Raw genomic sequence first — 57,265 nt, 5'->3', positions numbered from 1 at the left:
GCGGGACTGGTCTATACCGAGATGACCTGTGTCAGCCCCAAGGGCCGCATCACGCCGGGCTGTCCCGGTCTCTATGCGCCCGAGCATGAGGCCGCTTGGAAACGGCTGACAGATTTCGTGCATGGCGAGACGAGCGCGAAAATCTGCTGCCAGATCGGCCATTCCGGGCGCAAGGGCTCGACCCAACTGGGCTGGGAGACGATGGACGCGCCGCTGAAAGCCGAGAACTGGGACCTGATCTCTGCCTCGCCCATCCCGTGGTCCGCCAACAATGCCACCCCACGCGAGATGACGCGGGCGGATATGGACGCGGTGCGCGATCAGTTCGTCGCGGCCGCGCAAATGGCCGAGCGGGCGGGTTTCGACATGATCGAGCTGCACGCCGCGCATGGCTATCTGATCTCCTCCTTCATCTCGCCGATGTCGAACAATCGCAGCGACGAATATGGCGGCTCGCTGGAAAACCGCATGCGCTATCCGCTGGAAGTGTTCACCGCGATGAGGGCCGCTTGGGCCGAAGAGCGCCCCCTTTCGGTGCGCATCTCGGCCAATGACTGGGTGGAAGAGGCCGGTGTCACGCCAGAGGAGGCGGTCAAGATCGCGGCCATGTTCCACGCGGCGGGCGCCGATATCATCGACGTCTCGGCGGGCCAGACCTCGATCGAGGCCAAGCCGGTCTATGGCCGCATGTTCCAGACCCCGTTCTCGGATCGCATCCGCAACGAGACCGGTATCGCCACCATGGCGGTGGGCAATATCTATGAGGCCGACCATGCCAACTCGATCCTGATGGCGGGCCGGGCCGACCTGATCTGCGTGGGCCGCCCGCATCTGGCCGACCCCTATTGGACCCTGCACGAGGCCGCCCGCATCGGCGACCGCCACGCCGACTGGCCGCTGCCTTATCTGGCGGGCCGCGATCAGGCCTGGCGCCTGGCCGACCGTGACGCCGAGACGGAGATCCGCGCATGATGCTGGAGGGCGCCCATGCTGTGGTGACAGGCGGCGGCACCGGAACCGGCGCCGCGATTGCCGAGGCGCTGGCCCATGCCGGCGCCAAGGTCACCGTGCTGGGCCGCCGCGAGGCACCGCTGCGCGAGGTCGCCAAACAGCACAAGTTCATCGGATGGGTCACCTGCGACGTGACCGATCCGCAGGCGGTTCGCACCGCCTTTCGGCAGGCACGCGAGCTGAACGGGCCGGTGGGCGTGGTGGTCGCCAACGCGGGCGCCGCCGACAGCACACCGTTCCGGAAAATGTCCGCCGAGGGGTTCCAGCAGATGCTGGATGTGAACCTCAAGGGCGTGTTCAACAGCTTTCAGGCGGGGCTTGCGGATATGGAAACCGCGGGCGCGGGTCGGCTGATCGCCATCGCCTCGACCGCCGGGCTCAAGGGGTATCCCTATGTGGCGGGCTATTGCGCCGCCAAACACGGGGTCGTGGGACTGATCCGGGCGCTGGCGGTGGAACTGGGCCGCACGGGCGTGACCGCAAACGCCATCTGCCCCGGCTTCATCGAAACCCCGATGCTGGACCGCTCGATCGCCAATATCGTGGACAAGACCGGCCTGAGCGCGGAAGCTGCGGCAAAGTCGCTGCGCAAGGGCAATCCGCAGGACCGGTTCATTCAAGTGGACGAGGTGGCGGGCGCGGTCCTCTGGCTGTGTTCCCAGGCCGCCCGATCGGTGAACGGCCATGCCCTTGCCCTGTCGGGAGGAGAGATATGAGCGCACCCAACCCCCGCCCCGATGCCGGGCCGGACAGCAAGGCGCGGCTGCGCCTCTGGCTGAAATTGCTCAAAACCACGCGCGCGGTGGAATCGGGGCTGCGCGAGAACCTGCGCACCGAGTTCGCCTCGACCCTGCCGCGCTTTGACGTGATGAGCGCGCTGGCCCGCAACGCAGGCGGGCTGAAGATGAGCGAGCTGTCGGGCCTCCTGAAGGTGTCGAACGGCAATGTCACCGGCATCATCGAACGGCTGGTCGAGGACGGCCATGTGCTGCGCGAACCGGTGCCGGGCGACCGCCGCGCCAACCGGGTTCGTCTGACCCGCAAGGGCGAAGAGGAATTCGCTCGCCAGGCCGCACGCCACGAAACTTGGGTCGACGGCCTGCTGGGGTCGCTCGACGCCGACGAGGCGCGTGCGATCACCGCCACGCTGGACCGCATTCTGACAGAGGGAAAATCATGAGCGCCGCCGACACCACCCATTTCCTGTGTACCATCGAGGACGGCATCGCGCGCATCGCGCTGGACCGGCCCGAGCGCAAGAACCCGCTGACCTTCGACAGCTATGCCGAGCTGCGCGACTGGTTCCGCGACCTGCATTACAATGACGACATCAAGGCGGTGGTCTTTGCCTCGAACGGCGGCAATTTCAGCTCGGGCGGCGATGTGCATGACATCATCGGGCCGCTCACCCGGATGAACATGAAAGAGCTGCTGCAATTCACCCGCATGACCGGCGATCTGGTCAAGGCGATGATCAATTGCGGCAAGCCGGTGATCGCCGCCATCGACGGCATCTGCGTGGGCGCGGGCGCGATCATTGCTATGGCCTCTGACCTGCGCATCGCCACGCCCGAGGCCAAGGTGGCCTTTCTCTTTACCCGCGTAGGACTGGCCGGCTGCGACATGGGCGCCTGCGCCATCCTGCCCCGCATCATCGGTCAGGGCCGCGCGGCGGAACTGCTCTATACCGGCCGCGCGATGAATGCTGACGAGGGCGCCGCCTGGGGCTTTCACAACCGGCTGGTGGCGGCGGACGCACTGGAGGACGAGGCCCGCAAACTGGCCTCGCAAATCGCGGCTGGCCCGAATTTCGGCCATATGATCACCAAGACCATGCTGGCGCAGGAATGGTCGATGTCGATCGAACAGGCGATCGAGGCCGAGGCGCAGGCACAGGCGATCTGCATGCAGACCGGCGATTTCGAACGCGCCTACCGCGCCTTTGTGGCCAAGGAAAAACCCGTCTTTTTGGGCGATTGAGGCCAGCGCAATTGAGTATTTGGGGCGGAATGAAGCCCCTTGGAGGAAAGAGATGGCAGACCGCAGCTTCCTGACCTGGCCGTTTTTCGACGAGACCCATCGCGCCCGCGCCGAGGCGATGGAGGGCTGGTGCGCGCGCCTGCATGTGGATCACGGCGACATTGACGCGGCCTGCCGCAAGCTGGTGGCGGATCTGGGCGCGGGCGGCTGGTTGCAGGCCACTGCGGCGGTCGAGGGCGAGAGGCTGGATGTGCGGACCCTCTGCCTCAGCCGTGAGATCCTCGCCCGCCATGACGGGCTGGCCGATTTCGCCTTTGCCATGCAGGGACTGGGCACCGGGGCGATCTCGCTGTTTGGCACCCCCGAACAGCAGGCCGAATGGCTACCGCTCACCCGCAGCGGTCAGGCGATCGCGGCCTTTGCGCTGACCGAACCGCAATCGGGCTCGGACGTGGCCAATTCGACCATGACCGCCACCGCCGATGGTGACGATTACGTGCTGAACGGCGAAAAGACCTGGATCTCGAACGGCGGCATTGCCGATGTCTACACGCTCATTGCCCGCACGGGCGAGGCGCCCGGCGCGCGCGGGCTCAGCGCCTTTGTCCTGCCAGCGGGTCTGCCGGGGTTCGAGGTGGTCGAACGGCTCGAAGTGATGGCGCCGCACCCGCTGGCGCGGCTGCGCTTTACAGATGTACGGGTGCCGAAATCGGCGCTCTTGGGCGCGCCCGGAGAAGGGTTCAAGGTGGCGATGGCGGTGCTGGACGTATTCCGCTCGACCGTGGCGGCGGCGGCGCTTGGATTTGCCCGCCGTGCGCTGGACGAGTCGCTGGCGCGCGTCACCACACGACAGGTGCAGGGCGCGCCGCTGTTCGATCTGCAAATGGTGCAGGGCCATATCGCCGATATGGCCCTGGATGTGGATGCCAGCGCGCTGCTCACCTATCGCGCCGCCTGGGCCAAGGATATGGGCGCCCCGCGCGTCAGCCGCGAGGCGGCGATGGCCAAGCTCTATTCCACAGACCACGCCCAACAGGTGATCGACAAGGCGGTGCAACTGTTCGGCGGCGACGGGGTGCGGCGCGGCGAAAAGGTCGAGGAACTGTATCGCGATATCCGCGCCCTGCGCATCTACGAGGGCGCCAGCGACGTGCAGCGGGTGGTGATCGCCAGACAGGTGCTGGCGCAGGGATAAGACCGAAACGTCAATGGGAGGAGAGACCATGACCAAGGATCTGGAAAAGGGCATTACCGAAAACGGCACCGGCTATGACGGTGTGGTCTGGAACATTCTGGGCCAGACCTATTACCCCAAGGCGGTTTGCGAGACGACCTTTGCCTTTGAGACGAACTCGGAACCGGGCCAGTTCGTGCCCGTGCATGTCCACCCCACCCAGGATGAATTCATCCTGGTGCAGGAGGGCGAGCTGGACCTGAAGCTGGACGGGGTCTGGTCCAAGGCACGCGCCGGCGATCTGGTACGCATGCCCAAGGGCATCCCGCATGGATATTTCAACAAATCCGACAAACCGGCCCGCGCGCTGTTCTGGGTCTCGCCCGCGCGCAAGCTGAAAGAGCTGTTCGAGGCGCTGGACAATCTGGAGGATGTCGAACGGGTGGTCGAACTCTCGGCCCAGCACGAGGTCGATTTCCTGCCGCCCGAGGCGAATGACTGAACCATGCTGGGACCAAGCGCACATATCGACACCTTCACCCGGGACAACCTGCCGCCGACGGATCAATGGCCCGATTTCCTGCTTGACGGGTTCGACTATCCCGAGCACCTGAATGTCGGGGTCGAGCTGACCGATGCCATGGTCGACAAGGGCTTTGGCGACCATACCGCGCTGATCGGCAACGGCCGGCGGCGCACCTACAAGGAACTCAGCGACTGGACCAACCGGCTGGCCCATGTGCTGGTCGAGGATCTGGGCGTGAAGCCGGGCAACCGGGTGCTGATCCGCTCGGCCAACAACCCGGCCATGGTGGCCTGCTGGCTGGCCGCGACCAAGGCGGGCGCGGTGGTGGTCAACACCATGCCGATGCTGCGCGCGGGCGAGCTGGCCAAGATCATCGACAAGGCCGAGATCACCCATGCGCTGTGTGACACACGGCTGATGGAGGAGCTGGTCAGCTGCGCCAAGACCTCGAAACACCTGCGCACGGTGGTGGGCTTTGATGGCACCTCGAACCACGATGCCGAGCTGGACCGGCTGGCGCTGCAAAAACCGGTGCGGTTTCAGGCGGTCGAAACCGGGCGGGACGATGTGGCGCTGTTGGGGTTCACTTCGGGCACCACGGGCGACCCCAAGGCGACGATGCATTTCCATCGCGACCTGCTGATCATCGCCGATGGTTATGCGCGCGAGGTGCTGGGGGTGGTGCCCGAGGATGTGTTCATCGGCTCGCCGCCGCTGGCCTTTACATTTGGCCTGGGCGGCCTGGCGGTGTTTCCGCTGCGCTTTGGCGCCGCCGCGACCCTGCTGGAACAGGCAAGCCCGCCCAACATGGTCGAGATCATCCAGCAATACCGCGCCACCGTCTGTTTCACCGCGCCGACCGCCTATCGCTTCATGCTCAAGGCGATGGAGGAAGGCGCAGACCTCAGCTCGCTTCGGGCGGCGGTTTCGGCGGGCGAGACCCTGCCCGCACCGGTCTATGACGAATGGATCGCCAAGACCGGCAAGCCGATGCTCGACGGGATCGGCGCCACCGAAATGCTGCATATCTTCATCTCGAACCGGTTCGACGACCACCGCCCCGCCTGCACCGGCAAGCCGGTGACGGGGTATCAGGTGCGTATTCTCGACGAGAATGGCAACGAAGCGCCGCGCGGCGAGGTCGGACGGCTGGCGGTGCGCGGCCCGACCGGCTGCCGCTATTTGGCCGATGACCGGCAGTCGGGATATGTGCAGAACGGCTGGAACGTGACCGGCGACAGTTTCGTGATGGACGATGATGGCTATCTACATTTCGCTGCTCGCAGCGACGACATGATCGTCAGCTCGGGTTACAACATCGCCGGACCCGAGGTCGAGGCGGCGCTGCTGTCGCATCCGGCAGTGGCCGAATGCGGCGTCATCGGCGCCCCGGACGAGGCGCGCGGCCATATCGTCGAGGCCCATGTGGTGCTGACGCCGGGGCATACCGGCGACGCGCTGATGGTCAAGACCTTGCAGGATCACGTCAAGGCGACCATCGCCCCCTACAAATACCCGCGCAGCGTCCGCTTCATCGAGGCGCTGCCCAAGACTCAGACCGGCAAGATCCAGCGCTTCCGCTTGCGCACGGACATTCAGTAAACGGAGGCCAGACATGACCCACAAGACCATCCAGCCCGAGGGCTGGGCACCCGCCAAGGGATATGCCAACGGAATGCTGACCCGCGACGGGCATCTCTATGTCGGCGGACAGATCGGCTGGAACGCGCAGCAGCAGTTCGAAAGCCACGATTTCATCGGCCAGATGGAGCAGGCGCTGCGCAATATCCTGGATGTGGTCGAGGCCGCCGGCGGTCGGGCCGAACACATCACCCGGCTGACCTGGTACGTGATCGACAAGAAGGAATACATGGCCCGCCAATCCGAGATCGGCGCCAGCTATCGCAAGGTGATGGGCCGCCATTTCCCGGCCATGGCCATGGTGGTGGTATCCGGCCTGGTCGAAGATGACGCGCTGGTCGAGATCGAGGCCACCGCCGTCATCGACTGATCCGGCACATGAAAACGGGGCGCGCCCGACGGCACGCCCCGCTCTCCCGGTGCAGGTGGCGGGATCAGATACCGCCGGGCTGCTGCGGGCGCTTGAACGCGTTCAGCACGGTCAGCAGGCTGGTCAGGTTGTCGGCGACGCCGGTCTGACCGATCTTCTCGCTGGCCCCTGCCGTCGCGGTGGTGTCCAGCGAATAGATCTGCATCACGCCCTGGTTCGAGGCGGCCTGGCTCAGCGCGTTCTGCTGCTGCGCGGCGGCCACCGCGTTTTCGAACAGGATGCCGGTCGAATGGGCCATGGTCTGATAGACCGTGCCCATCGCCATCGCGGGCGCTTCGCCCACGACCTTGACGTTGGACTGGGTCACCGCGTCGGTGATCTGGTCATTTACTGCTGTCGGCCAAGTCATGATCTGTCTCCTTGTTTGGCACTGGGTTTATCGAAGTGGGGTTCGCCGGATCAGCCGCCGAACGAGTTGAGGACCGCCAGCAGGCTGGACATCTGGTCCGGCGTGCCCACCTGTCCGATCTTTTCGCTGGCCCCCGCCGCGGCGGTGGTGTCCAGCGAGTAGATCTGCATGACGCCCTGGTTGGCGGCGGCCTGGCTCAGCGCGCTTTGCTGCTGGGCGGCGGCAACCGAGTTCTGCAGCAGGATGCCGGTCGAATGGGCCATCGACTGATAGACCGAGCCCATCGCCATCGCGGGCGCCTGAGCGACCACCTGGACGTTGGACTGGGTCACCGCGTCCGTGATCTGAGAGTTTACTGCGGTGTTGTAAGGCATTCGGAGTGCTCCTTTGCGGTTGGGGTCTTACCGATATTGACGCGGTGAAATCCGTTTCGTGAAAACAGGTTAGCTCTTTTTCTGTGCGGCGGGGCGCGCAGGGCGCAGGGCGGTCTCGGCACGCAGGTCGCGGGCCAGCTGCTGACGGATCTCGGCCGAAAGCTGGTTGCACAGCTCGACCACCTGAGCGCTCTGAGCCTCGATCCGGGCGCCGGTGCGGGCGTCGAACTCGACCATGCGCAGTTCGACCTGACGCACCACCTCGGTCTCGATCAGATTGGCCAGATGCTCTGCCAGCTGGGCGAATTGTGCCTCCATCGCCGGGTCGATCCGGGCCTCGCCCACGACCCCCGATTTCAACACCTGTTCCAGTACCCGCTGTTCGGTGCGCGTCACCCGCTCGTGCAGCGAGGGCGGTGGCGCCTGGCCCGGGGCCTGTGGCGGCGCTGGCGCGCCGCGCACCGAGCGGAACGCATCGGCAATGGCGCCTTCGGCGGCCTGACGGCCCTGGGCGATCACCGACGAGGCGGCAGCCAGCCCGCGGTCGATCTGACCTGCGGCAGCGGGGTTATGGGCGGTTTCGGACTTGAGCCAGTTCACCAGACCGATCACCTCGTCCTCGTGCAGCTCGCGCCCGACCCAGTTGCGACCCACCGCCAGCAGGCGGGGCAACTCTTCGGCAAATCCACTCATTTGCGGCCACCCTTGCGGACGGTGGTCGATTTGACCTCGCGGGTTTCGACATCCATCTCGACCCGTTCCTCGCCGCTCACCTCGTCGCACTCGACAACATAGTCCCAGCCGTCCAGCTCGACCGCCGCCTGGGCGGCTGCGGCCAGCCGGTCGCGCGCCGCCGCCAGATCGGCGGCCAGGCTGCTATAGGGCGGCAGACCGCGGTCGCGGCTCGACATCACGCTTGCGCTCCATTGCGACAGCACCTGAACCAGCAATTCATCGGTCCGGCTGCGCAGAAATTCGATTTCCTCATACATGGCTCTCTCCAGCGGCTCAGGGTGTGTTACTAGGAAGACGCGCGGCGCGGCGGTTCGTGACGCAGGCACCGCGCATCCGTCAGTTCAGATTGCCGACCTGCGCCGGCTCGACCTGGCCATACTCGGCCTGCCCGACAAAGGGGGCCACGATCTGGCGATACTGGCCCGCGTTCTGCAACTGGTTGCGCGGCAGCGCCATGCCTTGCTCGACGCAGGCCACCACTTCGGGGCCGAATTGCGGGTTCACGATCGCGGGGTTGAAATCGGGGCCGAACCATTGGTCGAACACGGCGCTCGACAGCTTCTCCAGCGTGATCGCGGGGCCCGGATTGGCGGTGTTGAGCGCGCCGACGATCCAGTTGTAGAAATTGCTGCCGAACACAAAGGCGTTGTTCGTCATTCCCTGCGCGGTCACCGGCAGGATCAGCGCCACCTCATGGGCGGCGGTGGCGCGGTTGGGCATCTGAAAGATGTCCTGTACCACGATCAGCATCTGCGTGGCATTGTCCGGAACCTGGCCGGCGCCACCCAGGGCGGTGTACCGCGCCTGGCGCCATTCATTGTAGACGTTGTTGATATCGCCCAACCCGGTATTGGTCAGAAAGGGCGAATAGATCTGCGTGATCGCCGAGTTGTCGACGCCCAGATCGCGCGGCATCAGGTTGATCGCCATCATGCATTCGGGCAGCGAATGGTGCATCTGCACCACCATCCCGGCAAAGCTGGTAAAGGCGAGCCCGTTGTTGACCATCGCAGCCAGCTGTTGCTTGATCTGGTCAAGCGTGCCGATCGCGGCGACATTCACAGTGGACAGCATCGCCAGCACCCCCAGCCCGTCGGTGGTGGTGCCCGAGATATCTCCGGTCTCGTAATATCCCAGCAGCCGGTCGATATTGCCCAGCACATCCTCGGGCGGGAGATACCATTGGGTGCCGCCGACGCCTGGCATCTGGTCAAGGATATCGCGCCGTTTCACCCGCACCCGGTTGGTGGTCTTGTTAAAGGCCTGCGCGTTCTGCAACTGGTGCAACAGCTGCGCGATCGGGGCCAGGCCGGGGGCGGTGTTCGGATGGCGCGGCGCGGCCGAGATCATGTCGGCGCAGGCGCGACACACATCGCCGATGGCCAGCGGATTGGTCAGAGTATTGTTGTAGCGCACATGCAGCGTCGCCAGCAGCCGGATGTTCAGTTCGAATTCGCCATGCCCATCCGGGTTATAGCCCGACCAGATCGAGTCATCGCCCACCGTGAGCGGCGCGTCGATATTCAGCTGGTCGACCGTGCTGCGGGCCTGATCGCACAGGGTCTGCAAGGTGGCGGCCACCGCATCCATCGGGCCGCCATTGCCAAAGGCGCGCAGCAGGATCTTCATCAGATAGGTGGCGTCGGTCTCGCGGATCAGCCCCTTTGCGCCTTCGACGGCATCGCCGGTCAGCCAGCGGGCATTCTGCGGTTGGGGGACAAGTGGCATGGGTCAACCTCGCTCTGACATGCGGTTCATTTGCGGGCCTGCGCCTGGCGGGCCTGGACGCTTTCGTTGATTTTCGAGATGCCGAAACTGGCCGAGGCGGCCTCCATCGCGCCACCCGCGGCGGCCACGGCCATGGCACCGGCCAGCAGCAGTTCGGTTTCGGCGATGATCAGACCGTCCTCGGCGGCGGTGGCGATCTCGCCGGCCACCAGATCCTCGGACATCTTCTTGAGCATCACCGACTGGCTGGCCATCACCAGCTTGGTCACGCTGTCGAAATACTGCGCCGCCGATTGCGCGGCGAGCCCCGCCGCCTGCCCGATCATCTGGTCGGGCGGGGTCACGATCATCGTGGGGGCGTAATCCTTGATCTCCTGGTTCTGGAATTCCACCGATTGCACCACCGCCGGATCCAGCGCCGAAGTATCGACCGGGCCCTTGGGCACCGGCCCGATAGGCGGCCCACCAGCCTCGCCCCCTGCCGGAGCGGTGGGCGGCGCGCCAAAGGCCAGCTCGCGATAGGCCTGACGCGTCGATGGCGGCAGTGCCACTTCGCTCATGGCCCGAGTCTGGGTCTGTGTCTGAGCCTGTGGCGCGGTTCCACCGGGCTTGTGATCAAAGGCCGCCGCCTCGGCCGCGTTGACCAGGGTCTCTCCCTTGGTGATCTCATCCTCGACCGAGGCGATCTTGGCCTCGGCCTTGGTGGTGGCCGTTTCGATGGCGCCCTCGGCCTTGCCCTCGACACTGGCGAGGATCTCGTGACCAACCTCGGAAATCGCCTCTTCCAGCTGCGCGGCCGGGTCCACGGTGCCCGTGAGTTCGGATGTCTTTTGGGGCATGATTTTCTCCAGAAAGGACCACATCTGCCAAAGCTTTCATCAATCGCTCTTGGGCTTGCCGCCGCCCGAGGCGCCGCCGCCTCCGCCACCGCCTCCACCACCGCTGCCGATGCTGAGGATCTCGCGCACCGCCGTGGCGACCACCGCATTGGCGATCTGGTTTAGGTTCTGCTGGCTGGAGACCGAGTTCTGCAGGGACAGGCCCGCCGAATGGGTTGCCATCTGATAGAGCATCCCCATCGACTGTGCGGGAGAGATCGCAACGACCTCGACATTGCTCTGGGTCACCGCGTCGGTGATCTGCGAATTCACCGGCGTACCGGAACCGTCATTGGCCATGGGTGCCTCCTAGGGATTGATGTGCTTTTGCGGGAATAGACGCGGCAAATCCGGGTTCGTGACGCGACAGACAGGATTTTCCTGCCTCGATCTGCTGGCGCAGCGCGTTGCGTGCGACCTGCATCCGCTTGCGGGCCAGCGGCTCGGAGATTTGCAACCGTCGCGCGATTTCGCCATAGGGCAGACTTTCGAAGACCCGCAGCCGCACCAGCCGCGCCTGATCACATGACATCCGCGACAGGGCCGCGCAAAGCGTGTCCAGATCCTGGCGCGCGATCACCCGGCGCAGGGTGGCGTCCGGGTCCTCGGCACGCGCCTGGTGAAAGCCAAGCTCGGCCATGATCGACATGTCGCGCCGATAGCGGCGCCAGTGATCCTGAGCGGTGTTGCGCAGCGAAACCGCAAAAAAGGCCTGGAAATTGTCGATCGGCTGGTCCGAGCTGCGCAGGTATTCCAGGATGCGCAGGGTGGTGCGGGCCAGAAAGGCCTCGCCCAGAACCGGATTGCCCTGTGCCAGCCGGCAGGCGCGGCGCATCAGTTCGGGATGGTGCTGACGCCAGGCCCGGCCGAATTCCTCGGGCGTGTGGATGGCGTGAAACGGGCCGGCGATCGTACTGTACTGGTTCATGCTGATTCCCCCCAGGGTTGCATGAAGTCAGCTTTGGCCCTGCCCGGCCGCCTGTCTGTTACACGCGTAACAGCAGCGGCGGATCCCCTGGTCGAGGGGATGGTCCTAGCTCTGATCCGGTCCGAACCGGTCCCACAGGCGCGAGGTCCTCTCCAGCAGGATGGCCCCGTCCTTGACCGCGATATCGCCGGATTCGCGCCATTTGCGGATGGTCGTGTTGACCCGCGTTCGGCTCGCCTGCACCTTGGCCGCGATGCGTAGCTGGTTCTCCTCGATCCGCAGCTGATGCGGCCGCCCGCGGCCGGGATCGGCCTGTGCCAGCAGGTAATGGGCCAGCCGGGTTTCCAGATCGAACAGCACCGCGCGTCGATAGCTGTCGCGCAGGTTGCGCAACTCATCGCGGGCGTTGCGCGCCAGCGCCGCCTGCACCCCGGGATGATCCAGCAGGCGGCGGCTTGCCCCCGGCGGGATATGCACCAGCGCCGCGCGGCTGGCACAGACCGAGGTCGCCGGGCGCCCCCGGCCATCGGCCACCTCGTGCAGACCCAGTAGATCATACCGCGTGCGGGTCTCAAAAATCACCTCGCGCCCGGTCTTGTCGTACCAGATCGAATCGATCTGGCCGTACATGATCACATAGGCCGAGCGCGCCGCCTCGCCCTCGGCATAGACCATCTGCGCCTTTTCATAAGCCCGCAGATCACATTGGCGGGCCAGCGCGGCCAGCTCTCCGGCGCCCAGCCCGGCAAACAGCGGCACCCGCTTCAGCACCCGGCGGATCAGGTCGCTGCGAATCTCGCTTCGGGCAGAGGACATGGCGGCCTGACATCGTTACGAGCGAAGCCGGCCAAGGCGACCGGCAAGAACTTGGGCACCGGCCTCGCGACATAACGCGTGGCACCATTGGGTCTGGGCCGGGCCATCGGAGCGAGGTCGCCAGCTCAGATAGAATTTGACGTCAGGTAATACCGCAAAAGGAGAGTTACACAGTGTGCTCTGGATCACTGTTGCTACCAAATGGTTAATCGCACCGACCCGGCCATTTGCTGGACAGGGGGTGGCGACTTGGCTACCCCTTGGCAAACAGCATCCGGCGGGTCGGGAAAATGGGCAGGCAAAGCAACGTTCTCTTCATCATCATCGACCAGTTGCGGGCCGATTGCCTGTGGGGGGCGCTGGCGGATCATGTCGAGCTGCCGCATCTGCGGGCGCTGGCCCAAGACGCGGTCAGCTTTCGCCGGCACTATTCCGTGACCAACCCCTGCGGGCCGTCGCGTGCCTCGATCCTGACCGGGCAATACGCGATGAATCACCGCTCGGTCCGCAACGGCACCCCGCTGCGCCACGACACGCCCAACATCGCGACCGAGATGCGCAAGGCGGGCTATCTGCCGCTGCTCTTCGGCTATACCGACACCTCGCAGGATCCGCGCGCCTATGACGCGAACGACCCGGCGCTCAAGACCTATGAATTCCCGATGCGCGGGTTTCACGAGGTGACCGAGATGCGGCTGGAGATGTCCTATCCCTGGCAATCGCATCTGAAGAACCGCGGCTATGCCTTTGACGATTACGCCCAGGTCTATGTGCCCCGCCCCGATGCGGACGGCACCCCGCGCCTGAACGGGCCCGCGATGTACCGGGCCGAGGACAGCGATACCGCCTTTCTGACCGATCAGTTCCTGGCCAACATGCCCGCCTGGGCCGGGCAGAACTGGTTCGCGCATCTCACCTATATCCGGCCGCATCCGCCGCTGGTGGCGCCCGCGCCCTATAACACCATGTACGATCCCGCCAAGTTGCCGCTGCCCGCGCGGTTACCGGGGCGCGACGACGAGACCGCAGAACACCCTTTCTTCGGCCCCGCCACCCGCTATTCCAGCCCGGCCAGTTTCGTGCTGGGCTTCCCGGATCTGGAGCCCACCGACGAGACCATCCAGACCCTGCGCGCGGTCTATCTGGGCCTTGCGACCGAGGTCGACACCCATATCGGCCGGGTGATCGCGCATCTGAAAGAGACCGGCCAGTATGACGACACGCTGATCGTGGTCACCGCCGATCATGGCGAGATGCTGGGCGACCGCCACAGCTGGGGCAAGATGACGGTCTATGATGCCGCCTATCACACACCGCTGATCATCCGCGCGCCGGGCTGCAAGCCGGGCCATGTGGTCGAGGCCCCGACCGAGTCGATCGACCTGATGCCCACCATTCTCGACTGGGTCGGGCAAGAGATCCCGAATGCGGTGGATGGCCGCTCGCTCAGGCCCTTCCTGACGGGCGAGGCGCCCTCCGATTGGCGTCAGTACTCCTTTTCCGAGCTGGATATCTCGGAACCGCTGGACCCGACGCTCTGGCAGCAGGAGTTCGGCTTTGGCCCCAGCGCGGGCGCGGTGGCGATCCTGCGCGATGCGCGTTTCACCCTAGTCGAATTCGCCGCCGACCTGCCGCCGATGCTGTTCGACCATCAAGGCGAGGGCGAGTTCCGCAATGTGGCGGGCGACCCTGCCCATGCGGCGGATCTGGCGCGGCTGTCCCGGCAGATGCTGCGCCACCGGATGCGCAACATGGACCACACGCTGTCCCTGTGCTCGATCACCCACGAGGGGGCCCGGACGCAGCGGCGCTACGACTGAACCGGGGCCTCCGAGCCGTGATCGGTCAGGCATTCGGAATGGTCGCGCAACACTTCGAGCACACGGCAATCGCTGCCACGATGGCCGTCGCAACTGTCGATCATCCGCTGCAACTCGGCCTCCAGCGCGCGTAGCCGGGCCAGCCGCTGCTGCACCTGCGCCAATTGCCGCCGGGCGATGGAATCCGAGGCCGAGCAGCTTTGCCCCGGCTGGTCGTTCAACGCCAGAAGCTCGCGGATCGCATCCAGCCCAAAGCCCAGCTGCCGCCCGTGCCGGATAAAGGCCAGCCGGTCCAGCGCGGCCTCGTCATAGCGGCGCTGACCGCCCGAGGTGCGCCCGGCCTCGGGCATCAGTCCGATCTGCTCGTAATAGCGGATGGTCTGCACCTTGGTGCCGGTTCTGCGGGCGAGGGTTCCAATTGTGTACATATGCCAGAATACTGTCTGTAACTTCGCGGCAATGATCTCTCAGGCAGGTCGGAATGTCGATGCGGTCTTGGCCCGGGTCAGCTGCGCCGTGCTAAATCGCCACCTCGAACAAGCGCCGCCGGACCCTGCGCCGCGGCTGACCCTGTTCGGCAACACCGGCCATACCCCGACAAGATTTCTACAGGTGAGCGGAAAGACCCAAGGCGGTTCTGCTTGCACCTCATGACGGATGGGCACGGATAACAGCATCGACGGCCATTGCGCCTTGGGTATTCACGATGATCGGATTGATCTCGACCTCGGCCAGGGTATCACGCAAATCCCAGGCGAGCCGGGAAAGGGCAGCCGCGGCATGCGCCAATTGCGACGCGGCAAGGGTCGGGCGCCCCCGCAAACCCGCCAACAGTTTCCCGGCCCGCAACTTGTCGATGGCAGCAGCGGCCTCGGCTGCCGAAAACGGCGCTATCAGAAGAACGTGTTCGTCAATCAGGTCCACAAATATGCCACCCGGAGCGATGCGCACCGCCGGGCCAAAATCGGGATCGTTGATCGCACCCATTGACCATTCGGCCCCCGGCGCCACCATTTCGGCCACAAGGATGTCTCCCTGAAAACGAGCCGCCAGATCGTCAAAAGCCTCGGCGACGGCCTGGGGCGTTGCCAGGCCGATCTTGACCCCACCGCTGTCCGATTTGTGCGAAAGCCCTGGCTGCGCGGTTTTCAGAACCACAGGCCCGCCAATCCGCTCTGCGGCCAAAAAAGCCTCTTCCCGAGTGCCAACCAACGCATGTGACGGGCTCTCGATGCCGAAATCGGCAAACAGCGCAAGACCTTCGGCTTCGCCGATCCAGTCCCGGCCACCCAGCACGTCGCGCCAGTATTGCGCGCGCGGGTGCGGCGGTTCGGGCGCGCGAAACCGCGACACCGGGCCGTGATCATGCAACGCGCGCACCGCGGCCATGGCGTTCTGCATGCCGCTGATCAGAGGGATGCCCAGATCGGCGAACCGCCCGGCCAGCATCGCGTCATCGCTGCGCGAGAAATTCGAGACAGCCGCCAGCGGTTTTTCGGTCTGGCCAAAGGCGTCACCCAGTGCCTGGGCGTGCATCTCGTGCAGATAATAGTTACCGCGCCAGTTCAGCACGTATAGCCCGGTGCCCACACGCGCGTCCGCCATCATCGCGGCGAGCGCGCGCGTATAGGTCTCGCGCGCGCCCTGCCCGGTGCCCCAGGCGTCAAGCGGGTTCTCCGCCGCGATACCGGGTTCGAGCACCGCCTGGATCGCCGCCGTGGTGGCGGGCGAAAGCGCTGCATAGTCAAGGCGGTGATCCTCGGCCATGTCGGCCATCAATTCGCGCTCGCCACCGGAATCGTGGATCGAGGCGATGCCGGGGGCGGTTGCCCGCCGACCCTGTGCAAACAGCGCCAGCATCGCCGCCATCTCGTCGAGCGAGCCCGCCATGTGCCCGCCCAGTCGATGCACCAGCGCGCGCAACACCGCGTCATCGCCCACCAGCGCGCCGGTATGCGAGATCGCCATGCGCGCGCTCAGGGCCGAGCGGCCGACCTTGAGGATCACCACCGCGATGTCGCGGGCGGCCGCCGCCTCCATCGCCGCGATGAACCCTTGCGGGTCGCGCACGGTTTCCAGGAACAGACCGACCACCCGGGTTTCCGGCTGGTCGACCATCCAGCGCAGGTAGTCGGCCGCGGTGGTGACGGTCTCGGACCCGGTGCTGACCGCCTGCGAAAAGCGCAGCCGCCGGTCGTTGTTCATCAGCGCCCCCAGGATCGAGCCGGATTGCGCGATCAATCCCACCCCTCCCGCCCTGAGGTCGAGCGGCACCGGAAACGGCGTGACCCTGAGGCCCAGGGTGATGTTGTGAAACCCCATGCTGTTGGGCCCGCACAGCGCCGCGCCCGCCGCCCGAACCTTGTCGCCGATACGCTCTCGCATCGCGGCGTCGGGGCAGGCCGAAAACACCGTCAGCGCACGCGCCCCCGCAGCCAGCGCCGCGTCCACGGCCGCCTCGACCCGCGCGGTGGCCACCGAGAGGACCACATGTTCAGGAGGTTCCGGAAGCTCGTCCAGGCTGGCGGCGATCCGGCCTTGCGACTGCGCCGCCAGCCGGGGATTGACCCGCATGACCCGGCCGGCAAACCCGCCTTCGCTCACCATACGGTCCAGCGCACGACCGTATGACTCCGCGCGATCCGAGACACCGACAAGAGCGATGCTTTTGGGTGCCAGCAACGCATTCAGGGCCGCACTGGCAGAGCTCTGGTCCTTCACACCTTGGCCTTTCTTTCAGGATCACCACGGATAGTGATCGCATCGGGCCGACAGTTGAAATTCCGAATTGAAAACCTGTGTTTTACGCGGCTTATACCCGCACCGTTTCGGGCAATATGGCGCACATCCGCATCTCGTCGCGGATCATCTGGATAAAGGCCTGCGCGGGCAGCGACAGCTCGGCGCCGGCCTTCATGATCAGCGCGGTCTCATAGCGGATTTCGGGCGCAAAGGGCCGCCAGCTGACCCCGTCGTTCAACGGCAGACAGCCGTTCAGCGCATCAACGATCGCAACGCCCGCCCCCTCGGCCACCATCCGGCGCACCACGGCGAAAAAGAACCCGTGCACCGGCGCGGCAATCTCGAAACCGGCCTCGGCACAGACCGCGCGCAACTGCCGGTCGACCTGGTTGCTGTCCTGAATGCCGATCAGGCGGTGATCCACCAGATCGCGGGGGGTGATACGATCCTTTGCCTCCAATGGCGAGCCAGCGGGAAAAATGCAGACGCAGGGCAGGGAAAACGGCTCAACCTCCAGCGACGGCGCGGCCACCGGCGCCTCGACCAGGCCGATATCGCATTGCCCGTTGCTGACCAGGTAAGAGATCTGGTGTGAACTGCGCACCCGCAGGTCGATCTCGACCTTTGGATTGTCGGCGGTGAACCGCGCCACCAGCTGCGGCAGCAGACCAAAGGCCGAGGCCCCCAAGGCCCCGATCCGCAGCAGCCCGGCGCCGCCTTGCTTGATCAGACGGGCCCGGTTGGCAAACTGCTCGACCGCAAGGATCGACAGTTCCGCGTCCAGATGCAGCAGGTAGGCCTCGGGGCGCGGTGCGAAATGCCCCTTCGACCGGTGAAACAGCGGAAATCCCAGCATGTCCTCGAGCCGCGACAGCGCAATGCTGATCGCCGGTTGTGTCAGGTGCAGCCTGTCCGCCGCCTTGGAGACGGACCCTTCTTCCATGACGGCATGGAAAACCTCGAGGTGGCGCAGCTTCAGATGCATGGCGCAACTATAAGAAACCGAGCGTGAACCACCAAACAAATTATCGTTTTGTTACCTGATGCCGTGACATTACCCACCCGCGCCGCAATCCTGAAGGATCATGTCGGCGCCTTTTTCCCCGACCATGATCGCCGGGGCATTGGTGTTGCCCGAGGTAAGCGTGGGAAAGATCGAGGCATCGACCACCCGCAGCCCGCCGATGCCATGCACCCGCAACCGCGCATCCACCACATCCCTTTGTGTATCCGGCCCCATCCGGCAGGTGCTGACCGGGTGAAACACGGTTCCGGCGCGCTGCCGGATGTCGGCGATCAGATCGTCATCGGAGCGAATGTCCGCACCGGGCAGCAACTCGGCCTCGATCAGACGCGCCAGCGCCGGAGTTTCCGTGAACCGCCGCACCAAATGCGCGCCCTCCAGCATCTCCTGAACGTCGGTCTCGGTCGACAGGTAATTGGGATGGATCGCGGGGGCCTCGGTCGGATCACCCGAGCGGATCTCCAGATGCCCCCGGCTGGTGGGCCGGGTCGGCTGCGCGCTGAGCAGGAAGCCGGGGAACGGATCGGGGTTCATCAGCGGCCGCTTGCCCGGCGGCGCCTTGGTATAGCTGACCGGGGAAAAGAACAGCTGCATGTTCGGACGATCCAGACCGGGGCGCGAGCGCACGAAGCCACCCGCCTGGTTGACGCCCAGCGACAGCGGCCCGCGCCGGGTCAGCACATAGCGCAGCCCGTGCCACAGCTTGCCATGCCACGGGTGCAGCTGGGTGTTCAGCGTCGGCACGCGCGAGCGGTAGAGGTGGTCGATACACAGATGGTCCTGCAGGTTCCGCCCCACCCCGTCCAGCGCGTGCACGACCTCGACCCCCTTGTCCTGCAACAGGTGGGCGGGGCCGATGCCGGACAGTTGCAACAGCTGCGGCGAGTTGATCGCCCCGCCGGACAGGATCACCTCGCGCCGGGCGCGCACGGTCCTGACCTGCCCGTTCTGGCGATAGGATACACCCACCGCCCGCTTGCCTTCAAACAGTACCCGTTCGGCCAGCGCGCCCGTCTCGACGCGCAGGTTTGTCCGCCGCAAGGCCGGGCGCAGATAGGCCCGCGCCGCCGACATCCGCAGGCCCCCTTTGGCGGTGTTCTGATAGGTGCCCACCCCCTCTTGCGTAGCCCCGTTGAAATCGGGGTTGTGCGGAAATTGCAGCTCTCCGCCCGCCGCGATGAAATCCTGGCAGAGCGGATGCAGATCACGCTCCATGCTCGCCACATGCAGCGGGCCATTGTCGCCGCGAAAGGCATCGCCGCCCCGGTCATTGGTCTCGGCGCGCCGGAAATAGGGCAGCACATCGTCCCAGCCCCAGCCGGGATTGCCCAACCCCTGCCACTCGTCGAAATCCTGCGCCTGCCCGCGGATATAGACCATCGCGTTGATCGAGCTTGACCCGCCCAGCACCTTGCCGCGCGGCCAATAGCTGACCCGCCCGTTCAGCGCCGGATCGGGTTCGGTATGGTACATCCAGTTGACGCTGGGCTTGTAGAAGGTCTTGCCATAGCCGATCGGCATCCAGATCCAGAAGTTCAGATCGCTGCCCCCCGCCTCGAGCAGCAGCACCGTGAACCGACCGCTCTCGCTCAACCGGTTGGCCAGCACGCATCCCGCCGATCCCGCGCCCACGATGATGAAATCATAATCCGACATGTTGCCCCTATCGGTTGACCCTGTCCAACAGGCGATAGGCACCGATGGTCAGCGCCACGCCCGCGCTTTTCAGGAAATGGAACGGAATGGGCCTGACCGGCGTGACCGGGAAATCGAGCGCCCTTTCGGGTACACCCAAGACCCAATCGGCCAGAATGGTGCCCATCACCGTGGCATTCGCCACGCCCCGGCCATTGAACCCCAGCCCCGCCATCACGTTCGGGCCCAACCGGTGCAGCCCGGGCAGGCTGTCGACCGTCATCGCCACATCGCCGCCCCAGGCATGCACCCAGTCCGCCGCGCCAAGCTGGGGAAACAGCGTCTCCGCCGCCTGCCTCAGTTCCTGCTGCCTGCGCCGGGTGCCCGCCTCGCCCCGCGCACCGCGCCCGCCCATGACAAACCGCCCGTCCGCCGTCTTGCGGTAATACTGGATCAGCCGCCGCGTGTCGGTCGGCGCGTGATCCTCGGGCAGGATCGCCCGGATCACATTGTCCGACAGCGGCGCCGTGGCGACCTGGACCGAGGTCACCGGCACCACCGACCGACCCAGCGCACCGCCGAACGGACCGGTATAGGCATTGGTGCAGACCAGCGCGCGCCGCGCCTTGACCTGGCCCAGCTCGGTGCGCACGCTCACCCCGGTTCCCGCGTCCTCGAACCCGATGGCCCGGCTCTGACCATGGAGCACCGCGCCCGCGCGGATCGCCGCCTGCGCCAGACCCAGCGCATAGTTCAAAGGGTGGATGTTGCCGCCGCGCCGGTCGATCACCGCGCCCAGATAAGCCTCGGCCCCGACCAGCCGTGCGGTTTCAGCCGCGTCCAGATCGTCATACTCGGCGCCATGCGCCCGCCACTGGCGCGCGATCTCGCTCAGCATGGCCAGCCCGCGCGTGTTGGTCGCTGTCCGCAGGAACCCGACGGGGCGCGCGTCGCAGTCGATGCCGTGCCGCGCGATCAGGTCGAAGACCAGCCGCCCGCCATCGCCCCAGCGTGCCACCATGCGCCGCCCAAGGTCATCGCCGAACCGGGCGACAATGTCGTCCGGGTCGGGCTTCAGCGCCGGATTGACCTGGCCGCCATTGCGCCCCGATGCGCCCCAGCCCGGTGTCTCGGCCTCCAGCAGGACAACACTCTGCCCCGCCTCGGCCAGATGCAACGCCGCCGACAGCCCGGTGAACCCGCCGCCGACGATCACCACATCCGCCTCTGCTTCGCCCACCAGCGGCGGGCAGTCCGGCGCGCTATTCGCGGTCGCGGTCCACAGACTGTCAGCCAGCGCCGGGCGTTCGTTCTCGATCATTGCGTCATCCTGCACGAAGAGTGACCACATCCATCATCGGACATCGACCCGACGGCCAATGACAGACAGATCATGGCACGAACCACCCCCTACTGACCCATCATTTCGGTTTCGTCTTCTGCTGTCCGAATAGCTGCGCCAGCACCATCATCCCCGTCGTCACCAGGATCATGATGGTCGAGATCGAGGCAATGGTCGGGTCGATCTGGTCACGCAGCGCGTTGAACATGTTGCGTGTCAGGGTCGGATTGTCACCGCCCGAGACGAACATCGCCACCACCACCTCGTCAAACGAGGTCAGAAAGGACAACAGCGCACTGGTCACCACGGCAAAGCGGATCTGCGGCAGCGTCACGGTCAGAAACGCCTTCCAGCGCGGCGCGCCCAGGCTGCGGGCGGCCTCCTCCTGGCTCATGTCGAAACTCTTCAGCGCCGAACCGGTGACGATCACCACCAGCGGCAGCGCCAGCACCGTATGCGCCAGCACCAGCCCGGTGATCGTGTAGAGGATCTGAAGTTGCACATAGGCATAGAATGCCCCTATCGCGACCAGCACCACCGGCACCATCATCGGCGTGATCATCAGCACGAAAGCCGCGCGCACGAACCGGATTTTCGAGCTGTGCAGGCCATAGGCCGCCAGCACGCCAATCGGTGTCGCCACCAGCATCGTCAGGAACGCCGCCTTGAACGAAGTCCGCGTTGCCAGCATCCATTCGGGCGAGCCGAAGTAATGGTCATACCAGCGCGTCGACCAGGTTTCGGGCGGAAACTCCAGATACTGGCTGTCAGAGAACGACATCGGCACCACGATCAACGTGGGCGTCACCAGCAGGATCATGGTGATCACCGCGATCACGTAAAGCCACAGGCGCTGGCCATGGGTGATCTGGGTCTCGGTCGCGGGGCTTCGGAACCAGCGCAGCATCAGTGGCCTCCCCCGGTCATCTTCTCAAGGTTCAGGAAACGCGAGGCGATCCAAAGGATCACCATGGTCGAGACCAGCAGAACCACGCCAAGCGCACTGGCCGCCCCCCAGTTCACGAACAGCTCGATGTTGGAGACGATCTTCATCGACACCATGATCACCTTGCCGCCGCCCAGCACCGCCGGGGTCACAAAGAAACCAAGGCACAGGATGAACACCATCAGCGATCCGGCAAACAGCCCCGGCAGGGTCAGCGGAAAGAACACCGTCCAGAACGCCCGGCGCGGGCTGGCGCCCAGGTTCGAGGCCGCCTTCATCAGGTCGCGGTCGATCGCCTTCATCGCGCCATAGACGGGCAGGATCAGGAAGGGCAGCATGATATGCACCATGCCGATCAGCGTGCCGGTCATGTTGTGCACGATCTTGATCGGCTCGTCCCACAGGCCCAGCGAGATCGCCCATTCATTCACCAACCCGCGTTTTTGCAGCAGCACCAGCCAGGCATAGGTGCGCACCAGAAGCGAGGTCCAGAATGGCAGCAGCACCGTGATCAGGCACAGGTTGGCAATCCGGTTCGGCAGGCCGGCGATGAAATAGGCCAGCGGATAGCCGATCAGGATACACAGGCCGGTGGTCAGGAAACTGACCTCGAACGTTGTCTGAAAGATGCGGGCATAGGATTTCCGCTTCAGCATCCGCTCGTAGTTCTCCAGCGAGAAATTGCCATCCGCCCCGATGAACGAGACATAGAACAGCCAGCCCACCGGAAGGACCAGAATGACAAGGATCAGCAGGATCGCGGGCGAGCCGAGGCCAAAGAGCTTGAGCCGCTCCAGCCACTCGTCGCGCCTCAGCCCGGCCTCGTTGGTGCGTACCGCCTCCATCCTAGGCCTCGCTTCCGTCGATCAGCACGGTATCCTCGGGCGCCAGGCACAGGGTCAGCGCCTCGCCCACCGCTGGCAAGGCGGTGACATTGGCACCCCGCATGGCGCCGCGCAGCACGATCTGCTCGCCATTGGCCAGCGCCGCATGCAGCAGGAAACTGTCGCCCTGATAGACCACCTCGGTCGCGGTGGCGGCAAAGTTGTTGGCCCCCTCGCGCGGCCCCTCGCGCGACAGCACCACCCGTTCGGGGCGGATCATCAACAGCAGGCTCGCCGCCTCGGGCGGCGGGCTGTCATGCAACAGGGGCGTGCCGTCGAACAGCACCGTATCGCCCTGGCGCGACACCGGCAAAAAGGTGGATTCCCCGATGAAATCCGCCACGAAGCGATTGGCGGGCCGCTCGTACAGGTCGCGCGGGGTGGCCAGCTGCATGATGCGGCCATGGTTCACCACGGCGATCCGGTCCGACATGGTCAGCGCCTCGCGCTGGTCATGGGTGACATAGACCGTGGTCATGCCCAGCTTTTCATGCAGGTGGCGCAGCTCGATCTGCATCTGGTCGCGCAGCTTCTTGTCCAGCGCCGACAGCGGCTCGTCCATCAACAGGATGCGCGGTTCGAACACGATGGCGCGGGCAACGGCGACACGCTGGCGCTGGCCGCCCGACAGCTGGTCGATGCGCCGCTCGCCAAACCCGCCCAGCTGCACGGTTTCCAGCGCCGCCTCGACCCGCTGGGCGATCTCGGCCTTGGGCACCTTGCGCAGTTTCAGCGGATAGCCCACGTTGCCCGCCACCGTCATATGCGGGAACAGCGCATAGCTTTGAAATGTCATCCCCACATCGCGCAGATGCGGCGGCGTGCGGATCACCTCGCGGTCACCGAATTTCAGACTGCCGCAATCGGGCCGGGTGAACCCCGCCAGCACCATCAACAGCGTCGTCTTGCCCGAGCCGGACGGGCCCAGCAGCGTCAGGAACTCGCCGCTTCGCACCTCGAGCGACACATCGTTGAGCGCATGCACAGGACCATAGGTCTTGGTCACGTTCTTCACCGAGATCGGCAGGGCTTCGTTGGTTGTGGAGGTCAAAACAAACCCTCGCAATCTTCGTTCGAGAAACAAGCGGGCGCCGGAGCGCCCGCCCTTGCGCAGAAGGAAACCCGGATCACTCGGTCAGCATTTCCTGATACATCTCGGCCGCGATGGTCTCCCATTTGGCGTACCAGTCCAGCGAGACCGGCAGTTGCATCGCCGCATTGGCCGGCGACGAGGGCAGGCCCGCCGCCACATCGGCGGTAATCTCACCGGTCTCATAGGCCGCCTTGTTGGTCGGGCCGTAGGTGATGTATTTCGGCAGATCGTCCTGATACTCGGGTTTCGAGATCTCGTTCAGGAACATCATCGCCGTATCCCGGTTCGGCGCGCCCTTGGGCACCGCGAAACAGTCGTAATCCAGCAGCGCCTGATTGAAGCTATAGGCGACCTTGGCGCCGTCCTTGGCGGCATTGTCGAACCGGCCGTTCCAGCCGGTGGTCATGTCGACCTCGCCATCCTTCATCAGCTGCGCATGCTGCGCGCCGGATGTCCAGAACACCGAGATATGCGGTTTCAGCTCGCGGATCTTGTCGATCGCGCGTTCGATCCCCTCTTCGCTGTCGAGCACGCTATAGACATCGGCAGGTGCCACGCCATCGGCCATCAGAGCGCCTTCCAGCGCGCCAGCCACCTTGCCGCGATAGGCGCGCGAGCCGGGGAATTTCTCGACATCCCAGAAGTCCGCCCAGCTTTGCGGCCCGTTCTCGCCATAGGTATTGGTGTTCCAGGCATAGACGGTCGAGAACACGTCGCCGCCGATGCAGTAATCGGTGTAGAGACCGGGATAGAAGGTCGAGACGTCGATCACGTTGTAATCGAGCTTCTCCAGCAGACCCTCGGCCGCCGCCCGCGCCGCAGAACCCGAACCGCTGGCCACGATATCCAGCGTCACCTGCCCCGAGCTGACCTGAAGCCGCACATCGGACATGCCGCCATAGGTCTCCTGCTTGACCTCGATGCCGGTATTGGCGGCGGCGGGTTCAAACAGCGCCTTGCTCTGCGCCTCTTGATACGAGCCGCCCCAGGACGCGATGGTCACGCTCTTGCCCTGCGCAAACGCGCCCGTCGCCATGACTGCGGCCGTGATCGTCAGAATTGTTCTCGTTTTCATTGGTTTCCTCCCTTTGGTGGTTTTGCGGGTCCTGCCCTGTTGTCCTCGGCAGGCAGCGGGCAAGGCGCCCAGGTCGTCTTCCACCTGTCGCGATAGTGCGGGCACCAGCAGGACAAATGAAATTTCGAATCCTAAACCTTGGTTTCGATCCGTTAATACCGGCGCCAGAGCGGGTGTTGCGCCGCCCTGCCCGGCCCGTCAGGTCATCTGCAAAGCCTTTCGAAACTGTCGTTGATCCTTCCAGCGATACCAGGCCACCGCCGCGGGCAGGAACCAGGGCTTGCCGCGATAGAGGGGCCGCGTGGGAAAGGGCAGGCCGTCGAACGCGGTTTGTCCTTCGGCCAGGCCCAGCACCTTCTGTCCCGCGCGCATGCCCAGATAGGGCGCCATCGACACGCCCGATCCGCAATAGCCCATCGCGAAATGGATACCCTCCTGCACCCCGGTATGGGCCAATTCGTCGAAGCTGTAGGCCACCGTACCGCTCCAGGCATGGCTCAGCGCGACACCCTCAAGCTGGGGAAAGATGCGGCACATGTCGTGCCGCAGCCGGGCCGCCCCGGCCAGCGCCGTGGTTTCCGAGGCCGAGACGCGGCCCCCGAACAGCACCCGCCGCCGGTCGGGCGAGGCGCGATAGTAATAGACCACCTTGCAGGTGTCGCTGGCGATCCGGTCGCCGGGAAACAGCTCGTCAATGGTCGCCTCGGGCAGTTCCTCGGTGGCGATGATGTAACTGCCGATCGGGATCACCCGGCGCTGCAACCAGGGCGTCAGCGCGGTGGTATACCCATTGGTCGCGACGATCACATCGCGCGCCTCGACCACGCCCTTGGCGGTCTCGACCTGGAAGCCCGACCCGGAACGGGTGATCGCGCCTACCCGGCACTGGCCCACGACCTGCGCCCCGGCCCCGATGGCCAGGCGCAGCAATTCGCGGTGAAACTTGCCCGGATGCAGCGAGCAATGCGCCGAAAACACCACACCGCCGAAATAGGCATCCGTCCCCAACTGACTGCGCTGCTCGGCGCGCGGCACGGCAAAGCTCTCGATGCCTTCCTGCTGGCGCAGCGTCTCGGCATCGCGCACCAGCTCTTCATAATGGCCCGGCGTATGCGCGGCATGAAACCGCCCGACCCGGCGGAAATCGCAATCAAGCCCCTCGCCGCCGACAAACTCGCCGATCCAGCGCAGCGCATTGGCGCCCTCGGCCCGGATGCCCCGCGCCCGCTCTGGCCCGAATTTCGCGGTCAGCTTCTCCAGCGAGGGTTTGACGCTGGTGCTGATCTGGCCGCCATTGCGGCTGCTGCACCCATAACCCGGATCCTCGGCATCCATTACCAGCGTCGAGCGGCCGCCGCGCGCCGTGGTCAGCGCCGCGCTCAACCCGGTATAGCCCGCGCCGACGATCAGCACATCGACCTTGGCCGATGGCTGCGTTTGCAAGGCTGGCATGGCACCGAGTTGATCGTGCCAGAATGGCGTCTGCCTGATTTTCGAAAGTGGCATTTGCTCGACCGCGATGCTCCCTTCAGCCGCGGCGGGACAGTCCCCAGCCGCTGGCGTTGGTTCAAACGCTAGGCCAGTATTGGCTTGGGCGTGATATCCAATATGACAAAACTTCCAGACCAATCCTAGCGCAGCACCGGCAAATCGCGCAGAATGCCCATCCCCCGCGCGATATCCTCGGGCGTGGCGCAGCCAAAGCCAAAGACAAGACCGGTTTGCGGGATCGGCGACAGGCAGTACCGCGCCAGCGGAGCCAGGGTCACCCCCTGCTGCGCCGCCTGCGCCACCACCTCGGCCTCGTCAACGCCGGGGGCCAGAAAGGCGGGTGTGTGAAACCCGCTGGTCGTCTCTTGCAGGCCGATGCTCTCGGGCAGGCCGCGCGCGGCCTCCAGCAAGGCCTCGTAACGCGCCTTGTAAAGCTGGCGCATCAGCCGGATATGGGTGGCGAAATGCCCCTCGTCCATGAACTCGGCCACGATCGCCTGTGTCGCGGTCGACGGTCCGCTGGCCCAGGTGTTGAACATGCCATCAAAGGCCGCGACCATCCGCTCGGGCACCAGCACAAAGCCCAGCCGCAGCGATGGGAACAGCGATTTCGAGAATGTCCCGACATACAGAACCCGCCCATTGGCGTCGATACTGTGCAGCGCCGGGCGCGGCGCGTTGCCGAAATAGAACTCGCCGTCGTAATCATCCTCGATGATCAGCGCCTGCGCCTGTTCGGCGGCCTGCAACAGCTCCAGCCGTCGGGGCAGCGACATGACATGGCCCAGCGGCTGCTGGTGCGAGGGCGTGACAAAGGCCAGCCGGAAATGCGGCGCCTTGGCCAGCCCGTCAGACACCACCATGCCCTGCCCATCCACATCCACCGGCACCAGCTCGGCCCCTTCGGACAACAGCGCATTGCGCGCGCCCGAGGCGCCGGGGTTCTCCATCCAGACCCGGTCGCCCGGATTGAGCAAGAGCCGCCCGATCAGCGAAAACGCATGTTGCGCACCCGAGGTGATGAACACCTGTTCGGGGTGACAGCGGATGCCCTTGAGCGCGCTCAGATGGGTGGCAATCGCCCGGCGCAGCGCGGCCAACCCCTTGGGCTGGCCATAGCCCATGACATCGCCGCGCCCGCCGCGCAGGTGCCGCGCCGACAGCCGTGCCCAATGCGCCATCGGAAAGGCATCGAGCGCCGGCAGCGCGGTGACAAAGGCGCGCGGCTTGTGCGGCAGCCAGGCGCGCCGTGCATAGGCGGGTTCGGCATGGCTGATCACATAGGACAGCCTGGGCTGACGACCGCCGGCGCCCTCGCTGGGTGGGGTGGTCAGATGCTGGTTCTCCAGCGTCTCGCTGACATAGGTCCCGGCCCCGATGCGCGACACCAGCATGCCCTCGGCGACCAGCCGGTCAATCGCGTCGATCACCGTGGTGCGCGACACGCCCACCTCCTTGGCCAGGGTCCGGGTTGCAGGCAGCCGCTCACCGGCGCGCAGCGCGCCGGACAGGATCATGTCGCGCAGCGCCATGTAGAGCTGTACGCTGACACTGCGCCTCAGCGTTCGGTCCAGCCGGATCGAGGACAACAAGGCTCCGGCGGCATGTTTCACAAGCGGCGCACCTATAATTGGTCTGGCGAAAATGTCGAAATGGATATACCTGCCAGCCCGATTTTTCGCCAGCTTTTTCACAAGAACCGCCCGCCCCGGTCGGCCGAAGCCCGGAAACTCACATGAAACTCGTCAAGCTCGAAACCTTCTCCACCGAATTCGTCTGCTTTGTCCGGGCCACCGCCGAGGATGGCGCGCAGGGCTGGGGACAGGTGGCGCCCTATTATGCCGACATCACCGCGCAGGTGCTGCACCGGCAGGTCGCGCCCTATGCGCTGGGGATGGCATGCGAGGATATCGACGCCATGCTCGACATCGTGCGCGACCGCGAGCACAAGTTCCCCGGCTCCTATCTGCGCCGGGCAATGGGCGGGGTCGATACCGCGCTCTGGGACATGCATGGGCGGCGCGCGGGCAAGCCGGTCTGCGTGTTGATCGGTGGCACGCCCGGACCGGTGCGCGCCTATGGCTCGTCGATGAAACGCGACATCACGCCAAGGGACGAGGCCGCGCGGCTTGTGCGCCTGCGCGACGAACAGGGCTTTGACGCCTTCAAGTTCCGCATCGGCGCCGAGGTCGGCCGCGACCGGGACGAGTGGCCCGGTCGCACCGAAGAGATCGTGCCCACCATGCGCCGCGCCATGGGTGACGATGTGGCGCTGCTGGTCGATGCCAATTCCTGCTACTCCCCCGCCCGCGCCATCGAGGTGGGGCGGATGCTGGAACAGCACGGTATCTCGCATTACGAGGAACCCTGCCCCTATTGGGAGTTTGCGCAAACGAAAGAGGTGACCGACACGCTCGACCTCGACATCACCGGCGGCGAGCAGGATTGCTTGATGGAACGCTGGCAAACGATGATCGCCGACCGCGTGGTCGACGTGCTCCAGCCCGATATCTGCTATCTGGGCGGCCTGTCACGCACCCTGCGCGTGGCCCGCATGGCCGAGGCCGCCGGGATGCCGATCACCCCGCACGCGGCCAACCTGTCGATGGTCACACTCTTCACCATGCACCTTTTGCGCGCGATCCCCAATGCCGGGAAGTACCTGGAATTCTCGATCGAGGGGCTCGATTACTACCCCTGGCAACAGGGTCTGTTCACCTCGGACCCCTACCGGATCGAAGAGGGTCACGCCACCGTCACCGACGCCCCCGGCTGGGGGGTCGATGTCAACCCGGACTGGCTGGCGCGATCCGACTATCGGGTGAGCGAGCTGGGGTAAGACCGCAACCCTCAAGCCGTGGGTGAACCTGCCGGATGGCAGCGGCGCCCCTGGGCCGGACGGATACTCCTTTGCAAGGCGTCATCCGGCCTGCGTCTCGATCCAGATGGTCTTGGTCTGCAGGTATTGCTCCAAGGCTTCGGTACCGTTGTCCCGCGCCATTGATCCCGATTGCTTGTAACCGCCAAACGGGGTCTTGATGTCCCCTTCGGAGAAGCCGTTGATCGAGACTGTCCCGCAGGGAAGCGACCGGGCGATGTGCAGGGCACGGTCGATATCGCGGGTGAACACCGTCGCATGAAGCCCGTATTCGGTATCGCTGGCGATGGCCAGCGCCTCTTGGGGCGAAGCAACCGGCATGATGCCCAGAACCGGGCCGAAAATCTCCTCCCGGGCGATCTTCATCTCGGGAGAGAGGTTGCGAAATACCGTCGGCTCGATGAAAAACCCGGGCAGATCGCTGTTGCCGCCGATGACCTTCTGGGCACCCTCCTCGACACCGCTCTGGATGTAGGACAGCACCATGTCCTTGTGATCCTTTGTGATCATCGAGCCGATATCGGTGGCCGGGTCAAGCGGGTCGCCAAGCCTGAAGGATTTCACACGCGCGATGATGCGCGCGGTGAATTCTTCCACCAGGGGGGTCGCGATTAGCTGGCGCATATTGGCCGAACAGTTCTGACCGCCATTCCAGAAGGCCGACATGGCGGCATGTTCGATCAACGCATCGTCGATTACAGCGTCATCCAGCACGATGAACGGGCTCTTTCCGCCCATCTCCAACCCCACGCCCTTGAGGTTGCTTTCCCCCGAATAGCGCATGAACATGCGCCCCACCTCGGTCGAGCCGGTAAAGGACACGGTGTCGATATCGTTGTGCAGACCGATCGCCTTGCCCGCGGTCTCGCCAAACCCCGGCACGATGTTGACGACACCGGCAGGAACGCCCGCCTCCTGCATCAGCTCGGCCAGTCGAATGGTGCTGAGCGGTGTCTGCTCGGCCGGCTTGATCACAGCCGAACATCCGACAGCCAGCGCGGGCGCGATCTTCCATGCGGCCATGACCAGGGGGAAGTTCCACGGCAGGACAGCACCGGCAATGCCCGCCGGTTCGCGGGTGATCAACGCAAGCGCGCCAGGGCTGGTGGGTGCGATCTTCCCGAATGTCTTGTCGGCAAGTTCGGCATACCATTGAAAGAACTTCGGCACCTCGCCGCCGATCTCGGCCAGGCAGTCGGTGATGGTCTTGCCGGTGTCGAGACTTTCAAGCACCGCCAGTTCGTCGCTGTGTTTGCGCACCAGATCGGCGACCTTCAGCAAGACCTCTTTGCGCGCTTCGGGCTCCGCGCGCGACCATGTCCCGTCATTGAAGACACGGCGGGCCGCGGCCACCGCCCGGTCGACATCCGCTGCCTTGCAATGGGCGACTCGGGCCAGAATCTCGCCCGTCGCCGGGTTGATCGTCTCGAAACTGTCGCCATCCGCAGCGGCACAGAATGCGCCGTCGATAAAGGCCATTCCGTTTGGTTCCAGCGTGGCGGCAATGGACCGGTATTCGGCATGCGACAGGGTCATCGGGGTCTCTCCATCTTTCTCAACGGCGCAGGGTTCGGGCAAATGCGCGAATGTCATCAACCAGCATGCCGGGCTGTTCCATCGCGGCGAAATGACCGCCCCGGGGCATCTCGGTCCAATGCTGGATGTTATAGAGGCGCTCGGCGTAGGAGCGCGGCGGCCAGCGCAGCATCTCCCTTGGGAACACGGCACAGCCGGTCGGCACCTCGACCCGTCGACCCTCGGGCGACAGGATACGCCCGCCTTCCTCGCGCCGCCCGTAGTAGATCCAGGAGGCCGAGTTGAAGCAGCGTGTCGTGACATAGATCATGATGTTGGTCAGCAGCTCGTCCTTGGAATGGGCGCTCTCGATGTCACCGACCGGGATGTCGGACCAATCATGGAACTTTTCCACCAGCCAAGCGGCGACACCAACAGGGCTGTCCATCATCGCATAGCTGAGAGTCTGCGGCCGGGTCGCCTGCTGGGTGCGATAGCCGTTTTGCATGATCTGATCGCATTCGAACTGCGCGTCCCAGGCCACTTCCTCGGGCGTTTGGGGGCCATCCGGGTGGCGCATCGTCAGCACGTTGATATGGATGGCCGAACAGGCCGGTGCGTGTTCGAAACCCAACCAGGAACAGATCGCGCCGCCCCAGTCGCCGCCCTGCGCCAGATAGCCGTCGAACCCCAGCACTTCGGTCATGAGAGCGTTGATTGCCCCCGCCATCCGGCGAGGCCCCCAGGGCCGTGGCGGGCGGGTGGAAAACGCAAATCCCGGCAACGATGGCGCGATGACGGTGAATGCGTCCGCGATATCCCCGCCAAAGCGTTCGGGATGCGCCAGCGGCTCGATGATCTCGAAGAACTCGGCCACCGATCCCGGCCAGCCATGGCTGATCATCAGCGGCAAGGGGTCGGGGCCGCTGCCGGGTTCGTAAAGGAAATGCATGTCGATCCCGTCGACCTTGGCAGTGTGGTTGGAAAACGCGTTGAGGCGCGCCTCTTGCGCACGCCAGTCGAACCCGTCCACCCAATAGGCGCAAAGCTCCTTGAGATAGTCCATGTTGGTGCCGTAATCCCAGCCGCCGTCATCGGGCATCTCATGCCAGGGATAGGCCGCAACACGGCTGCGGATGCTTTCCAGGACGTCATCGGGAACATGAAACCGGAACGGGGACACGTTCGGATTGCTGGCAACATGATCTTTCAAAACCCGTTTCCCTGATCTCGTTGACTTGGATCCAACACCCTGCGGCCAGGGAGAGGTTCCGCTCAGATAACTGGCAAAGCCCGGAATCGGCGAGAGACAGGTGGTGCAATTCGAAGGGACAGATGCCGCCAACTGCACCTCAGGGACATCACAGCAATGCCCAGACCTCGTCCGCGATGATCTTGATACCCTGTTCAAGCTTGGACAACGGCACATAGGCAAAGCCCAGCCGGAAACTGCGCTTGTCATTGCAGTTCAGGTAATAGTCCTGCCCCCGGTCGATCAGCACGCCCTTGCCCCGCAACCGCCGGGCCAGCGCCGAGGCGTCGAACCCTTCCGGCCCGGTCAGCCAGAACGAGGTGCCGCCTTCGGATTCGGTGCGCTCCAGCATCCCCAGATGCCGGGACAGGGCGTTGTTCATGGCATGCCAGCGCTTCTTGTAGCGCCGTTCGATATTGCGGAGATGGGCATCGTAATGGCCCAGCTGGAAAAACAGGGCCACGATCTCCTGAACGATTGTCGGCGGGTGGCGCATCATCACACCCCGCGCGACGCGCGCTTCGCGGATGATGTCGCGATGGGCGACGATGAACCCCAGCCGAATACCCGGTGACAGGGTCTTGGACAGGCTGCCGACATAGATCACCCGGCCGTTCCGATCCATCGACCGCATCGATGGCGAGGATTTCGAGACATAGTTCATCTCGGCCTCGTAATCATCCTCGATGATCAGGAAATCCCTGCGTTCAGCCGCTTCCAGCAATTCCTCGCGCCGGGTCTGACTCATGGTCACCATCGTTGGAAACTGGTGGCTGGGCGTGGTGAAGATCAGCTGGCAGCCTTCTGGGATTTCCGCAGGGATCAGACCATCGCCATCGACCGGCACCCCGACCAACTCGCTACCGGCAAGGCGAAACGCGTTGCGGGCGCCGAAAAAGCCGGGATCCTCAAGAGCGATGGGTTTGCCGAATTTGGCAAAGATCGTTCCTAGCAGGAACAGCGCGTTCTGCGACCCCAGCGTGACCAGGATTTCGTCGTCTTCGACATAGATGCCGCGCGTGTTCAGCAGGCGCTGGCGCAGCTGCTGCACAAGGCGCGGACTGTCGCTTTCGACGGAATCGCTGGCCCAGTCCAGAAGGTTGCGTCGACCCAAAGCCTGTCTTGTGCATTCGCGCCACCCATCCACCGGGAACAGGTCGGGGTCGATCTGATTGTAGATGAACGGATAGGGATAGGCGTTCCAATCCAGCGGATTGACCACCGGCATCAGGTTGCTGGCCGGAAACGCGACCGGGCATGGCACCGGCTCTGCCAGCGCAGAGCGCGTGTCGGTTTCGGGCTTCTGCGCAAGGGCCATCTGCGGATTGACGAAGTATCCGGACCGGTCGCGCGACACCAGAAACTCCAGGTCGACCAATCGGTTGTAGGCTGCAAAAACCGTGTTGCGGGATACCGAAAACTGTTCCGCAAGCTCCCGGCAAGACGGCAGCGGGCGGTCATATGCGAGCGCGTCCGACATGATCGCTGCGCTCACAACCTCGCAAATCTGATCGCGCAGGCTGAGACTGGATGCCTCTGGAAGCTTGAGAAACCGTGGTGTGGTCGAACTCACGTGCCAGCTCCAAATCCATGCCCCAAACCTGCATCAAAGCCTACTTGAGGTCGGGCCAGCCTGTCAGGCGCAAACCCATCTGTCACCCGTTTTCAAACGATCTGTCACTTTCGCGGTGCGGGGCCGAGGTGAAAGATGCCGCCAAGAAAAACCCATTCAACAGGAGATGAAGCTCATGAAAATTGAGTCCGCGCTAAGGACATTCTGCCTCGCTTCGGCCGCAGCCTTGTTCGCGCAATCCGCCACCGGGGAAACGGTTCTGAAACTGGGCACCGTCGGCCAGTTGGGCATGCCGATCGGCGACGCCATCGCCGAGGCGCTGATCCCGACACTGGAGGAGGTTTCGGGCGGCCAGATGACGATCGAGCCGCATTACAGGGGCTCGCTGTGCGGCGAACAGACCTGCGGCGAGCAGGCAAACCAGGGGCTGCTTGCGCTCTGGACAAGCTCTACCGCGAATTTCGGCAGCTTCGGCACCTCTCTGGCGATTTTCGACCTGCCCTATATCTTCAAGAGCATCGAGGACGCCGACCGTATTTCTGCCGAATGGCTGGCGCAGAAGCAGTGTGAAATCGCCGCCGAGGAAGCGGGCCATGTCTGCCTGACGGTGTATTCCAGCGGCGGCTTCCGCCAGCTTGGCAATGCGCTGCGCCCGGTCCATGTCCCGGCTGACATGGAAGGCATCAAGTGGCGCGTCACCAAAAGCCCGATCGAATACACGCTGATCAAGAACTGGGGCGCGGTGCCGGTGCCCTATGACTGGACCCAGCTTTATCAGGGGCTGCAAACCGGGGTTGTCTCGGGCCAGTATGTCGCCACGCCGTGGCAGCATATCGCCAAGCTCCACGAAGTGGCGAAATACTATACCCAGATCGGCGGTTCCTGGTCCGGCAACCAGCTGTCGATCGACAAGCGCCAATACGATGCGCTGTCCGATCAGGAACGCGACTGGCTGCACCAGGCGGCGGCGGCCTTTGGTCAGCGGGTCCAGGAACTGGACCGCGAATGGGTTGCGGCAGGCGAGACCGCCATCAAGGCCGAGATCACCGAGTGGTACATGCCCACCGACGAGGAGCTGGCGCTCTGGCGTGCCGGGGCGATCGATGCCTGGATCAACGCCAAGGGCACATTCGATCCCGAAACGGCGATCCGCGTGCTCGAAGAGCAGGGGATGACCGATTTCATCGACCAGCTCAAAGCGGCAGGCGCTTTGTAGCTTGGCCAGCACGTGCAAGGATGAAGGGGCGCGAGCGGCTGTCTCGCGCCGCTTCCGTCGGCTGAAATCGTTCAAACCGCGGATCGCGTTAGGGTCACAAGATTAATGGAAAGCATCCTACTTCTGACCGTTCTGGTGCTGCTGATCCTTCTGGGTGCCCCGATTGGCTTCACCCTGATCCTGATCCCTGTGGTCTACATCCTGATCACCGATGCGGCGCCGATGATCCTCATCCCCAGCCAGATGTTCAGCGCCATCGACTCGGTCCCGCTCACGGCGATCCCGTTCTTCATGCTGACCGGCGAGTTGATGACCAGCGCCACCATAACGGATCGCCTTGTCGATCTGAGCCGCAAGATGATCGGGCGGATGCGTGGCAGCCTGGCCCAGGTCAACGTGCTGGTAAGCATGTTCTTCGCCGGCATGAACGGCTCGGTCGTGGCCGACACCGCAACCGTCGGCTCGTTGCTGGTTCCGGCCATGAAACGGGCCGGTTACCCGCCGGCCTTCGCGGCGGCGATCACCGCAGTCAGTTCGACCATCGGCGGCATCATCCCGCCGTCGATCATGATGATCGTGCTCGCCAATGCCAGCGGGGTTTCCGTCGGCGCCCTGTTCGCGGGCGGCATCGTGCCGGGCATCATGATCGGGCTGCTGCTGATGATCATCAACCATATCATCGCCAAGCGGAACGGGTTCGAACGCAGCGCCGAAGCCTTCAGCCCAAAGGCCATCGCCGTTGCCACCTATAAATCCTCTTTGGCGCTGCTCATTCCCATCGTGCTGGTCGGCTCGGTCGTATTCGGGATCGCCGGTGTGGTGGAGGCGGGGGCACTGACCGCGACAATCGCCCTGTTTGTCGGGCTGTTCGTCTATCGCACGATCACCTGGAACAACTGCAAAAGCGCCTTTGTCCGTGCCTTCCGCAACTCTGCCATGGTGTTCATCATCATTGCCGCCTCGGGACCGTTCAGCTGGCTGCTGACATCGATGGGGGCGATCAACCAGCTCGAGGACTGGCTGCTGAGCTACACCTACAACCCGCTGATGTTCGCGCTGGTTCTGGTGATGTTCATCTGCCTGCTTGGCATGGTCATGGACTCGGCGGCGAATATCATCGTTGTCGGGCCGGTCCTGGTCGATGTCATGGTCAAGGCCGGATACTCCGATGTGCAGGCGGCTCTGGTCGTGGTCGTCGGATTTCTGATCGGCTCGGTCACACCCCCGGTCGGCGTCGCCTTCTTCACCGCCGGGGCCATCGCCGAGGTTCGCCTGGAAAAGGTCGCCCTGGCAATGCTGCCCTATCTGGTGGCGTTGTTCGCCCTGTTGTTTGTCCTGATCGTGGTGCCCGAGATCACCATGTATCTGCCGCGCGCCTTCGGGTTCGTGAACTGATGCGCGCCGCCGCCCGCATCCCGGTCATGCGCCCAGACGCGATGGGCCCAACCTCTCTCTCTTCCGGTGGAGCCAGGCCATGCTGACCATCACAAGGCTCGTTGATCGCGCCATAAGAATGATCCTGACCGCCTTCTGCGCCGTGCTGCTGCTGATGATGGTGGCCTTCACCGTCTATACCGTGGTGATGCGCTATGTGTTCGAGAACCCGCCGGTCTGGGGCGATCTGTTGACGGTTCTCAGCAATATCTGGCTGGTTTTCTTTGCCCTTGCGCTGACGGTGCGCGACAAGGACCACATCGCGCTGGACCTGATCTATACCCGGCTTCCGCTGAAATGGGCCTTCCTTGTGCAGCAATTCTGGACCCTGGTCATCTTCGCGCTTGGCCTCGTGATGATCATCTGGGGGGTCGAGGCCGTGACCACCATGGGCGGCAAATACTGGGAGATGTGGTATTTCGCATGGGAGGACGGCAAGTTGGTCTTCAAGCCGAATTACATGCCAAAGAAATACGCCGTCGCCATTGTCCCGATCTCGGGCTTTCTGGTCAGCCTGGCGGCGATTGCCTCCATGCTCGAAGACAGCGCCCGGCTGAGGGCGGGAACCTATGACCCCGCCAAAGGCCTGGACTCGGGTGGATAAGCCACCGCGCCGGCGGTTGGCAGCGGGACCCGGTTTCATCAATGGCCGGGCGTCCGACCCTCTGTCTCAAATGTATCAATACGTATCCTTGAGTTGTCCGATACTGCCATTTACCTAGTCAGTCAGGATAATCGTAGGAGCGGTCCTGATGCGCCAGCGGGCGGAAAAAATGTGGACATCCCTTGCGTTGGCGCTGCTGCTGACGCTGTCCGCGTTTTTCGCGCCTTTGACCGCCGAGATCGACCATCGGGGCAGTCCCGATATGGCTGCTCAGCATCAGACGGCGGACGCGCACAACCACACCGGTGTCAGCTCCTGCCACAAGATCGCCGCTTGCGAAGTGCCGGTGGCGATGCTTCCCCGGGACAGGGTCGCCCTTGCCGGAGCCGCCAGTAACGTGACCTTCTCTCTCAACGACCGTGCTCCGGCATCGATGGCGCTCGAGGCGCCTCTTCCACCTCCCAAGGTGCACACCACCGGCGCCTGACCCGGCCACACCGCACGCCTTGCGTCCGGTGGCCTGCCTACCCTGCAAGCCGTCTCGCGCCCGATCTCGTGTGACCCCGACATCAGCACCCGGTTCCGCGTTCTGGCGCGGGCCTGCAGATGCCTGCGGCGGCGCAACTTGCACTCTCACAATCGACCAAAGGATTGACGATGCCTCACATCTCAGCTTGGCGCGCGGCCCTTGCCGGCGCCACCCTCTTGCTGTCCGCGGCGACGGCGGCACAAGCGGGAACCTATGACATAACAGTGGACAAGATCCGAATCGACGCAGGAAACTTCCGCAAGAACGGGATCGGCTATAACAACAGCCAGACCCCGACGATCCTGCGCTTCAAGGAGGGTGAAAAGGTCACGCTGAACGTGACCAACAACCTGCGCGAGGATACCTCGATCCACTGGCACGGGCTGATCCTGCCCTTTGACCAGGACGGGGTGCCAAAGATCAGCTTTGACGGCATCAAGCCGGGCGAGACCTTTACCTATAACTTTCCGATCGTCCAGGCCGGAACCTATTGGTTTCACAGCCATTCGGGTTTCCAGGAACCGGACGGGGCCTATGGCGCCATCGTGATCGAGCCCAAGGGCGGAGAGCGCATCCGCGCCAACCGCGATTATGTGGTGCAACTGACCGACACCCACCCGCAGCGCGGCAAGCGGATCATGCGCAACCTGAAAATGTCGGCGGATTACTACAACCGCTCGCAGCGTACATTGCAGGACCTGATCAAGGATTCGGGCGATATCGGCCTCAAGGCGGCGCTGGAAGACCGCAAGATGTGGGGCCGGATGCGGATGATGCCCACGGATGTCGAGGACGTCCAGGGATTCACCCCCATGATCAACGGAGAAAGCACCGAGCAGAACTGGACCGGCCTGTTCAAGCCGGGCGAAAAGGTGCGGCTGCGGCTGATCAACTCCTCGGCAATGGCCTATTTCGACGTGCGGATCCCGGGCCTCAAGATGACCGTAGTTCAGGCCGACGGCAATGATGTCAAGCCGGTCACGGTGGACGAACTGCGGATCTCGGTGGCCGAAACCTATGACGTGATCGTGCAGCCCAAGGAAAACCGCGTCTACAGCATCGTGGCTGAATCGATGGGCCGCACGGCCCTGGTGCGCGGCACCCTGGCCCCGCGCGAAGGCATGGCCGGACCGGTGCCGCCGCTGCGGGAAAAACCGCGCCTGACCATGGCCGACATGAGCGGCATGATGGGCAGCATGGGCATGGAAGGCCATGTCATGCAAAGCGCCGCCAAACCTCTCGACGACATGAGCGGCATGGATCACAGCCAGATGAACATGCAGCCCAAACCGCAACCGATGGAGGGCATGGACCACAGCCAGATGGGCCACGCCGCACCGGCCCCCAAGGCCGAGGCCGCGCCGATGGATCACTCTGCCATGACCGGCACGGACCAACCGATGGCCGGTATGGATCACAGCCAGATGGGTCATGCCGCGCCGGCGCCTCAGGCCAAGGCCGCGCCGATGGACCACTCCACCATGACCGGCGCGGACAAGCCGATGGCCGGTATGGATCACTCCAGGATGACCGGGTCCGGCAACTCGATGGCGGGCATGGATCATTCCGCGATGGCCAATGCCAAGGGCCAGGGCGACCCGTTCTACGCCCCCGGCAGCGGGCTGACCCCGAAGGCGGCCAATGGCGGCAAGTTCCTCAGCTATGACGACCTGACGGCGCGCAAACCGCTCTACAAGGATCGCCCCGCCACCCGCGAGATCGAGCTGCGCCTGACCGGCAACATGGAACGCTACATCTGGTCGATCAACGGCAAGAAACTGTCCGAGGCAGAGCCGATCGTGCTGAAGTACGGCGAGCGGGTGCGGTTCAAATTCGTCAATGAAACCATGATGTCCCACCCGATGCACCTGCATGGCATGTGGTCGATCCTGGATACCGGCAAGGGCCAGTACGACCCGATCAAACACACGGTCAGCGTCGCGCCGGGCACCACCGTCTATACTGAGACCGAGGTCGATGTGACCGGCCAATGGGCCTTTCACTGCCACCTGTCCTATCACGCCGACGCGGGCATGTTCCGCAAGGTCGTGATCCAAGGCGGCCCCGCCTGATGCGCTCCCCCAAGGAAAGAGACACAAAGATGAACAAGACGCGCAATGCCGCCCTTGCCGGGGCGATGGCGATGGCCTGGGCGCTTCCGGCGCAGGCAGAACAGCTGATCTACGGGTTCCAGGCCGAACAGTTGGAATACCGGCAGGGAGATAGCGAAGACAGCTTCGTCTGGGATTTCGACGCCCTGATCGGCACTGACGAGCTGAAACTCGTCTGGCGCAGCGAAGGCGAACGGGTTCAAGGCGCCGGCGGGTTCGAGACACTCGAAAACCAGCTGCGCCTGCAATTCCCGGTCTCGACCTTCTTCGATGCGGTGGTCGGGGTGCAGGCAAGCACGCCAGACGGCCTGCCTGACCGTTACAACGCGGTTCTGGGCCTCAAGGGCCTGGCCCCGCAATGGTTCGAGATCGACGCCGACCTGTACCTGTCGGACAATTCCTTCTTTCGCTTCGAAGGCGAATACGAGGCAATGCTGACCAACAGGCTGACCCTGACCCCCAGCCTGGAACTGACGCTGCCGTTGCAGGATGACCCGATCTACAACCAGGCGGCGGGCGGTGTCACGCTCGAAGCGGGCCTGCGGCTCAGCTACGACCTGATCGACCGGGCCGTGTCCCCCTATATCGGGGTGAACTACGAACGGTCCTATGGCGGCACCGCGGATATGATCCGCGCCGCGGGCGACGAGAACGGCGCGTTCTCGGTCGTGTTCGGAACCAGACTGATGTTCTGACCGAACCCCCGGGCGGGCTGCGGCCGGCCCGGTCTCCAGCGGCGTGGCCGGCCCGAACCTCGCCGCGCCGCTGGTATCTACCATCCTCAATCCTGACAGGAGCTACCCATGAAAAACCTTCTCATCGTTTCCCTCGTAACCGCAATCAGCGCCAGTGTCGCCATCGCGGGCCCCTCTGGTCACAGCGAGCAGAGCCAGGGCCAAGGCCATGACAGTGGCGGCGGCCACGCGGGCATGATGGAAACCGGCATGCCCGGTCAGGCCAGCCAGGTGAACCGCACGATCAAGGTCACGATGAGCGAAACCGACGACGGCGAAATGATCTATACCCCGAAGGATTTCGACATCAAGAAAGGCGAAACCATCCGCTTCATGGTGACCAACAAGGGCGAACTGGAACATGAGTTCATCCTCGATACCGTCGAGCGCAATGCCATGCACAAAGAGGCCATGTCGCAGCAGATGGAATCGCACCAGAGCCCCAATGCGATCACCCTGGAACCGGGCAAGAAGGGCGAGATCATCTGGACCTTCGGCAATCCCGGCACCTTCGAAGTCGCCTGCCTGATCCCCGGTCACTACGAATCCGGCATGTTCGGCAAGGTCGCGGTCAACTAACCTCCCGGCGCCTCACCACTCAACAGAACAAGGCGCCCACCTGCGCGGCAATTCAAAGGGATTGCCGCGCTTTTTCTGGAAATTCTCCGACGATGACTGGTTCTTGGTTCCCGGAACTTCACACGCTGGCGCATTGGGCCGCCGGGTGGTTGGGAACGGATTACGACAGCGGCGCCCCGGCATGGGTGCATCCGCTGATGCACCTGATCCTGGTGCTTGCCCCCTCGCTCTTGCTTGTGTCGCTGCTGGCGCTGGTGTTCCAAGGGTTGCGGCAGCTGCGCCGCAACCGCGAGCAACGCGGCCCAAGGCGCCGGACCCCGCCGCGCATCGGCGGTCTGGAACGGAACCTGCTGAGGCAGATCCTGCGCGGCGCCCGGCGCCAGCAGGCGGGTCTGTTGCTGCTCAGCCTGTCGCTGATGCCGCCGCTCTACCTTTCGCTGGAGATGCCCAAGCAGATCGTCAACAACGTGCTCGAACCCTCGGCGGGTCCGGCCGAGATTTACGGCGTCTCCCTCAATCAGATGCAGATGCTGGGCCTGTTCAGCGCCATCTATCTTGCGGCCATCTCGCTGAACGGTCTGGGCAAGTACATGCTGAACACGCGCAAGGGCCGGGTTGCCGAACACCTGCTCAGGCGGGTGCGGCTGCTGATCTACCGGCACTGGCGGCAGCGGCCTCCGCACCAGCGCCAAAGCGAGATCGTGCAGGTCCTGGGTGCCGAGGTGGAGCCGATCGGAGGTTTTGCCGCCGATCTGATCGCGCTGCCGGTGACCCAGGGCGGAACCCTGCTGACCATCCTCCTGTTCATGTTCCTGCAGGACCCGATCCTGGGCGCCGCGGCGCTTACGGTTCTACCTGTGCAGCTGGTGCTGTTGCCCTATCTGCAACGGATCGTGAACCGGCTCAGCCGCGAACGCATCCGGGCCATGCGGGTTCTCACCCGCGGCCTGACCGGGCAATTGTCGCCCGAGCAAAACGGGCTCGAGCACATCCGGCAGACTGCCGCCTCATTGCGAGAACTGGAGCGGATCCGCTATCGCATCCACAGGGTCAAATTCCTGGCCAAGGCGCTCAACAACTTCCTGACCGCGCTGACACCGTTCCTGTTCTACTCGCTGGGTGGCTACTTCGTGATCGAAGAGCGGATTACCCTGGGCGCCCTGATTGCGGTGCTGGCCGCGCACAAGGACTTCTCGGCGCCGCTGAAAGAGCTGTTCCGCTACTATCAACAGCTCGAGGATACCCGCATCCGCTATCGCGCGGTGCTGGGCTTTCTGATCGAACGGCACGGCGCCCCGGTTGACGGCACACCAGAGCCGGACCGGGCTTAGCGATGTCCTGTGTGTTTGCCCTCGCCACCATCTGATACGAACCCGCCGAGATACAGCCGCTCGGCCAGCAGGGCGGCCAGCATGGTGACAAGGGCAACGATGACGATAGTGGGATCGGCACGCCATTTGAACAGCGTGAAGGCGGCCAGTACAGCGGCGTCCAGTGTCAGTGCGGTCAGGATGACCCAGCCCCGTGCGCCGATCCGATGCCGCAGGTTCTTCCACACACCCCAATGCACCACCATATCCATCACCAGATAGAAGAAAGCGCCCAGCGAGGCGATCCGGCCCAGATCGAACAACACGGTCAGGGCACCGGCGATCACAACCGTATAGATCAGCATATGGGAGCGGATGCCGCCGGGCATGCCAAAGTGGCTGTGCGGGATCATCTTCATCTCGGTCAGCATGGTCAGCATGCGCGACACCGCAAAGACGCTGGCGATCAGGCCCGATGCGGTGGCCACCATGGCAAGCGCCACCGTCAGATAGAACCCGGTCTGGCCCAGCACCGGCTGCGCCGCCTCTGCCAGGGCATAATCGCGCGCCTGCTGGATTTGCACGGGCGTCAATGCCGAGCCGACCGCCAGCGCCACCAGCAGGTAGACGACAACACAGACCGCGATCGAAAGCAGGATCGTCCGCCCGACATTGCGCCTGGGATCGGTGATTTCGCCACCGCTGTTGGTGATCGTCGTGAACCCCTTGAACGCCAGGATCGACAGCGCCACCGAGGCGGCAAAACCTGTGATCCCGTTTTGCGACAATCGCGCGGCGGGTGACCAGTTCTCGATACCGCTGGCCCACAGGGCGGCGATGCCGAACAGCGCGATACCGCCGATCTTGACCGCCGACATCACCAGTGACCACAGCCCCACCGCGCGATTGCCCGAGACGTTGACCAGATAGGCCATCACGATCAGCGCAACGCCAATCGCGGGCACCAGCGGCCCGTCCTGAATGCCAAAGGGGCGCAGTGCATAGGTGGCAAAGGTGCGCGCCACCAGGCTTTCGTTGATGACCATCGACAGCGCCATCAGCACCGAGGCCGCCGCCGCCACGGCACCGGGGCCATAGGCCTTGGTCAGGATCATCGCGATACCGCCGGACGAGGGCCAGGTGTTCGACATCACGATATAGCTGTAGGCGCTGAACATCGTCACCACCGCGCCCAGCACGAAAGAGAGCGGGAACAAAGGCCCTGCAAGACCGGCGATCTGTCCGGTCAGGGCAAATATCCCCGCCCCGATCATCACCCCGGTGCCCATGGCAACCGCGTTGGTCAGGCTGATGCTGCCCGCGCCCCCGGGCGCGGCCTCATGGGTCTGTGGTGTTCTGGTCATCGGATCAGCCCTGTTTCAACCCCACCGCCTCAGATCCGGGTCCCGCGCAGGCGAAGCGCGTTCAGCACCACCGAGATCGACGAGGCGCTCATCGCAAAGGCGGCGAACATCGGGCTGATCAGGATGCCGAAGAACGGATACAGCAGCCCCGCCGCCACCGGCACGCCGGAGGCGTTGTAGATCAGCGCAAAGAACAGGTTCTGCCGGATGTTGCGCATCGTGGCGCGGGCCAGCCGCCGGGCCCGGACGATGCCGTCCAGATTGCCCTTGACCAGGGTGATACCCGCGCTTTCGATGGCCACATCGGCCCCGGTGCCCATCGCGATGCCGACATCGGCCTGCGCCAGCGCCGGGGCGTCGTTCACCCCGTCGCCCGCCATCGCCACCTTGCGCCCCTCGGCCTGAAGCTCGCGCACGATGCGGGCCTTGTCCTCGGGCAGCACGTCGGCGCGGATCTCGTCGATGCCCAGCCGCGCGGCGACGGCCTTGGCGGTGCGTTCGTTGTCGCCGGTTGCCATGATGATGCGAAAGCCCAGTTCGTGCAGGGCCTTCAGCGCGGCGGGCGTGGTCTCCTTGACCGGGTCCGAGACGGCGACCAACCCGGCCAGCGCGCCCTCGACCACCACGAACATCACGGTTTCGCCCTCGTCCCGGCGGGTATTGGCGGTTTCGGCCAGATTGCCCGCATCCAGGCCCAGATCCTCGACCAGCTTGCGATTGCCCAGGGCAACCGCCTTGCCGTCAACTGTGCCGGTGACACCCTTGCCGGTGACCGCCTCGAAATCAGTCGCCGTACCAAGGGCGACGCCGCGCTCCTCGGCCCCGGCCACGATGGCCTCGGCCAAGGGGTGTTCCGACCCTTTCTCCAGCGTTGCCGCCAGCCGCAGCACCTCACCCTCGTCATGGCCCGCCTCGGGCAGGACCGCCACCAGACGCGGTTTGCCCATGGTCAGCGTGCCGGTCTTGTCCACGATCAGCGTGTCGACCTTTTCGAACCGTTCCAGCGCCTCGGCGTTCTTGATCAGCACGCCCGCCTGTGCGCCGCGCCCGGTGGCGGTCATGATCGACATCGGCGTGGCCAAGCCGAGGGCGCAGGGACAGGCGATGATCAGCACCGCCACCGCCGCGACCAGCGCATAGGACAGCGCCGGCGCCGGACCCCAGAACGCCCAGCCGACAAAGGCCAGCGCCGCGATCACGATCACGGCAGGCACGAACATCCCGGCCACCTGATCGGCGTATTTCTGGATCGGCGCGCGCGAACGCTGCGCATTCGACACCATCTCGACGATCTGGCTCAGCATCGTGTCGGCGCCGACCCGCGTCGCCTCCATCACCAGGCTGCCGGTGCCGTTGATGGTGGCCCCGGTCAGCCTGTCGCCCGCCACCTTTTCAACCGGGACCGGCTCGCCGGTGATCATGCTTTCATCGACCGAGGAGCGGCCCTCGGTCACCACTCCGTCCACCGGCACCTTGTCGCCGGGACGCACCCGCAGCCGGTCGCCCCGCTGAACCGCGTCCAGCGGGATCTCCTCTTCGCGGCCATCGTCGCGGATCACCCGCGCGGTCTTGGCCGCCATGTCCAGAAGCGCGCGGATCGCCTTGCCGGTACCCTCGCGGGCGCGCAACTCCATCACCTGACCCAGCAGAACCAGGGTGACGATGACTGCCGCCGCCTCGAAATAGACGCCGACATTGCCCTCGGCGTCGCGGAATCCGTCGGGGAAGACCTGCGGCCACAACACCGCGGCGACGCTGAACAGCCATGCCGCCAGCACCCCCATCGCGATCAGCGAGAACATGTTCAGATGCCGGGTTCTAAACGAGGTCCAGCCCCGCATCATGAACGGCCAACCGCACCACCAGACGACCGGTGTGCCCAGAACCAGTTCGATCCACAGCGTCATGCGTTCGCCAAACAGCGTGCGCACTTCTGGAAAGCCCAGATAGGGCCCCATGGTCAGAACCAGCAACGGAAGCGTCAGCACCGCGCCCACCCGGAACCGGCGGGTGAAATCCACCAGTTCCGGGTTGGGGCCGTCATCGGCCGACGCCACGCTGTCCAGTTCCAGCCCCATGCCGCAGAGCGGGCAGGAACCCGGATCGGTCTGGCGCACCTGCGGGTGCATCGGACAGGTATAGACACTGCCCGTCCAGCCGGCGGGCACACTGTCGTATTTCCCGCCGGGTTCGTCCGTGCCGCCGTGCCCAGGGCCATGCCCCTGACCGTGGCACTGGGCATGGAGCGCGGCCGCCTGTTCCGAAACGAGCGTCATGCCGCATTTCGGGCAGCTCCCGGGAGCCGATTGCCGCACCTCGGGATGCATCGGGCAGGTAAATATGTCCGGAGTGTCGGGCGTGGGGTGGCTGTGGGCGGAATGTTCCATGCTGGATCCGTTTATCGGTTACGTGCTTGGCAATCTTGCGGGCGGCTGCGCCCGCGCTATGGCAGAACGACCATCTGGTGGCCTTCGCCCTCGATCCCGATCTCTGCCGTCACCCGGAGAGAGACCTGATCGACGGCCCAGACCATCGAGGCCTCGCGGCTGCTGACAAAAAGCGTTTCGCCGCCATCGGCCACGGTCAGGTGATAGGGCGCCGGGGCAAGCTCTTGCAGGCGGACAGCACCCGAGGCCAGATCGACCGCGGCAACCTGATCGGCGCCCTTGACGGCGACAAACAGGGTGTCCTCGCGCTCGGACAGGTCGAGCCCGTGCAACTCGGCCCCGAACCCGTAGCTCGCGGTTTCGGCGCCCGAGGCGATGTCCAGCCGCAGCACCCTGCCCGCCTCGGCATCGGCCACAAACACGGTGGCGCCATCGCGGGACAGGGCGAAATGTTCGGGCCCTTCACCGGCCAGCAGGTTGCGCGACAGGATGCGCCGGTCGAGGTCCAGTTCGCTGAGCGTCCCGTTGCCGGCATTGCTGACATAGGCGCGGCTGTTGTCGGGGCTGAAGGACACGTAATTGGGCATCGGTCCGGTTGCGATGAAACCGGCATATTCCAGTGTGGACAGGTCGATCAGCGACACGCCATCGCCGCCTGGATGGGTTGCCATGGCCCAGCGGCCATCGGGCGATACGGCGGTGTGGTGCACCGCGCCCGGCACCTCGATCCGCCGCACCACCTCGCCCGTCCCGGCGTCGATCACGGAGACAAGGCTCAGCCCCTTGTCGGTCGGCATCGCGGCCTTGGCGGGTTTGGCATGGTGGGCGTTGTGATCGGCCTGGCTGACGCCTTCGGGCCTGGCCGTCTGCGCAGCACTTTCCGGGTCGATCTCGCTGTAGCTGCCCGCCACCAGATACGGGGTGCCCGGCGCACCGGCCAATCCGTGCACCGCCTCGACACCCGAGATCCGCCCAACCGGCTGGCCTGTCTCGCTTTCGACCATCAGAACGGAATCGGCGCTGCCTTCGGGGATATAGACAATCCCCGCCTGCGCGACCCCTGCGGTGACCAAGGCGCCGGTCAGACCAAAGGCGGTGAGAATACGCGAAGCGCTCATGACCGTGCTCCTTTCAAGGTCGGATGTTCGATGCGGACCAGCTGGCGCCGCGCCACGCGGCGCAGGCACAGCCCGACAAGCGGAGACAACAGCAGGGTATAGAGAATGAGCATCATCAGAGCCTCCTTGGCATCTTGGTTGATTGAGCAGGTGACCCGCTCGCGCCGGCAGGTCCGGGCGCGCGCCGGGACCGCCATACCGCCCAGGCCACAGGCAGGCCGGTCAGAAGGCCGAGCGCCAGAACAGGCCAGACCGCACCGCCCGCGGCGGGCTGGCGCAACGCACTGCCCAGATGGGCCAGTCCGAAACTGGCCGGCACGATCCCGACAAGGGTCGCCAAAACGAACCGCCAGGGACGCAGCGCCGACAAGCCGGCGGCATAGCTGACAAGGTCGAACGACACGAAAGGCAGCAGGCGGCTGACCAAAACGGTCCAGGTCAGAAAATTCTGCGACCCGAGCAGGCCCGCGTCGGACATGGGTCCGACCCATCGCACCACAAATGCCCGCCCCAGCAACCGCGCCAGGGTAAAGGCGATCATGGCGCCTGCCATGGCGCCGGCCAGAACCAGCCCGGTCCCCAGCGCATGGCCATAGGCGGCACCGGCGGCAAGCGCGATCGGGGCCGAGGGCAAGGGGCTGATCACAACGGCCAGTGTCATCAGCGCGACAATGGCGATGGGCCCCAAGGGTCCCGCGCGTTCCAGCAAGGCCGCGACACTCTGCTGTTCCAGCCCGGCCCATCCCACCGCCAACACCGCCGCCACCATCAGAGCCGCAAGCAGCGCGACCGTTACGGAGCGGCTGGGAAACGGTCTGTGCGCGGGTCTGCTCTGCAACTTGGCACCTGTGATCGGGGGTTGAGCGGGCGGCATCGGCTTGCCGCTTGGTCAGATATCGGGAGTGATCTCAAGCAGCGCCAGCGCGGCCAGGAAGAGATTTGTATCGCGATGTAACCAGGCCTTGCCTCTGCGACAGAGGGTTACCTTTTTCGCCAGGGCCGCCCCCGGGAAGGGAACCGGGGGCGGCGGCGCGGCTGGAGGAAGGCTGAAAGGTGCCGCGCTGTCTCGGGGTCGGATTACTTGGCCGCGGCCTTACGCGCGCGATCGACCGCATCCTGCAATTGCGACTGCTCGACGAAACCGGGCACCAGCGCGTCCTCGACCACAAAGGAAGGGGTGCCGTTGAACCCAAGTTTCTGCGCCAGCGCCATGGACTGCGCGATATGGGCGGTGACCTCGGGGGCCTCCATGTCGCGCTGCAACTGCTCGGTATCCAGCCCGACCTCGCGCGCGATCCGCAGCACGCCGGTCTCGTTCGCCTTGCCCGACATTCCCATCAGCGCCCAGTGGAACGCCTCGTATTTGCCTTGCTGGCGCGCCGCCAGTGCGGCGCGGGCGGCGAAATCGGACCCCTCTCCCAGGATCGGCCATTCGCGATAGACCAGCCGCACATTCGGATCGGCGTCGACCAGACCCTGAACCTCGGCCATGGCGCGGCGGCAATAGGGGCAGTTGTAGTCAAAGAATTCGACCACCGTGACATCGCCCTCGGGGTTGCCCAGAACCGGCGCGTTGGGATCGTTGAACAGGCTGTCACGGTTCTCGGTCAGCGCCGCATGGGCCGAGGCCGCCTGTGCCGCCTCTTCGGCCTGTTGCAGCTGTTCGACCGCTTGCAGGATGATCTCGGGGCGTTCCAGGATCGCCTGATAGACCAGCGCCTTGATCTCGTCGTCGCTGCGTTCGCTGGCCTGGGCGATCAAGGGCATCGCCGAGAGGCTGGCCCAAAGGATGATTTGCTTGGCTCGGGTCATTGGTTGCGTGCCTCCTCGTCGGCGCGGGTCCGCTCGGCCTGGGCGGCACGCACGCGCGCGGGCCAGGTCGATTTGATGTAGTCCAGGATCGACCGGATCTGGTCGTCGCTCAGTTGCTCGCCAAAGGCGGGCATGCCGCTTTCCAGCTCTACCCCCAGCGCGGCCAGCGTCGCCTGACCGCCGAACTTGGTATAATCGAACAGCATGCTGTCTGGATGGTGCCAGGTATGCCCGCTCTCGTCATGCGGAGGCGCCGGCAGGCGGCCATCCGCATCCGGTTCGCGCCAGTTCGGCTGCCCCTCGAGCGACCTGCCGTGGCAAGAGGCGCAGTTCTCCTGATAGAGCGTCTCTCCCTGTGCCAGCGTGGCATCGCTGACCACACTCACAGATGTGGACGCGCCCGCGGACACGGGCCCGGTTGTTGCGCGCGCGGCATAGATCACCGCGGCAAGGGCAATGATCGCAACGGCAGAGCCGGCCAGATAGACGGGTTTCATGCGGTCACCTCGATCCAGGTCATCATGCCCGAGGCCGCGTGGCTGAGCATGTGACAGTGAAAGGCCCAGCGGCCCGGGTTGTCTGCGGCAAAGACGATTTCATGAGTTTCGCCGCGCATGGTCAGCAAGGTATCGCGCAGGGGTCCGGGCGTACCGTCCTCTGCCAGTACCCGGAAATGCATCCCGTGCAGGTGCATCGCATGGGCAAAGACCGTGTCGTTGACCACGGTCATGCGCGCGACCTGCCCCAGGGACAGGCTGGCCAAGGGCGTGTCGGTCATCCCGACCAGCCCGTTGAAGGCCCAGAACTGACCCTCGGCCATCAGATCGCCCGCCTTGCGGCTGCTGCCTTTCCAGATCGCGTCGCGCATGCCACCCATGGCACCGCCGCTCATCTCCAGCCGCAGGGTTGCGGCCTCATCCAGCCCGGCCAGATCCGGCGCCCGGTTGGGCGGCAGCGGCGCGGGCGCGGGGCGGCGATTGACGCTGGCACCGCCCGATACCGGAAACGCCGCCTGAACAAAGCCGCCGCGCTGATCCACCCGGCCCAGCAGCGCCTCCTGACCCGCGTCGGCGATGACATCCACAAACAGGTCCACCCGCTGGCCCGGACCCAGGGTAAAGGTCTCGGGTATCGCCTCGGGGGTCGCGATCGGCATCCCGTCATAGGCCATCAGCCAGCCGTCCAGACCCTGAAGGCCAAGCGTGAACAGCCGGGCATTGGCGGCGTTGACGATCCGCAGGCGCAGGCGCTCGTGCCGCTTGACCGGCAGCTGATACGCGGCCTCGCCATTGGTCGAGATGTAATTGCCCAGACGCCCGCCATGCGACAGATCATGGGTGGCACCGAAATCGTCTTCGATCTGGCCGGTTTCGGGGTCGATCCGCCAGTCATCCAGCATCAGCGTCACATCGCGATCCACATCCGGCGGTGTCGGCTCGTCGACGATCAGCGGCCCATAAAGCCCGCGCGCCACCTGCTCGGCCGAGCGGTTGTGCGAGTGATACCAGAAGGTACCCGCATCCTCGGCCACCAGATCATAGTCAAAGCTCTCGCCCGGCGGCACCGCATCCTGCGTCAGGCCCGAGACCCCATCCATCGCGTTTTCCGCGCGCAGCCCGTGCCAGTGGACCGAGCTGGCCTGCGGCAGCTGGTTGACGAAGCGGCGCGCGATCCGCGCGCCCTGCGTCACCCGGATCTCGGCCCCCGGTGCCTGGCCGCCATAGCCCCAGACCGAGGTTTCCGGATAGCCCGACGGCAGCAGCTGCACCGGATTCACCCGTGCCACCAGCTCGGGCGCGGCGGTCTGGGCGCGTATCGCCGTTGCGGGCAGGGCCGCAATTGCGGCCACCCCGCCCGATGCCCATAGAAAGGAACGTCTGCTCAACATGTTCTTGCCTTGATGTTCTGAGATGTCCGGCGCCACAGGGCCGGTGTCATTCGATTGTCATTCGATACCGTTGGCCTGCTGCAGCTCGCGGATGTAGCGCGTGATCATCTGCACCTCGCCATCGGTGATCCCCTCGACCGGGGGCATGTTGCCGAACTTCCAGTGATGCGCGCGCACTCCGTTGCGGGCGGCAATCAGAAAGGCCGCGTCGGCGTGGTGGCCGGGCCGGTAGATCGGATGCACCAGCGGCGGCGCAACGCCGTTCTGACCGGCGGCGTTCTGGCCATGGCAGACTGCGCATTTCGCCTCGAAGGCGCGCTGCCCGATCCGGGCATTCTGCGACAATTCGGTGGGCAGGGTGACCTCGGCCAGGGGCGCCCCCGGCTGCTGCGCGCTGGTGTCGGGCGGCGTCATCGAATGGCTTTGGGGCGCGGGCGCCAGCATGTTCCAGACCAGAAACCCGAGCCCCGCCAGGGGAACGGCCAGAATTGCCAGACCAAGCTTGTTCATATGTCTCTCGCCGCGCTGGCCGAAGCCGTGAAAACCGTTGTCTACCGGGGGTCCGGTTGGCTGCCAGTTGGCTCCTTCCAGCGCTGGAGGGTCAAGGGCATCGCGGGCGCTGTTTTGTATCGAAATGTATCCTTGACCTGCCATCGCGGGAAGCGGCGAACCAACGCTATGTCATTGACGAGAAAGGACGAGATCATGACCCCACGACATGCGCCCCGGGCGGGTGGCACCTCTTGGCTGGCCCGATGGGGGATGCTTGCGTGCTGCGTGGCGATGCTGGCGCCGCTGGCCATCCTTCTGATTGCGGGCACCAGCCTTACAGGGCTTGCGGGCAACCTCTGGATCCTGCTGCCGCTTGCGGCCTGCCTGGGCCTGCATGTGGTGATGCACCGGATGACGGGCAGGTCCTGCCATACAGCGGAGACCGATGGCGAGACCGACATGAGCGCACGCCCGAAAACCTGACCCCGGGATCAGCCCTGCCGCGGCAGGGACAGGCTGGCACAGAGACCGCCCTCCGGCCGGTTGCTCAGCACGATGTCGCCGCCATGCGCGCGCAGGATGCTGCGCGCGATCGACAGGCCCAGACCGTGCCCACCGGTCTCGCGAGAGCGCGAGGTTTCCAGGCGCATGAACGGGTCGAACACGCGCTCAAGCTCGGGTTCGGGAATGCCGGGGCCCCGGTCGCACACGCGTATGACGGCGCCGCCGCGCGTGCGCGCAAAGCTGACCTCGGCCTCGCTGCCATAGCGCTGCGCGTTCTCGATCAGGTTGCGCAGCGCGCGCCGCATCGCGTTCGGGCGCAGCGGCACCTCGATGCGTTCACCCTGGGCCAGGGTGAATCCGTCCGGCATATCCTGTCGCAAGGTTTTCAGAAACGCGCCCAGTTCAACGCTTTGCAACGGTTCGCCATCCGCCAGTCCCCGGGCAAAGGACAAGGTCTCTTCGACCATGTGCTGCATTTCCTCGATCGAGGCGATCATGCTGTCGCGAGTCTCGTCATCCTCGACAAATTCGCTGCGCACGCGCATCGCGGTCAGGGGCGAGCGCAAATCATGCCCCAGCGCGGCCAGCATGCGGGTGCGTTCGGCCACCAGCCGCACGATCCGGTCCTGCATCCGGTTAAAGGCCTGGATCAGCTCGCGCACCTCGCGCGGGCCGGCGCTGGCAAGCACGGGTGCGCCCTGCTCCGGTCCAAGCTTCTCGGCCGCGGCCGCCAACAGGCGCAACGGGCCGGTGACCCGGGCCAGTAGATACCAGAACACCGCCAGCAGAATGAAGGCGGCGCTCAAGCCGAAAGACAGCGTTGCAAATTGCGGCCATTGCAGCGGCGGACGTTCGAACCGGGTCGAGACATTCAGCCAGTCGCCCCCCGCCAGCGCGATGGACAGTTCCAGCTCTACCGTCAGCATCTGGCCGCGCATCATCTCGCGATGCTGGTCTGCCATGCCCGGTTCCAGATAGGGCAGCGGCAGCGCCGAGCTGTCGATCTCGTGCAGCTCGGCCCGGATCTCGCGGCTGAAATCATCGTCCAGCAGGGCCCGTATCCGCGCCTCGGTGGCGCCGTTCGCATCATGCGAGATATGGTCGACCACCGGATCGGTGCCGATCTCGAACCGCACCAGCGGAGAATTGGCCGCGCTGACGATCTGGCCATGCAGATTTACCGGCGCCCGTTCAATCAGCCGCACCACATTGGCGGCGCGGCCAGTCGCCTCGTTGCCGATGGCCGCGCGCACGGCAAGGCCGCGCTGATCCTCGAGCAAGACCAGGGTGACGCCCTGCGCCACCGCAAGCGCGGCCAGCACCAGACAGACGATCTGCAACCGAAGACTCTGCGGCACAAGCGTCACGGATCCAGAACCTCGACATCCGCCGCCAGGCAATAGCCGCCATTGCGATAGGTCGTTATCAGGCGCGGGCGCAGCAGGTCCCGCTCGATCTTGCGCCTCAGGCGACTGATCTGGTTGTCGATGGTCCTGTCCAGCGGTGCCGCGACCCGGCCCGAGGTCAGCTCCATCAGCTGCTCGCGGCTCAGCACCATCCGGGCCCGTTCCAGCATCACCACCAGCAGCTTGAAATCGGCGCTGGTCAGGCTGGTTTCGCGGCCTTCGCTATCCACGATGACCCGCCGGTCGCTGTCCAGGATCCATTGGGCAAACCGGACGCGTTTTCCGGCAAGACTGCCGGCCGGCGACACGGTGCGGCTGGTCCGGCGCAGAATGGCCCGGATGCGCGCCAACAGCTCGCGCGGGTTGAACGGCTTGGCAAGATAGTCATCCGCCCCGGTTTCCAGCCCGACGATCCGGTCCATGTCCTCGCTGAGTGCCGTGAGCAGCAGGATCGGTATGTCGCCGGACTGCGACAGACGCTTGCAGGCCGACAGCCCGTCCTCGCCGGGCATCATCACGTCCAGGACCACCAGATCGATGTTCTCCGTGGCCAGCACGGCATCCATTTCCCTGGCATCCTTTGCCATCGTCGTACGCAGGCCGCTCTTTTCAAGATAGCGGCAAACCGCAGTGCGGATCTCGCTATGGTCATCGACGACCAGGATATGTGGCGTGGCGTTCTGCATGGTCCCAATAAGCGCGTTTTCACGGTCAGATGTCGACCAACTTGTATCTTTTTGTATCAACCTTTGGCAGCGACCCAAAGCCGGCCAACCCTCGGCATGTACTGCTTTGAAAATGCGCACTGAAATTTTTCGGCAAGGTATCCCCTCACCTCTTGCGTGAAAGGATCACCAGATGTCCCTTGATCAGGCCCGAGAGCCGCGCCCGCCCATGATTCACGCGGCGGGTCACCTGCAAAGGGCGAGGGGGCGACCGTTACGCCCCCTTGGCCACAAGCCCCCGCGCCACCCAATCGTCAAAGATCGCCAGCGCCCGCTCGGAGAACGCGGCGTCGTTGATATGGGCGTCCAGCGTGACCAGGTCGGCATTGGCCGGACAGGCGCTGCGGATCTCGTCGCAAAAGGCCGCCAGCCCCTCGGCATCATGCAGCGGCGCGTCCGGGCGGTCCCATTCGTTGCAACCCCCGGTGGGCAGCATCAGCGCCACCGGGCCGCTTGCGCCGGCCAGCTTGGCGCAGATGGCGCGGGCGACGGCGCGGCGCTCGTCCGCCTCCAGCACCGCCGAGGTCAACAGGCGGTTATGGGCGTGGCTGGGCCGGTCGGCCAGCGCGGGGGGCGGCGCCTGCCAGCCGATGTAATCGACCAGATCGTAACAGCCCGGCGCCACCAGTTGCGGGATGCCCCGCCGGCCCGCATTGGTCATCCGGTCCGCCCCCGCCGAGAGACCGCCATAAAGGTGGTTGGCCACCTCTTGCGGCGCGAAATCGAACACGGCGGCAAAGGCGCCCTCGGCCGCCAAGCTCTCGAACGCGCGCCCGCCCATACCGGTCGCGTGGAACACCGCCACCTCATATCCGCGCGCCTCCAGCGCCGGTTTCAGGCTGACCATATAGCGCAGCACCGTCTTGCCGAAGCTGGTCATGCCGATCAGCGGCCGGTCGCGATGCGGGGCCTCGACCGCGCGCGCGGCCCCCAGCACCGCCCCAGCCGCCTGGCTGAGCGAGGCCTTGCAGATCGAATTCAGCCCGTAAAGCCCTCCGGCCCAGAGGATCATCTGCACATCCGCCGGGATCCGCTCGGGCGGCAGCAGGGGCGAGAACGACACGGTCGAGACGATGTATTTGGGCACCCCAAGCGGCAATGCGGCGCACAGGTCCAGCGCCAGATCGGTGCCCATGGTGCCGCCCAGCACGATCACCCCATGGATGCGCCCCGCAAGATACAGCTCCAGCGCCTTGGCCGCCGCGCCCCGGGCCATGATCTGCATGGCGCCATTCTCGTCGCCACTGTCGATGGCCGCCTGAATCGAGCTTCCACCCGCCTCGGCCACCGCATGTTTCGAGACATCCGTGGGCCGGGACGGATCGCCCAGCACGCTGACATCCATCGACAGCACGCCGCCCCCCTGCGCCGCGATCACACCGGCAAGATAGGTCAGCTCGTCATCCTTGGTGTCATAGGTGCCCGCGATCAGGATCGTCTTGTCGCTCATCTCTGCCTCTCCTCCATGAAATCCCTGGCCAGCCGCAGCGCGGTGTCCAGCATGCGCGCCGATCTTTGCCGCCCGCCCGGCTCGTCCAGCCGTGACATGATCCAGCCCGGATAGGTCAGCGCCCGCAGCAGCAGCATGAAATCAAGCGTGCCGGGCTCGACCCTGCGGCGCGCGTCATAGCCCGCGCACAGGCCCGCCCGCAGCCTGTCGTAATCAGGCTGGCCGATGAACTTGACCAGAACCGTGGCAAGGTCGAAATCCCGATACCCCCAGGCGCCGTCGTCAAAATCTATGAACGCTACGCGATCGTGGTCAACCAGCACATTCTCGACGACCAGATCGGCATGGATCAAGCCCTGATCGGCCCCCGGCGCGAAATCCTCGAAACACGCCAGCGCGCGCTCACGGGTCGCGATCATCAGCTGCCGTTGCGCGGGGTCGAGGTCGGGATGCTCCCAGAAGCGACCCCAGAGCGGGTCCGCCCCCAGCAGACCCGAACGCCGCCAGTCGGGGCGCTGGAAACCCGCGGGCGGCGTCCAGCGGTCCGACAGGTCGTGCATACGCGCCATTTGCGCCCCGATCATCCGGCCCACGGCCTCGGCATCCAGATCCGGCGCCAACTGCCCCATCTTGCCCAGCGGTCGCCCGCCAAGCCAATCGAGCAGACTGACATGGCGCCCCTCGATCCGGCCCAGTACGGCGCCATCCGGCTGGCGCACCGGTTGGGGCACCTGCATCCCCGCCTGCCCCAGCATCTCGACCCAGAGCAATTCCGAGGTCAGCTCGGCCTCGCTCCGATACGCGGGTCGGTGAAAGCGCAGCGCATAGTGGCGCGTGCCGTCCGACACCTTCCAGACCTCGTTTTCCCGCTGTGCGGCCAGCTCATAGCTGGCCCCGTCGAGGCCCCAGAGTGTCAAGGCGCGGGCGACAGCGGCGGTCACGGCACAAACGGCGTTTCGGACAGGACGGCGTCCAGTGTTTCGATCAACTGGTCGGCATTGTCGCGGCTGAACGGCATGGGCGGGCGGATCTTCAACGTGTTGTAGTGAATACCCAGAAAGTTCAGCAGCACGCCCCGCTGCCGCATCGCGTTGGCGACACGCTTGGCAAAGGCGGTGGCCGGGGTCTTGTCGGTCCGGTCCAGCACCAGCTCGGCCCCAAAGAACAACCCCGACCCGCGCACATCGCCGATGCATTCGTGACGCCCGGCGAGGTCGCGCAGGCCCTCGCGGGCATAGTCACCCACCGCGCGCGCGTTCTCCATCAGCCCTTCGTCCTGCACCACTTTCAGCGTCGCCAGCGCGGCGGCCGCCGAAACCGGGTTGCCGCCAAAGGTGTTGAAATAGCGGAACCGCTCGCGAAACGCCGCCATGATCTCGGGGCTGGTCACGACCCCGCCCACCGGGTGGCCATTGGCCATGGGTTTGCCCAGGGTGACCACATCGGGTTGAATACCCGCCTTCTGATGCCCCCAGAAATGGCTGCCCAGGCGGCCAAAACCCGGCTGCACCTCATCCGCGATCACGATGCCACCGGCGCGGCGCACCGCCTCGATTGCGGGGGCGAGCCAGCCGGGTTCCAGCGTGGGAAAGCCCTCGTTGGCGAAATAGGGACAGAGGATCAGGCAGGCGAGCTTGTGTCCGCGCGCGGCCAGCGCCTCGATCTGCCCCTGCACGGCGGCGGCAAAGGCCAGCGCATGCGCCGGGCCTGGAACGCCGCCCAAGGGGCGATAGCTGTCGGGCGCGGGCACAAAGGCCATATT

General features: G+C 64.9%; 55 protein-coding genes (2 of these 55 cut by a window edge). 19 read left to right on the top strand and 36 right to left on the bottom strand.

The window, feature by feature from the left end; genetic code table 11:
• The 8 genes in view from SPO_RS21895 to SPO_RS21860 are tightly spaced (at most 52 nt apart) and all read left to right on the top strand, a layout consistent with a single transcriptional unit that may run on beyond the window.
• Positions 1-972, top strand: partial view of a bifunctional salicylyl-CoA 5-hydroxylase/oxidoreductase gene (locus tag SPO_RS21895; protein WP_011242184.1) — the 3' end only. 1,323 nt of this gene lie to the left of the window's left edge; only the last 972 of its 2,295 coding nucleotides appear in the window; its start codon lies off the left edge, out of view; its stop codon occupies positions 970-972.
• On the top strand, positions 969-1,727 hold the full coding sequence (locus SPO_RS21890) for an SDR family NAD(P)-dependent oxidoreductase (protein ID WP_011242183.1): 759 nt from the start codon (positions 969-971) through the stop codon (positions 1,725-1,727). Before SPO_RS21895 ends, SPO_RS21890 begins: the two co-directional genes overlap by 4 nt.
• Positions 1,724-2,191 (top strand): MarR family winged helix-turn-helix transcriptional regulator, encoded by a 468-nt coding sequence (locus SPO_RS21885; protein WP_011242182.1) that lies wholly within the window; start codon positions 1,724-1,726, stop codon positions 2,189-2,191. The genes SPO_RS21890 and SPO_RS21885 overlap by 4 nt, the downstream gene beginning before the upstream one ends.
• Positions 2,188-2,991, top strand: a complete 804-nt coding sequence (locus tag SPO_RS21880) for an enoyl-CoA hydratase family protein (RefSeq protein WP_011242181.1) — start codon at positions 2,188-2,190, stop codon at positions 2,989-2,991. The genes SPO_RS21885 and SPO_RS21880 overlap by 4 nt, the downstream gene beginning before the upstream one ends.
• Before the next feature lie 52 nt (positions 2,992-3,043).
• Positions 3,044-4,186, top strand: coding sequence for an acyl-CoA dehydrogenase family protein (locus SPO_RS21875; protein ID WP_011242180.1), 1,143 nt, complete (start codon positions 3,044-3,046; stop codon positions 4,184-4,186).
• A 28-nt stretch (positions 4,187-4,214) separates the two neighbouring features.
• Positions 4,215-4,667, top strand: coding sequence for a cupin domain-containing protein (locus SPO_RS21870; protein WP_011242179.1), 453 nt, complete (start codon positions 4,215-4,217; stop codon positions 4,665-4,667).
• 3 nt (positions 4,668-4,670) lie between these two features.
• Positions 4,671-6,293, top strand: coding sequence for an AMP-binding protein (locus SPO_RS21865; protein ID WP_011242178.1), 1,623 nt, complete (start codon positions 4,671-4,673; stop codon positions 6,291-6,293).
• A gap of 13 nt (positions 6,294-6,306) precedes the next feature.
• Complete coding sequence (locus tag SPO_RS21860) at positions 6,307-6,702, top strand: RidA family protein (RefSeq protein WP_011242177.1); 396 nt, start codon at positions 6,307-6,309, stop codon at positions 6,700-6,702.
• Between the two features lie 64 nt (positions 6,703-6,766).
• Here SPO_RS21860 and SPO_RS21855 read toward each other — a convergent pair whose 3' ends face one another.
• From SPO_RS21855 to SPO_RS21815, 9 genes are all read right to left on the bottom strand, one after another.
• Positions 6,767-7,111: a RebB family R body protein gene (locus SPO_RS21855; RefSeq protein ID WP_011242176.1), complete on the bottom strand. Its 345-nt coding sequence runs from the start codon at positions 7,109-7,111 to the stop codon at positions 6,767-6,769.
• Between the two features lie 50 nt (positions 7,112-7,161).
• Positions 7,162-7,485, bottom strand: a complete 324-nt coding sequence (locus tag SPO_RS21850) for a RebB family R body protein (protein WP_011242175.1) — start codon at positions 7,483-7,485, stop codon at positions 7,162-7,164.
• Positions 7,486-7,554: 69 nt separating this feature from the next.
• Entirely contained in the window at positions 7,555-8,178 is a 624-nt protein-coding gene (locus SPO_RS21845; RefSeq protein ID WP_011242174.1) for a hypothetical protein, read from the bottom strand.
• Positions 8,175-8,477: a hypothetical protein gene (locus tag SPO_RS21840; RefSeq protein ID WP_011242173.1), complete on the bottom strand. Its 303-nt coding sequence runs from the start codon at positions 8,475-8,477 to the stop codon at positions 8,175-8,177. Before SPO_RS21840 ends, SPO_RS21845 begins: the two co-directional genes overlap by 4 nt.
• Before the next feature lie 79 nt (positions 8,478-8,556).
• Positions 8,557-9,948: a hypothetical protein gene (locus SPO_RS21835; RefSeq protein WP_044029571.1), complete on the bottom strand. Its 1,392-nt coding sequence runs from the start codon at positions 9,946-9,948 to the stop codon at positions 8,557-8,559.
• A 26-nt stretch (positions 9,949-9,974) separates the two neighbouring features.
• Complete coding sequence (locus tag SPO_RS23395; protein WP_230981823.1) at positions 9,975-10,787, bottom strand: hypothetical protein; 813 nt, start codon at positions 10,785-10,787, stop codon at positions 9,975-9,977.
• Between the two features lie 39 nt (positions 10,788-10,826).
• Positions 10,827-11,126, bottom strand: coding sequence for a RebB family R body protein (locus SPO_RS21825; protein ID WP_011242170.1), 300 nt, complete (start codon positions 11,124-11,126; stop codon positions 10,827-10,829).
• Positions 11,116-11,754, bottom strand: coding sequence for an RNA polymerase sigma factor (locus SPO_RS21820; protein WP_011242169.1), 639 nt, complete (start codon positions 11,752-11,754; stop codon positions 11,116-11,118). The genes SPO_RS21825 and SPO_RS21820 overlap by 11 nt, the downstream gene beginning before the upstream one ends.
• A 105-nt stretch (positions 11,755-11,859) precedes the next feature.
• Positions 11,860-12,570, bottom strand: a complete 711-nt coding sequence (locus tag SPO_RS21815; RefSeq protein ID WP_044029570.1) for a Crp/Fnr family transcriptional regulator — start codon at positions 12,568-12,570, stop codon at positions 11,860-11,862.
• Positions 12,571-12,860: 290 nt separating this feature from the next.
• Here SPO_RS21815 and SPO_RS21810 point away from each other — a divergent pair, with 290 nt between their 5' ends.
• Positions 12,861-14,390, top strand: a complete 1,530-nt coding sequence (locus SPO_RS21810) for an alkaline phosphatase family protein (RefSeq protein WP_011242167.1) — start codon at positions 12,861-12,863, stop codon at positions 14,388-14,390.
• Here the strand turns inward: SPO_RS21810 and SPO_RS21805 are convergent.
• The 11 genes from SPO_RS21805 to SPO_RS21755 form a co-directional block, all read right to left on the bottom strand.
• Positions 14,381-14,818: a MerR family transcriptional regulator gene (locus tag SPO_RS21805; protein WP_011242166.1), complete on the bottom strand. Its 438-nt coding sequence runs from the start codon at positions 14,816-14,818 to the stop codon at positions 14,381-14,383. The two genes, SPO_RS21810 and SPO_RS21805, sit on opposite strands and share 10 nt — an antisense overlap.
• A 220-nt stretch (positions 14,819-15,038) precedes the next feature.
• Positions 15,039-17,072: an acetate--CoA ligase family protein gene (locus SPO_RS21800; RefSeq protein WP_158454195.1), complete on the bottom strand. Its 2,034-nt coding sequence runs from the start codon at positions 17,070-17,072 to the stop codon at positions 15,039-15,041.
• 130 nt (positions 17,073-17,202) lie between these two features.
• Positions 17,203-18,117, bottom strand: coding sequence for a LysR family transcriptional regulator (locus tag SPO_RS21795; RefSeq protein ID WP_011242164.1), 915 nt, complete (start codon positions 18,115-18,117; stop codon positions 17,203-17,205).
• Positions 18,118-18,186: 69 nt separating this feature from the next.
• Complete coding sequence (locus tag SPO_RS21790) at positions 18,187-19,812, bottom strand: GMC family oxidoreductase (RefSeq protein ID WP_011242163.1); 1,626 nt, start codon at positions 19,810-19,812, stop codon at positions 18,187-18,189.
• Between the two features lie 7 nt (positions 19,813-19,819).
• On the bottom strand, positions 19,820-21,142 hold the full coding sequence (locus SPO_RS21785) for an NAD(P)/FAD-dependent oxidoreductase (RefSeq protein ID WP_144084114.1): 1,323 nt from the start codon (positions 21,140-21,142) through the stop codon (positions 19,820-19,822).
• A 70-nt stretch (positions 21,143-21,212) separates the two neighbouring features.
• Positions 21,213-22,040 carry an ABC transporter permease gene (locus SPO_RS21780; protein WP_011242161.1) on the bottom strand — a complete coding sequence of 276 codons (828 nt, stop codon included), beginning with the start codon at positions 22,038-22,040 and terminating at the stop codon, positions 21,213-21,215.
• Complete coding sequence (locus SPO_RS21775; RefSeq protein WP_011242160.1) at positions 22,040-22,924, bottom strand: ABC transporter permease; 885 nt, start codon at positions 22,922-22,924, stop codon at positions 22,040-22,042. Before SPO_RS21775 ends, SPO_RS21780 begins: the two co-directional genes overlap by 1 nt.
• 1 nt (position 22,925) lies before the next feature.
• Positions 22,926-24,014, bottom strand: a complete 1,089-nt coding sequence (locus SPO_RS21770; RefSeq protein WP_044029569.1) for an ABC transporter ATP-binding protein — start codon at positions 24,012-24,014, stop codon at positions 22,926-22,928.
• 76 nt (positions 24,015-24,090) lie between these two features.
• Positions 24,091-25,131 (bottom strand): ABC transporter substrate-binding protein, encoded by a 1,041-nt coding sequence (locus SPO_RS21765; RefSeq protein ID WP_011242158.1) that lies wholly within the window; start codon positions 25,129-25,131, stop codon positions 24,091-24,093.
• A 198-nt stretch (positions 25,132-25,329) separates the two neighbouring features.
• On the bottom strand, positions 25,330-26,583 hold the full coding sequence (locus SPO_RS21760; protein WP_144084113.1) for an NAD(P)/FAD-dependent oxidoreductase: 1,254 nt from the start codon (positions 26,581-26,583) through the stop codon (positions 25,330-25,332).
• A gap of 179 nt (positions 26,584-26,762) precedes the next feature.
• A complete protein-coding gene (locus tag SPO_RS21755; protein WP_011242156.1) occupies positions 26,763-28,235 on the bottom strand; it encodes a PLP-dependent aminotransferase family protein in 1,473 nt (490 codons plus the stop codon).
• A gap of 122 nt (positions 28,236-28,357) precedes the next feature.
• On the opposite strand from SPO_RS21755, the gene SPO_RS21750 reads away from it, so the two are divergent.
• Complete coding sequence (locus SPO_RS21750) at positions 28,358-29,461, top strand: mandelate racemase/muconate lactonizing enzyme family protein (RefSeq protein ID WP_011242155.1); 1,104 nt, start codon at positions 28,358-28,360, stop codon at positions 29,459-29,461.
• A gap of 81 nt (positions 29,462-29,542) precedes the next feature.
• On the opposite strand, the gene SPO_RS21745 is transcribed toward SPO_RS21750, so the two are convergent.
• The 3 genes from SPO_RS21745 to SPO_RS21735 all read right to left on the bottom strand — a co-directional run bounded on the left by SPO_RS21745 (position 29,543) and on the right by SPO_RS21735 (position 33,840).
• Positions 29,543-31,036 carry an aldehyde dehydrogenase gene (locus tag SPO_RS21745; RefSeq protein ID WP_011242154.1) on the bottom strand — a complete coding sequence of 498 codons (1,494 nt, stop codon included), beginning with the start codon at positions 31,034-31,036 and terminating at the stop codon, positions 29,543-29,545.
• Positions 31,037-31,055: 19 nt separating this feature from the next.
• Positions 31,056-32,228, bottom strand: coding sequence for an epoxide hydrolase family protein (locus SPO_RS21740; protein WP_044029568.1), 1,173 nt, complete (start codon positions 32,226-32,228; stop codon positions 31,056-31,058).
• 148 nt (positions 32,229-32,376) lie between these two features.
• On the bottom strand, positions 32,377-33,840 hold the full coding sequence (locus SPO_RS21735; RefSeq protein WP_011242152.1) for a PLP-dependent aminotransferase family protein: 1,464 nt from the start codon (positions 33,838-33,840) through the stop codon (positions 32,377-32,379).
• A gap of 175 nt (positions 33,841-34,015) precedes the next feature.
• On the opposite strand from SPO_RS21735, the gene SPO_RS21730 reads away from it, so the two are divergent.
• The 8 genes from SPO_RS21730 to SPO_RS21695 all read left to right on the top strand — a co-directional run bounded on the left by SPO_RS21730 (position 34,016) and on the right by SPO_RS21695 (position 42,378).
• Positions 34,016-35,056, top strand: a complete 1,041-nt coding sequence (locus tag SPO_RS21730; protein ID WP_011242151.1) for a TRAP transporter substrate-binding protein — start codon at positions 34,016-34,018, stop codon at positions 35,054-35,056.
• A gap of 105 nt (positions 35,057-35,161) precedes the next feature.
• Positions 35,162-36,451 (top strand): TRAP transporter large permease, encoded by a 1,290-nt coding sequence (locus tag SPO_RS21725; RefSeq protein ID WP_011242150.1) that lies wholly within the window; start codon positions 35,162-35,164, stop codon positions 36,449-36,451.
• 79 nt (positions 36,452-36,530) lie between these two features.
• Positions 36,531-37,094, top strand: coding sequence for a TRAP transporter small permease (locus SPO_RS21720; protein ID WP_011242149.1), 564 nt, complete (start codon positions 36,531-36,533; stop codon positions 37,092-37,094).
• Between the two features lie 148 nt (positions 37,095-37,242).
• Positions 37,243-37,581 (top strand): hypothetical protein, encoded by a 339-nt coding sequence (locus SPO_RS21715; RefSeq protein ID WP_011242148.1) that lies wholly within the window; start codon positions 37,243-37,245, stop codon positions 37,579-37,581.
• 170 nt (positions 37,582-37,751) lie between these two features.
• On the top strand, positions 37,752-39,695 hold the full coding sequence (locus tag SPO_RS21710; protein WP_011242147.1) for a copper resistance system multicopper oxidase: 1,944 nt from the start codon (positions 37,752-37,754) through the stop codon (positions 39,693-39,695).
• Positions 39,696-39,724: 29 nt separating this feature from the next.
• On the top strand, positions 39,725-40,429 hold the full coding sequence (locus SPO_RS21705) for a copper resistance protein B (RefSeq protein ID WP_044029628.1): 705 nt from the start codon (positions 39,725-39,727) through the stop codon (positions 40,427-40,429).
• Between the two features lie 108 nt (positions 40,430-40,537).
• The gene (locus tag SPO_RS21700) at positions 40,538-41,047 is read left to right on the top strand and encodes a cupredoxin domain-containing protein (protein WP_011242145.1); all 510 of its coding nucleotides are present in this window, start codon (positions 40,538-40,540) and stop codon (positions 41,045-41,047) included.
• Between the two features lie 92 nt (positions 41,048-41,139).
• Positions 41,140-42,378: an ABC transporter transmembrane domain-containing protein gene (locus SPO_RS21695; protein ID WP_144084112.1), complete on the top strand. Its 1,239-nt coding sequence runs from the start codon at positions 41,140-41,142 to the stop codon at positions 42,376-42,378.
• Here SPO_RS21695 and SPO_RS21690 read toward each other — a convergent pair.
• The 8 genes from SPO_RS21690 to SPO_RS21655 form a co-directional block, all read right to left on the bottom strand.
• Positions 42,375-43,721 carry an APC family permease gene (locus SPO_RS21690; protein WP_011242143.1) on the bottom strand — a complete coding sequence of 449 codons (1,347 nt, stop codon included), beginning with the start codon at positions 43,719-43,721 and terminating at the stop codon, positions 42,375-42,377. The two genes, SPO_RS21695 and SPO_RS21690, sit on opposite strands and share 4 nt — an antisense overlap.
• Before the next feature lie 29 nt (positions 43,722-43,750).
• Entirely contained in the window at positions 43,751-46,108 is a 2,358-nt protein-coding gene (locus tag SPO_RS21685) for a copper-transporting P-type ATPase (protein ID WP_011242142.1), read from the bottom strand.
• Between the two features lie 56 nt (positions 46,109-46,164).
• Complete coding sequence (locus SPO_RS21680) at positions 46,165-47,226, bottom strand: YncE family protein (RefSeq protein WP_011242141.1); 1,062 nt, start codon at positions 47,224-47,226, stop codon at positions 46,165-46,167.
• Between the two features lie 115 nt (positions 47,227-47,341).
• Positions 47,342-48,100 carry a TVP38/TMEM64 family protein gene (locus tag SPO_RS21675; RefSeq protein WP_011242140.1) on the bottom strand — a complete coding sequence of 253 codons (759 nt, stop codon included), beginning with the start codon at positions 48,098-48,100 and terminating at the stop codon, positions 47,342-47,344.
• 203 nt (positions 48,101-48,303) lie between these two features.
• A complete protein-coding gene (locus tag SPO_RS21670; RefSeq protein ID WP_011242139.1) occupies positions 48,304-49,038 on the bottom strand; it encodes a DsbA family protein in 735 nt (244 codons plus the stop codon).
• Complete coding sequence (locus SPO_RS21665; protein ID WP_011242138.1) at positions 49,035-49,535, bottom strand: c-type cytochrome; 501 nt, start codon at positions 49,533-49,535, stop codon at positions 49,035-49,037. The genes SPO_RS21670 and SPO_RS21665 overlap by 4 nt, the downstream gene beginning before the upstream one ends.
• Entirely contained in the window at positions 49,532-50,926 is a 1,395-nt protein-coding gene (locus tag SPO_RS21660; RefSeq protein ID WP_044029625.1) for a multicopper oxidase family protein, read from the bottom strand. The genes SPO_RS21665 and SPO_RS21660 overlap by 4 nt, the downstream gene beginning before the upstream one ends.
• Before the next feature lie 57 nt (positions 50,927-50,983).
• The gene (locus SPO_RS21655; RefSeq protein ID WP_044029564.1) at positions 50,984-51,436 is read right to left on the bottom strand and encodes a c-type cytochrome; all 453 of its coding nucleotides are present in this window, start codon (positions 51,434-51,436) and stop codon (positions 50,984-50,986) included.
• A 168-nt stretch (positions 51,437-51,604) separates the two neighbouring features.
• Between SPO_RS21655 and SPO_RS21650 the strand changes: the two genes are divergently transcribed.
• A complete protein-coding gene (locus SPO_RS21650) occupies positions 51,605-51,901 on the top strand; it encodes a DUF2933 domain-containing protein (protein ID WP_158454194.1) in 297 nt (98 codons plus the stop codon).
• Positions 51,902-51,909: 8 nt separating this feature from the next.
• Here the strand turns inward: SPO_RS21650 and SPO_RS21645 are convergent, their stop codons facing one another.
• The 5 genes from SPO_RS21645 to SPO_RS21625 all read right to left on the bottom strand — a co-directional run.
• The gene (locus tag SPO_RS21645; protein WP_011242135.1) at positions 51,910-53,280 is read right to left on the bottom strand and encodes an ATP-binding protein; all 1,371 of its coding nucleotides are present in this window, start codon (positions 53,278-53,280) and stop codon (positions 51,910-51,912) included.
• Positions 53,281-53,285: 5 nt separating this feature from the next.
• Positions 53,286-54,014 (bottom strand): response regulator, encoded by a 729-nt coding sequence (locus tag SPO_RS21640; protein WP_011242134.1) that lies wholly within the window; start codon positions 54,012-54,014, stop codon positions 53,286-53,288.
• Between the two features lie 253 nt (positions 54,015-54,267).
• Positions 54,268-55,503 (bottom strand): Tm-1-like ATP-binding domain-containing protein, encoded by a 1,236-nt coding sequence (locus SPO_RS21635; RefSeq protein WP_011242133.1) that lies wholly within the window; start codon positions 55,501-55,503, stop codon positions 54,268-54,270.
• A complete protein-coding gene (locus SPO_RS21630) occupies positions 55,500-56,444 on the bottom strand; it encodes a homoserine kinase (protein ID WP_011242132.1) in 945 nt (314 codons plus the stop codon). The genes SPO_RS21635 and SPO_RS21630 overlap by 4 nt, the downstream gene beginning before the upstream one ends.
• Positions 56,441-57,265, bottom strand: partial view of an aspartate aminotransferase family protein gene (locus tag SPO_RS21625; RefSeq protein WP_011242131.1) — the 3' portion only. The gene runs 474 nt beyond the window's last position; the window shows 825 of its 1,299 coding nt (coding positions 475-1,299); its start codon lies beyond the right edge, outside the window — the gene reads right to left on this strand; the stop codon is at positions 56,441-56,443. The genes SPO_RS21630 and SPO_RS21625 overlap by 4 nt, the downstream gene beginning before the upstream one ends.

Origin of the sequence: Ruegeria pomeroyi DSS-3, assembly GCF_000011965.2 — a bacterium.
Lineage (GTDB): Bacteria > Pseudomonadota > Alphaproteobacteria > Rhodobacterales > Rhodobacteraceae > Ruegeria_B > Ruegeria_B pomeroyi.
This window is presented reverse-complemented; position numbering and strand designations above follow the sequence as displayed.

Bases quoted from the DNA above. Each gene is read 5' to 3' on its own strand.
- SPO_RS21890 (WP_011242183.1), top strand. From the start codon at position 969: ATGATGCTGGAGGGCGCCCATGCTGTGGTGACAGGCGGCGGCACCGGA.
- SPO_RS21885 (WP_011242182.1), top strand. From the start codon at position 1,724: ATGAGCGCACCCAACCCCCGCCCCGATGCCGGGCCGGACAGCAAGGCG.
- SPO_RS21880 (WP_011242181.1), top strand. From the start codon at position 2,188: ATGAGCGCCGCCGACACCACCCATTTCCTGTGTACCATCGAGGACGGC.
- SPO_RS21875 (WP_011242180.1), top strand. From the start codon at position 3,044: ATGGCAGACCGCAGCTTCCTGACCTGGCCGTTTTTCGACGAGACCCAT.
- SPO_RS21870 (WP_011242179.1), top strand. From the start codon at position 4,215: ATGACCAAGGATCTGGAAAAGGGCATTACCGAAAACGGCACCGGCTAT.
- SPO_RS21865 (WP_011242178.1), top strand. From the start codon at position 4,671: ATGCTGGGACCAAGCGCACATATCGACACCTTCACCCGGGACAACCTG.
- SPO_RS21860 (WP_011242177.1), top strand. From the start codon at position 6,307: ATGACCCACAAGACCATCCAGCCCGAGGGCTGGGCACCCGCCAAGGGA.
- SPO_RS21855 (WP_011242176.1), bottom strand. From the start codon at position 7,111: ATGACTTGGCCGACAGCAGTAAATGACCAGATCACCGACGCGGTGACC.
- SPO_RS21850 (WP_011242175.1), bottom strand. From the start codon at position 7,485: ATGCCTTACAACACCGCAGTAAACTCTCAGATCACGGACGCGGTGACC.
- SPO_RS21845 (WP_011242174.1), bottom strand. From the start codon at position 8,178: ATGAGTGGATTTGCCGAAGAGTTGCCCCGCCTGCTGGCGGTGGGTCGC.
- SPO_RS21840 (WP_011242173.1), bottom strand. From the start codon at position 8,477: ATGTATGAGGAAATCGAATTTCTGCGCAGCCGGACCGATGAATTGCTG.
- SPO_RS21835 (WP_044029571.1), bottom strand. From the start codon at position 9,948: ATGCCACTTGTCCCCCAACCGCAGAATGCCCGCTGGCTGACCGGCGAT.
- SPO_RS23395 (WP_230981823.1), bottom strand. From the start codon at position 10,787: ATGCCCCAAAAGACATCCGAACTCACGGGCACCGTGGACCCGGCCGCG.
- SPO_RS21825 (WP_011242170.1), bottom strand. From the start codon at position 11,126: ATGGCCAATGACGGTTCCGGTACGCCGGTGAATTCGCAGATCACCGAC.
- SPO_RS21820 (WP_011242169.1), bottom strand. From the start codon at position 11,754: ATGAACCAGTACAGTACGATCGCCGGCCCGTTTCACGCCATCCACACG.
- SPO_RS21815 (WP_044029570.1), bottom strand. From the start codon at position 12,570: ATGTCCTCTGCCCGAAGCGAGATTCGCAGCGACCTGATCCGCCGGGTG.
- SPO_RS21810 (WP_011242167.1), top strand. From the start codon at position 12,861: ATGGGCAGGCAAAGCAACGTTCTCTTCATCATCATCGACCAGTTGCGG.
- SPO_RS21805 (WP_011242166.1), bottom strand. From the start codon at position 14,818: ATGTACACAATTGGAACCCTCGCCCGCAGAACCGGCACCAAGGTGCAG.
- SPO_RS21795 (WP_011242164.1), bottom strand. From the start codon at position 18,117: ATGCATCTGAAGCTGCGCCACCTCGAGGTTTTCCATGCCGTCATGGAA.
- SPO_RS21790 (WP_011242163.1), bottom strand. From the start codon at position 19,812: ATGTCGGATTATGATTTCATCATCGTGGGCGCGGGATCGGCGGGATGC.
- SPO_RS21785 (WP_144084114.1), bottom strand. From the start codon at position 21,142: ATGTGGTCACTCTTCGTGCAGGATGACGCAATGATCGAGAACGAACGC.
- SPO_RS21780 (WP_011242161.1), bottom strand. From the start codon at position 22,040: ATGCTGCGCTGGTTCCGAAGCCCCGCGACCGAGACCCAGATCACCCAT.
- SPO_RS21775 (WP_011242160.1), bottom strand. From the start codon at position 22,924: ATGGAGGCGGTACGCACCAACGAGGCCGGGCTGAGGCGCGACGAGTGG.
- SPO_RS21765 (WP_011242158.1), bottom strand. From the start codon at position 25,131: ATGAAAACGAGAACAATTCTGACGATCACGGCCGCAGTCATGGCGACG.
- SPO_RS21760 (WP_144084113.1), bottom strand. From the start codon at position 26,583: ATGCCAGCCTTGCAAACGCAGCCATCGGCCAAGGTCGATGTGCTGATC.
- SPO_RS21750 (WP_011242155.1), top strand. From the start codon at position 28,358: ATGAAACTCGTCAAGCTCGAAACCTTCTCCACCGAATTCGTCTGCTTT.
- SPO_RS21745 (WP_011242154.1), bottom strand. From the start codon at position 31,036: ATGACCCTGTCGCATGCCGAATACCGGTCCATTGCCGCCACGCTGGAA.
- SPO_RS21730 (WP_011242151.1), top strand. From the start codon at position 34,016: ATGAAAATTGAGTCCGCGCTAAGGACATTCTGCCTCGCTTCGGCCGCA.
- SPO_RS21725 (WP_011242150.1), top strand. From the start codon at position 35,162: ATGGAAAGCATCCTACTTCTGACCGTTCTGGTGCTGCTGATCCTTCTG.
- SPO_RS21720 (WP_011242149.1), top strand. From the start codon at position 36,531: ATGCTGACCATCACAAGGCTCGTTGATCGCGCCATAAGAATGATCCTG.
- SPO_RS21715 (WP_011242148.1), top strand. From the start codon at position 37,243: ATGCGCCAGCGGGCGGAAAAAATGTGGACATCCCTTGCGTTGGCGCTG.
- SPO_RS21710 (WP_011242147.1), top strand. From the start codon at position 37,752: ATGCCTCACATCTCAGCTTGGCGCGCGGCCCTTGCCGGCGCCACCCTC.
- SPO_RS21705 (WP_044029628.1), top strand. From the start codon at position 39,725: ATGAACAAGACGCGCAATGCCGCCCTTGCCGGGGCGATGGCGATGGCC.
- SPO_RS21700 (WP_011242145.1), top strand. From the start codon at position 40,538: ATGAAAAACCTTCTCATCGTTTCCCTCGTAACCGCAATCAGCGCCAGT.
- SPO_RS21695 (WP_144084112.1), top strand. From the start codon at position 41,140: ATGACTGGTTCTTGGTTCCCGGAACTTCACACGCTGGCGCATTGGGCC.
- SPO_RS21690 (WP_011242143.1), bottom strand. From the start codon at position 43,721: ATGACCAGAACACCACAGACCCATGAGGCCGCGCCCGGGGGCGCGGGC.
- SPO_RS21685 (WP_011242142.1), bottom strand. From the start codon at position 46,108: ATGGAACATTCCGCCCACAGCCACCCCACGCCCGACACTCCGGACATA.
- SPO_RS21680 (WP_011242141.1), bottom strand. From the start codon at position 47,226: ATGAGCGCTTCGCGTATTCTCACCGCCTTTGGTCTGACCGGCGCCTTG.
- SPO_RS21675 (WP_011242140.1), bottom strand. From the start codon at position 48,100: ATGCCGCCCGCTCAACCCCCGATCACAGGTGCCAAGTTGCAGAGCAGA.
- SPO_RS21670 (WP_011242139.1), bottom strand. From the start codon at position 49,038: ATGACCCGAGCCAAGCAAATCATCCTTTGGGCCAGCCTCTCGGCGATG.
- SPO_RS21665 (WP_011242138.1), bottom strand. From the start codon at position 49,535: ATGAAACCCGTCTATCTGGCCGGCTCTGCCGTTGCGATCATTGCCCTT.
- SPO_RS21660 (WP_044029625.1), bottom strand. From the start codon at position 50,926: ATGTTGAGCAGACGTTCCTTTCTATGGGCATCGGGCGGGGTGGCCGCA.
- SPO_RS21655 (WP_044029564.1), bottom strand. From the start codon at position 51,436: ATGAACAAGCTTGGTCTGGCAATTCTGGCCGTTCCCCTGGCGGGGCTC.
- SPO_RS21650 (WP_158454194.1), top strand. From the start codon at position 51,605: ATGTCATTGACGAGAAAGGACGAGATCATGACCCCACGACATGCGCCC.
- SPO_RS21640 (WP_011242134.1), bottom strand. From the start codon at position 54,014: ATGCAGAACGCCACGCCACATATCCTGGTCGTCGATGACCATAGCGAG.
- SPO_RS21635 (WP_011242133.1), bottom strand. From the start codon at position 55,503: ATGAGCGACAAGACGATCCTGATCGCGGGCACCTATGACACCAAGGAT.